The organism is Plantactinospora sp. B24E8, from assembly GCF_039871735.1.
Taxonomy (GTDB): domain Bacteria; phylum Actinomycetota; class Actinomycetes; order Mycobacteriales; family Micromonosporaceae; genus Plantactinospora.
Genome location: NZ_JBDPMH010000015.1, coordinates 115344 through 173014, shown reverse-complemented (window position 1 = coordinate 173014; position 57671 = coordinate 115344). Strand labels below are relative to the sequence as shown.

General features: G+C 73.3%; 51 protein-coding genes (2 of these 51 cut by a window edge). 41 read left to right on the top strand and 10 right to left on the bottom strand.

The features are described from left to right. The 3 genes from ABGB21_RS22020 to ABGB21_RS22010 all read left to right on the top strand — a co-directional run. Positions 1–4972 carry the 3' portion of an amino acid adenylation domain-containing protein gene (locus ABGB21_RS22020; protein ID WP_347679270.1) on the top strand. The gene continues 1265 nt to the left of window position 1, outside the view, so 4972 of the gene's 6237 nt are visible here — the last part of the coding sequence; its start codon lies beyond the left edge, outside the window; the stop codon is at positions 4970–4972. A 90-nt stretch (positions 4973–5062) separates the two neighbouring features. Then, a complete protein-coding gene (locus ABGB21_RS22015) occupies positions 5063–5995 on the top strand; it encodes an ornithine carbamoyltransferase (RefSeq protein ID WP_347679268.1) in 933 nt (310 codons plus the stop codon). 22 nt (positions 5996–6017) lie between these two features. Continuing rightward, on the top strand, positions 6018–7376 hold the full coding sequence (locus tag ABGB21_RS22010) for an MFS transporter (RefSeq protein WP_347679266.1): 1359 nt from the start codon (positions 6018–6020) through the stop codon (positions 7374–7376). Positions 7377–7393: 17 nt separating this feature from the next. On the opposite strand, the gene ABGB21_RS22005 is transcribed toward ABGB21_RS22010, so the two are convergent. Genes ABGB21_RS22005 through ABGB21_RS21995 form a run of 3 tightly spaced genes read right to left on the bottom strand, consistent with a single transcriptional unit; the run spans position 7394 to position 10073 of the window. Then, the gene (locus ABGB21_RS22005) at positions 7394–8155 is read right to left on the bottom strand and encodes a DUF4097 family beta strand repeat-containing protein (RefSeq protein ID WP_347652550.1); all 762 of its coding nucleotides are present in this window, start codon (positions 8153–8155) and stop codon (positions 7394–7396) included. Then, positions 8155–8799: a response regulator transcription factor gene (locus ABGB21_RS22000; RefSeq protein ID WP_347652549.1), complete on the bottom strand. Its 645-nt coding sequence runs from the start codon at positions 8797–8799 to the stop codon at positions 8155–8157. Before ABGB21_RS22000 ends, ABGB21_RS22005 begins: the two co-directional genes overlap by 1 nt. Next, complete coding sequence (locus ABGB21_RS21995) at positions 8787–10073, bottom strand: sensor histidine kinase (RefSeq protein ID WP_347652548.1); 1287 nt, start codon at positions 10071–10073, stop codon at positions 8787–8789. The genes ABGB21_RS22000 and ABGB21_RS21995 overlap by 13 nt, the downstream gene beginning before the upstream one ends. A 133-nt stretch (positions 10074–10206) precedes the next feature. Here ABGB21_RS21995 and ABGB21_RS21990 point away from each other — a divergent pair, with 133 nt between their 5' ends. The 8 genes from ABGB21_RS21990 (at position 10207) to ABGB21_RS21955 (ending at position 19960) form a co-directional block, all read left to right on the top strand. Next, complete coding sequence (locus tag ABGB21_RS21990) at positions 10207–12390, top strand: MMPL family transporter (RefSeq protein ID WP_347652547.1); 2184 nt, start codon at positions 10207–10209, stop codon at positions 12388–12390. Between the two features lie 256 nt (positions 12391–12646). Next, positions 12647–13588: a TauD/TfdA family dioxygenase gene (locus tag ABGB21_RS21985; protein WP_347652546.1), complete on the top strand. Its 942-nt coding sequence runs from the start codon at positions 12647–12649 to the stop codon at positions 13586–13588. Positions 13589–13592: 4 nt separating this feature from the next. Continuing rightward, positions 13593–15506, top strand: coding sequence for an acyl-CoA dehydrogenase family protein (locus ABGB21_RS21980; RefSeq protein WP_347652545.1), 1914 nt, complete (start codon positions 13593–13595; stop codon positions 15504–15506). Further along, positions 15503–17224, top strand: a complete 1722-nt coding sequence (locus tag ABGB21_RS21975) for an acyl-CoA dehydrogenase (protein WP_347679264.1) — start codon at positions 15503–15505, stop codon at positions 17222–17224. The genes ABGB21_RS21980 and ABGB21_RS21975 overlap by 4 nt, the downstream gene beginning before the upstream one ends. 29 nt (positions 17225–17253) lie before the next feature. Then, complete coding sequence (locus ABGB21_RS21970) at positions 17254–17517, top strand: acyl carrier protein (protein WP_347652543.1); 264 nt, start codon at positions 17254–17256, stop codon at positions 17515–17517. Positions 17518–17679: 162 nt separating this feature from the next. Continuing rightward, positions 17680–18690 carry a 2,3-diaminopropionate biosynthesis protein SbnA gene (gene sbnA / locus ABGB21_RS21965; RefSeq protein WP_347652645.1) on the top strand — a complete coding sequence of 337 codons (1011 nt, stop codon included), beginning with the start codon at positions 17680–17682 and terminating at the stop codon, positions 18688–18690. Further along, positions 18684–19712, top strand: coding sequence for a 2,3-diaminopropionate biosynthesis protein SbnB (gene sbnB / locus ABGB21_RS21960; protein WP_347652542.1), 1029 nt, complete (start codon positions 18684–18686; stop codon positions 19710–19712). The genes sbnA and sbnB overlap by 7 nt, the downstream gene beginning before the upstream one ends. A gap of 32 nt (positions 19713–19744) precedes the next feature. Further along, positions 19745–19960, top strand: coding sequence for an MbtH family NRPS accessory protein (locus tag ABGB21_RS21955; protein ID WP_347652541.1), 216 nt, complete (start codon positions 19745–19747; stop codon positions 19958–19960). A 145-nt stretch (positions 19961–20105) separates the two neighbouring features. Here the strand turns inward: ABGB21_RS21955 and ABGB21_RS21950 are convergent, their stop codons facing one another. Together ABGB21_RS21950 and ABGB21_RS21945 are read right to left on the bottom strand one after the other, a co-directional pair. Further along, complete coding sequence (locus ABGB21_RS21950; protein ID WP_347652540.1) at positions 20106–22307, bottom strand: BTAD domain-containing putative transcriptional regulator; 2202 nt, start codon at positions 22305–22307, stop codon at positions 20106–20108. A 248-nt stretch (positions 22308–22555) separates the two neighbouring features. Then, a complete protein-coding gene (locus ABGB21_RS21945) occupies positions 22556–23302 on the bottom strand; it encodes an alpha/beta fold hydrolase (protein WP_347679262.1) in 747 nt (248 codons plus the stop codon). A gap of 670 nt (positions 23303–23972) precedes the next feature. Here ABGB21_RS21945 and ABGB21_RS21940 point away from each other — a divergent pair. From ABGB21_RS21940 to ABGB21_RS21870, 15 genes are read left to right on the top strand one after another with little or no spacing between them, the layout of a single operon-like run. After that, positions 23973–24242 (top strand): acyl carrier protein, encoded by a 270-nt coding sequence (locus tag ABGB21_RS21940; protein ID WP_347652538.1) that lies wholly within the window; start codon positions 23973–23975, stop codon positions 24240–24242. A 28-nt stretch (positions 24243–24270) separates the two neighbouring features. Continuing rightward, positions 24271–25524, top strand: coding sequence for a beta-ketoacyl-[acyl-carrier-protein] synthase family protein (locus ABGB21_RS21935; protein ID WP_347652537.1), 1254 nt, complete (start codon positions 24271–24273; stop codon positions 25522–25524). Beyond that, positions 25521–26687, top strand: coding sequence for a beta-ketoacyl synthase N-terminal-like domain-containing protein (locus tag ABGB21_RS21930; RefSeq protein WP_347652536.1), 1167 nt, complete (start codon positions 25521–25523; stop codon positions 26685–26687). Before ABGB21_RS21935 ends, ABGB21_RS21930 begins: the two co-directional genes overlap by 4 nt. Beyond that, positions 26688–27797 (top strand): beta-ketoacyl synthase N-terminal-like domain-containing protein, encoded by a 1110-nt coding sequence (locus ABGB21_RS21925; protein ID WP_347679260.1) that lies wholly within the window; start codon positions 26688–26690, stop codon positions 27795–27797. Then, positions 27794–28552 (top strand): alpha/beta fold hydrolase, encoded by a 759-nt coding sequence (locus tag ABGB21_RS21920; protein WP_347652534.1) that lies wholly within the window; start codon positions 27794–27796, stop codon positions 28550–28552. Before ABGB21_RS21925 ends, ABGB21_RS21920 begins: the two co-directional genes overlap by 4 nt. A 42-nt stretch (positions 28553–28594) precedes the next feature. Then, positions 28595–29554: a thioesterase gene (locus tag ABGB21_RS21915; RefSeq protein WP_347652533.1), complete on the top strand. Its 960-nt coding sequence runs from the start codon at positions 28595–28597 to the stop codon at positions 29552–29554. A gap of 4 nt (positions 29555–29558) precedes the next feature. Further along, positions 29559–30728 carry a beta-ketoacyl synthase N-terminal-like domain-containing protein gene (locus tag ABGB21_RS21910; protein WP_347679258.1) on the top strand — a complete coding sequence of 390 codons (1170 nt, stop codon included), beginning with the start codon at positions 29559–29561 and terminating at the stop codon, positions 30726–30728. Next, a complete protein-coding gene (locus ABGB21_RS21905; RefSeq protein WP_347652531.1) occupies positions 30725–31753 on the top strand; it encodes a beta-ketoacyl synthase N-terminal-like domain-containing protein in 1029 nt (342 codons plus the stop codon). The genes ABGB21_RS21910 and ABGB21_RS21905 overlap by 4 nt, the downstream gene beginning before the upstream one ends. Beyond that, complete coding sequence (locus tag ABGB21_RS21900; protein WP_347652530.1) at positions 31750–32616, top strand: SDR family oxidoreductase; 867 nt, start codon at positions 31750–31752, stop codon at positions 32614–32616. Before ABGB21_RS21905 ends, ABGB21_RS21900 begins: the two co-directional genes overlap by 4 nt. Positions 32617–32671: 55 nt before the next feature. After that, on the top strand, positions 32672–33796 hold the full coding sequence (locus tag ABGB21_RS21895; protein ID WP_347652529.1) for a beta-ketoacyl synthase N-terminal-like domain-containing protein: 1125 nt from the start codon (positions 32672–32674) through the stop codon (positions 33794–33796). After that, a complete protein-coding gene (locus ABGB21_RS21890; RefSeq protein WP_347652528.1) occupies positions 33793–34074 on the top strand; it encodes an acyl carrier protein in 282 nt (93 codons plus the stop codon). Before ABGB21_RS21895 ends, ABGB21_RS21890 begins: the two co-directional genes overlap by 4 nt. Next, complete coding sequence (locus ABGB21_RS21885; protein WP_347679256.1) at positions 34071–35036, top strand: hypothetical protein; 966 nt, start codon at positions 34071–34073, stop codon at positions 35034–35036. Before ABGB21_RS21890 ends, ABGB21_RS21885 begins: the two co-directional genes overlap by 4 nt. An 11-nt stretch (positions 35037–35047) precedes the next feature. Beyond that, a complete protein-coding gene (fabG, locus tag ABGB21_RS21880; RefSeq protein WP_347652526.1) occupies positions 35048–35833 on the top strand; it encodes a 3-oxoacyl-ACP reductase FabG in 786 nt (261 codons plus the stop codon). Positions 35834–35849: 16 nt separating this feature from the next. Then, on the top strand, positions 35850–36560 hold the full coding sequence (locus ABGB21_RS21875) for a DsbA family protein (RefSeq protein WP_347652525.1): 711 nt from the start codon (positions 35850–35852) through the stop codon (positions 36558–36560). A gap of 8 nt (positions 36561–36568) precedes the next feature. Next, positions 36569–38350 carry a fatty acyl-AMP ligase gene (locus ABGB21_RS21870; protein WP_347652524.1) on the top strand — a complete coding sequence of 594 codons (1782 nt, stop codon included), beginning with the start codon at positions 36569–36571 and terminating at the stop codon, positions 38348–38350. Here the strand turns inward: ABGB21_RS21870 and ABGB21_RS21865 are convergent. Next, the gene (locus ABGB21_RS21865; protein WP_347652523.1) at positions 38328–38576 is read right to left on the bottom strand and encodes a hypothetical protein; all 249 of its coding nucleotides are present in this window, start codon (positions 38574–38576) and stop codon (positions 38328–38330) included. The two genes, ABGB21_RS21870 and ABGB21_RS21865, sit on opposite strands and share 23 nt — an antisense overlap. 436 nt (positions 38577–39012) lie before the next feature. Here ABGB21_RS21865 and ABGB21_RS21860 point away from each other — a divergent pair, with 436 nt between their 5' ends. Genes ABGB21_RS21860 through ABGB21_RS21850 form a run of 3 tightly spaced genes read left to right on the top strand, consistent with a single transcriptional unit; the run spans position 39013 to position 40655 of the window. Further along, entirely contained in the window at positions 39013–39825 is an 813-nt protein-coding gene (locus ABGB21_RS21860) for a Scr1 family TA system antitoxin-like transcriptional regulator (protein ID WP_347652522.1), read from the top strand. After that, the gene (locus ABGB21_RS21855) at positions 39816–40007 is read left to right on the top strand and encodes a DUF397 domain-containing protein (RefSeq protein WP_347652521.1); all 192 of its coding nucleotides are present in this window, start codon (positions 39816–39818) and stop codon (positions 40005–40007) included. Before ABGB21_RS21860 ends, ABGB21_RS21855 begins: the two co-directional genes overlap by 10 nt. A gap of 18 nt (positions 40008–40025) precedes the next feature. Beyond that, positions 40026–40655 (top strand): hypothetical protein, encoded by a 630-nt coding sequence (locus ABGB21_RS21850; protein ID WP_347652520.1) that lies wholly within the window; start codon positions 40026–40028, stop codon positions 40653–40655. A 48-nt stretch (positions 40656–40703) separates the two neighbouring features. Here ABGB21_RS21850 and ABGB21_RS21845 read toward each other — a convergent pair whose 3' ends face one another. Beyond that, complete coding sequence (locus ABGB21_RS21845; protein ID WP_347679254.1) at positions 40704–41426, bottom strand: hypothetical protein; 723 nt, start codon at positions 41424–41426, stop codon at positions 40704–40706. A gap of 168 nt (positions 41427–41594) precedes the next feature. Here ABGB21_RS21845 and ABGB21_RS21840 point away from each other — a divergent pair, with 168 nt between their 5' ends. Together ABGB21_RS21840 and ABGB21_RS21835 are read left to right on the top strand one after the other, a co-directional pair. Further along, on the top strand, positions 41595–41729 hold the full coding sequence (locus ABGB21_RS21840; protein WP_347652518.1) for a hypothetical protein: 135 nt from the start codon (positions 41595–41597) through the stop codon (positions 41727–41729). Between the two features lie 9 nt (positions 41730–41738). Next, positions 41739–42254 (top strand): metallophosphoesterase, encoded by a 516-nt coding sequence (locus ABGB21_RS21835; protein WP_347652517.1) that lies wholly within the window; start codon positions 41739–41741, stop codon positions 42252–42254. A 26-nt stretch (positions 42255–42280) separates the two neighbouring features. Here ABGB21_RS21835 and ABGB21_RS21830 read toward each other — a convergent pair whose 3' ends face one another. Next, positions 42281–42766 carry a GNAT family N-acetyltransferase gene (locus ABGB21_RS21830; RefSeq protein ID WP_347679252.1) on the bottom strand — a complete coding sequence of 162 codons (486 nt, stop codon included), beginning with the start codon at positions 42764–42766 and terminating at the stop codon, positions 42281–42283. 139 nt (positions 42767–42905) lie between these two features. Here ABGB21_RS21830 and sthA point away from each other — a divergent pair, with 139 nt between their 5' ends. Next, positions 42906–44309 carry a Si-specific NAD(P)(+) transhydrogenase gene (sthA, locus tag ABGB21_RS21825; RefSeq protein ID WP_347652516.1) on the top strand — a complete coding sequence of 468 codons (1404 nt, stop codon included), beginning with the start codon at positions 42906–42908 and terminating at the stop codon, positions 44307–44309. 101 nt (positions 44310–44410) lie between these two features. Beyond that, on the top strand, positions 44411–45139 hold the full coding sequence (locus tag ABGB21_RS21820) for a CHRD domain-containing protein (RefSeq protein ID WP_347652515.1): 729 nt from the start codon (positions 44411–44413) through the stop codon (positions 45137–45139). A gap of 68 nt (positions 45140–45207) precedes the next feature. Here the strand turns inward: ABGB21_RS21820 and ABGB21_RS21815 are convergent, their stop codons facing one another. After that, complete coding sequence (locus ABGB21_RS21815; RefSeq protein WP_347679250.1) at positions 45208–46620, bottom strand: glycosyltransferase; 1413 nt, start codon at positions 46618–46620, stop codon at positions 45208–45210. Between the two features lie 241 nt (positions 46621–46861). Here ABGB21_RS21815 and ABGB21_RS21810 point away from each other — a divergent pair, with 241 nt between their 5' ends. From ABGB21_RS21810 to ispH, 8 genes are all read left to right on the top strand, one after another. Continuing rightward, positions 46862–48250 carry a glycosyltransferase gene (locus ABGB21_RS21810; RefSeq protein ID WP_347679272.1) on the top strand — a complete coding sequence of 463 codons (1389 nt, stop codon included), beginning with the start codon at positions 46862–46864 and terminating at the stop codon, positions 48248–48250. 15 nt (positions 48251–48265) lie between these two features. Continuing rightward, positions 48266–49108, top strand: coding sequence for a DMT family transporter (locus ABGB21_RS21805; protein ID WP_347652513.1), 843 nt, complete (start codon positions 48266–48268; stop codon positions 49106–49108). 220 nt (positions 49109–49328) lie between these two features. Then, entirely contained in the window at positions 49329–50258 is a 930-nt protein-coding gene (hpnC, locus tag ABGB21_RS21800; RefSeq protein ID WP_347679248.1) for a squalene synthase HpnC, read from the top strand. Next, positions 50255–51133: a presqualene diphosphate synthase HpnD gene (gene hpnD / locus ABGB21_RS21795; RefSeq protein ID WP_347679246.1), complete on the top strand. Its 879-nt coding sequence runs from the start codon at positions 50255–50257 to the stop codon at positions 51131–51133. The genes hpnC and hpnD overlap by 4 nt, the downstream gene beginning before the upstream one ends. Next, positions 51130–52479 carry a hydroxysqualene dehydroxylase HpnE gene (gene hpnE, locus ABGB21_RS21790; RefSeq protein ID WP_347652510.1) on the top strand — a complete coding sequence of 450 codons (1350 nt, stop codon included), beginning with the start codon at positions 51130–51132 and terminating at the stop codon, positions 52477–52479. Before hpnD ends, hpnE begins: the two co-directional genes overlap by 4 nt. A 99-nt stretch (positions 52480–52578) precedes the next feature. Continuing rightward, positions 52579–53616: a polyprenyl synthetase family protein gene (locus tag ABGB21_RS21785; RefSeq protein ID WP_347652509.1), complete on the top strand. Its 1038-nt coding sequence runs from the start codon at positions 52579–52581 to the stop codon at positions 53614–53616. A 1-nt stretch (position 53617) separates the two neighbouring features. Further along, positions 53618–55822, top strand: a complete 2205-nt coding sequence (shc, locus tag ABGB21_RS21780) for a squalene--hopene cyclase (RefSeq protein WP_347652508.1) — start codon at positions 53618–53620, stop codon at positions 55820–55822. Then, positions 55819–57333, top strand: a complete 1515-nt coding sequence (gene ispH, locus ABGB21_RS21775; protein ID WP_347652507.1) for a 4-hydroxy-3-methylbut-2-enyl diphosphate reductase — start codon at positions 55819–55821, stop codon at positions 57331–57333. The genes shc and ispH overlap by 4 nt, the downstream gene beginning before the upstream one ends. Before the next feature lie 13 nt (positions 57334–57346). On the opposite strand, the gene ABGB21_RS21770 is transcribed toward ispH, so the two are convergent. After that, on the bottom strand, positions 57347–57671 hold the final stretch of the coding sequence (locus tag ABGB21_RS21770; RefSeq protein ID WP_347652506.1) for an RNA-guided endonuclease TnpB family protein. Its footprint extends 884 nt past the window's final position; only the last 325 of its 1209 coding nucleotides appear in the window; its start codon lies off the right edge, out of view; its stop codon occupies positions 57347–57349.

The following is a 57671-nucleotide window of genomic DNA, read 5'->3' as shown; positions in this document are numbered from 1 at the left end:
GTCGATCGACTCGGCGGCCGACCGGGACCACTGGCGCGGCATCGTCGAGCGGTACGCCCCGTTCGCCCTGCCCGCGGCCTGGGCTGACCCGGCCGGCCGGGTCAGCGACGGCTACTCGGTCACCGTGGTCTGGGGCGACCTGGACCGCGAGCTGCGGGCCCTGGCCGCCGCGGCCGGGGCGTCCCTGAAGAGCGTGCTGCTCGCCGCCCACCTCAAGGCGCTCAGCCAGCTCACCGACGAGCGTCGGTTCTTCACCGGCCTGGTCTACAGCGCCCGTCCCGAGGTGGTCGGCGCGGACCGGGTCTACGGCATGTACCTCAACAGCCTGCCGTTCGGCTACGACGGCACCGCCGCCACCTGGCGGAACCTGGTGCGCGACGTCTACACCCACGAGACCGCCTGCTGGCCGCACCGACGCTTCCCGATGCCGGTGATCCAGCGCGAGTTCGGCGACGGACGACGCCTGGTCGACGTCCGTTTCTCCTACCAGGAGGACTTCGAGGCGGTCGACACCGACCTGATCGACGTCGAGAACGGGCTCGGCGACGGCGCCAGCGAGTTCCCGCTCGCGGTGGCGGCGGCGGACGGTGGCCTGATCCTCACCACCAACCGCCGGGCGCTCCGGCCGGAGCACGCCGAACGGCTCGCCGGGATCTACCGGGCGGTGCTGGAGGCGATGGCCGCCGACGTCGACGGCGACGCCCGGACCAGCCACCTGCCGCCCGGCGAACGGGACCGGCTGCTGGTCACCGCGAACCGGACCGACCCGGCGCCGGTCCGGCAGGCCGTGCACCAGCTTGTCGCGGAGCGGGCCGCGGCCACCCCGGACGCCCTCGCGGTCCGCTGCGGCGCGGCGCGGCTGAGCTACCGGGAACTCGACACGCTGGCCAACCGGTACGCCCAGCACCTGCGGGCGCTCGGCGTCGGTCCGGAGTCGACGGTCGGCGTCCTGCTCGACCGGGGACCGGACCTGGTCGCCGCCCTGCTCGGAATCTGGAAGGCCGGCGGGGCGTACGTGCCGCTCGACGCCTCCCACCCGACCGAGCGGCTGCGCCACATGCTGGCCAACGCCGGCGCCCGGCTGGTGGTCACCCAGCAGGCGTACGCCGACCGGTTCACCGTCGCGCAGGTGCTCGTCGACCGGGACGCGGCGGCGGTGGCGGCCCGCCCGGCGAGTCCGCCCGACGTCCCGACCGACCTCGACGGTCTGGCGTACGTCATCTACACCTCCGGCTCCACCGGCCGACCGAAGGGCGTCCAGGTGCCGCACCGGGGCCTGACCAACCACGTCCAGTGGGCCGCCGCCGAACTCGCCTCCCGGGGTGACCGGGGCGCCCCGCTGTTCTCCTCGATCGCCTTCGACCTGCCGGTGCCGAACCTCTACGCCCCGCTGGTCACCGGCCAGCCGGTGCACCTGATGCCGGCCGACGTCGAGCTGGACCGGCTCGGCGACTGGCTGGCCGGAGCCGGGCCGTTCAGCTTCGTCAAGCTGACCCCCGGCCACCTGGACCTGCTCTCCCACCAGCTCACCGCCGAACAGGCGTCCGGGCTGGCCGGCGTGCTGGTGGTGGCCGGCGAGGCGCTCACCCGGGCCACCCTGGACCGGTGGCGTGCGCTGGACCCGGACACCCCGCTGATCAACGAGTACGGCCCGACCGAGGCGTCGGTCGGCACCTGTGTCCAGTCGGTCACCGCAGCGCCCGAGGGTGACGTGGTGCCGATCGGCCGCCCGCTGCCCGGCATGACGATGTACGTGCTGGACCGCTGGTTGCAGCCGGTCCCGGTCGGGGTCCCCGGCGAGCTGTACGTCGGCGGCACCGGCGTCACCAGGGGTTACGCCGACCAGCCCGGGCTGACCGCCGAGCGGTTCCTGCCCGACCCGTTCGGGCCGCCCGGCGGTCGCCTCTACCGCACCGGCGACCTGGTCCGGACCCTGCCGGACGGTGCGGTCGACTTCCTCGGCCGGCTCGACGACCAGGTCAAGATCCGGGGTTACCGGATCGAGCTGGGGGAGATCCAGGCGGTGCTGCTCGACCACCCGGCGGTCCGGGACGCGGTCGTGGTGGCCCGCGACGTGGTCCGGGACGACGCCCCGACCGGGGACCGGCAGCTCGTCGCCTACTGCGTACCGGCCGGGGACGGTGGGGACCTGAACGCCGGGGTGCTCGCCGAGCACTGCGCCACCCGACTGCCGGACTACATGGTGCCGGTGGCGTACGTGCCGCTGGAGCAGATCCCGCTGACCGCGAACGGCAAACTGGACCGGCGGGCCCTGCCCGACCCCGGGGACGCCGGCGCACCGGCCGCCCGGGAGTTCGTCGGACCGCGCACCGAGACCGAGCGGACCCTGGCCGGGATCTGGGCCCGGGTGCTCGGCCTGCCCGAGGTCAGCGTGCACGACAGGTTCTTCGAACTGGGTGGCCACTCCATCCTGATGATCCAGGTGCTGGCCGCCGCCCGGCAGGCCGGACTGCCGCTCGCGGTGGCCCAGATGTACCAGCACGAGACCGTCGCCGAGCTGGCCGCCGCGGTGGCGGCCGACACCACCCCGGCGGTCGAGGCGGTGACCGAACAGGGACAGGTCACCGGTGAGGTGCCGCTGACCCCGATCCAGCGACGGTTCCTCGCCCTGCCCGGCGACCCCGACCGGTATGCCCAGGCGGGCCTGCTCGACGTACGGCCGGCGGCCGACGTGAACCGGCTCGCCGGGGCGCTGGACACGCTGGTCGCCCACCACGACGCGCTGCGGCTGCGGATCCGCGACGGGGTGGCGACGATCGGCGCCGAGGTCCCGGCCGACCTGCTGACCGTCGTCGACCTCGGGCAGCTGCCGGAGGCGGAGCGGGAGACGGTGGTCCGGGAGACGGTCGGTCGGGCCGCCGAGGGACACGACATCGCGGCCGGACGCCTGGTCCGGGCCACCCTGCTGCGCGGCGGAAACGCCGATGGCGACCAGTTGCTGCTCGCCGTGCACCACCTGGCGGTGGACATCGTCTCGTGGCAGATCCTGGTCGCCGATCTGAACACCGCGTACGCCGGGGAACCGCTGCCGGCCAAGAGCACCTCGGTCCAGCACTGGGCCCGTCGGCTCGTCGAACACGCCGCGGGGAACGAGTTGGCCGCGCAGGCGCCGTACTGGCTGAACCGGATGCCGGCGGCGGCGCTGCCGGTGGACCGTCCGGAGGAGACCGACCACGCCGCCGACGCCCGCACCGTCACGGTCACCCTGCCCCGGCACCTGACCGCCGCGCTCACCCACCAGGTGCCGGCGGCCGGGCAGGTCCGCGCCGAGGAGGTCTTCCACACCGCGCTGGCCACCGCGGTGGCCGGCTGGACCGGCGGCAACCGGGTGCTGCTCGACCTGGAGGGGCACGGCCGGGAGGAGATCTTCCCGGACGTGGACCTGTCCCGGACCGTCGGCTGGTTCACCAGCCTCTACCCGGTTTCGCTCTGGCTACCGGCGGGCGATCCGGAGGCCGCGCTGCGTGCCGTCCGCGACCAGCTGCGCGCGGTCCCGGACCGGGGTCTCGGCTACGGCCTGCTCCGGCACCTCAGCTCGGACACCGAACTGGCGGCGGCCCTGGCCGAGCTGCCCGAGCCGCGGATCCTGGTCAACTACACCGGGCACCGGTCGGTGGGCAGCCAGACCGGCCCGGCCGGCCCGGACGGCGGACGACCGAGCGCGCCTCGGTTCACCCTGCCCGCCCGTCGGCTGGTCAGCGCCCAGGACCCGGACCGGCCCCGAACCCACCCGCTGCAGGTCACCGCCGGGGTGCACGACCACATGCTGACCGTGCACTGGACCTACCCGGGACGGCGGTACGACGAGGCCACCATCCGGCGGGTCGCCGAGCGGACCATCGAGGCGCTCACCGACCTGATCGGGCACGCGGTGCCGAAGGCGGCGGTGCCGAGCGGGCCGGTGATCTCCGGCGAGGCGGTCCGGGCCGCCCTCGACGAGTACGCGGTGCCGGGCGCGGCGGTGGCGCTGGTCCGCAACGGCGAACTGGTCTCGGCGGACGGCTATGGCAGCCTGACCGCCGGCGGTGACGTCCCGGTCACCGCGGACACCCTGTTCCAGGTCGGGTCGATCAGCAAGCACGTCTGCGCGGTCGGCGCGCTCCGGCTCGCCGCCGCCGGCCGGCTGGACCTGGACACCGACGTCAACCGCTACCTGACCAGCTGGCGGCTGGACGCCCCCGGCCCGGTGACCGTACGCCAGCTGCTCAGTCACGTGGCCGGGCTGACCGTGGTCCGCAACAGCGGGCAGCTGCGCGGCGAACCGGGGCCGACCCTGCTCGACCTGCTCACCGGCCGGCCGCCGGCGACCACCCCGCAGGTCCGGGGTGAACTGCCACCGGGCGAGCAGTTCCGGAAGAGCAACGGGCACTACTGGGTGCTGGAGCAGCTGCTGACCGACCTGACCGGGCAGCCGTTCGCCGAACTGATGCGGGAGCTGGTGTTCGCCCCGCTCGGCATGGACGGGACCAGCTTCGACCAGGCGTTCCCGGAGACGTCGGGCCGGCCGGTGGCGGTCGGGCACGACGAGCGGGGCACCCCGGTGCCGGGTGGCTGGCGGGTCAAGCCGGTGCTCGCCTCGACCGGGCTCTGGGCCACCGCGCCGGACCTGGCCCGGCTGCTGGTCGCGGTCCGCCGGGCGTACCTCGGGGAGGGGGAGCTGCTGCCCCGGCCGTACGCCGAGCAGCTGCTCACCGCGATCCACCGGGACGCGCTCTACGGGCTCGGCACCTCGGTCGACGACACCGGACGGGAAGTCGAGTTCGGACACGTCGGCGAGTCGGTCGGCTACCGCGCGATGATGCTGGGGCGGGTGCGCAGCGGCACCGGTTTTGTGGTGCTCACCAACGCGGACTCCGGCAAGGAGGTGCACAAGGTCGTCGCGCTCGGTGTCGGCCAGCAGGACGGGCAGCAGTTCGGGGTCGGCCAGGGCCGTACCGAGCTGGGCTACTGACCGGGGCCGGGGGACCGGGATCCGGGCACCGCACCACCGGGCCGGTCCGCCGGACCGCGCCGGAACCAGATCGGCCGGACGGGAGACACCATGACACGTCATCTCATCTCCATCAGCGACCTGACCGACGACGACCTGCACGGCATCGTGCGGCGGGGAGCCGAGCTGAGCACCGGGGCGGCCGTACCGTCCCGGGCGCTGGCCGGCCGGATCGTCGGCATCTACTTCCGACGTACCTCCACCCGGACCAGGACCGCCTTCTCCAGCGGGGCGCTGCGACTCGGCGGGCAGATCATTGCGTACGGGCCCGACGACCTGCAGACCCGGACCGGTGAGACGGTGGAGGACACCGGGCGGGTCTTCGCCGGCATGCTCGACCTGCTGGTGGCCCGTACCGCGGACAGCCCGTCCGAGCTGCGCGCGTACGCCGGGCACGGCCGGATGGGGGTGGTGAACGCGATGACCGCCGACGAGCATCCCACCCAGGCGCTCACCGACCTGACCACCCTGCTCGTCCACTTCGGGCGGCTGGAGGGGCTGCGGGTCCGGTACGTCGGCGAGGGCAACAACACCGCGACCGCGCTCGCCCTGGCCCTGACCCGGATCCCGGGAACCGAACTCGACCTGCGCACCCCGCCCGGGTACGGGCTGCCGGCCGGGCTGCTGCACACGGCGACGGAGCAGGCCCGGCGGTACGGTGCCCGGATCTCCGAACGGCACGACATGACCGAACTGGGCGACGGGGTCGACGTGGTCTACACCACGAGGTGGCAGACCACCGGCAGCAGCAAGGCCGACCCGGAGTGGCGGCGGGTCTTCGCCCCGTTCCAGGTCGACGACGCGGTGCTCGGGGCCAGCCCGAAGGCGGTGTTCATGCACGACCTGCCGGCACACCGGGGCGAGGAGGTGACCGCGTCGGTGCTGGACGGCCCGGCCAGCATCGCGTTCGGCCAGGCGGAGAACAAGATGCACAGCGCGATGGCGGTCCTGGAGTGGTGCGCCGCCGGCGGGTGGACCCGGTGAACGGAGCGCGTGCCAGCGCCGGGTGCTCCGGCAGGCAGCCCGGCCCGGCCCACGGTGGGCGGGCGGCCGCCGGGTGCTCCGGCCGGCGGTGGTCGCGGTGACCTCGTCGGTGGCGGCCGGCTCGGCGGCCCGCCCGGAGCCCGGCGCCGAACCGCCGCTGCGGCGCAACCGGGACTTCCTGCTGCTCTGGGTCGGTGCCGGCTTCGCTGTGCTGGGGGCGCGGATCACCGCGATCGCGTACCCGCTGCTGATCCTCTGGCAGACCGGCTCGATCACCGGAGCCGGGCTGGTCAGCACCGCCGCCCTGCTGCCGATGCTGCTGGTGCAACTGCCGGCCGGTCTGCTGGTGGACCGCTGGGACCGGCGCCGGCTGATGATCGCCGCCGATGCCGGCTGTGTACTGGTCACCGCCACCGTCGCGGTCGCGGTCTGGGCCGACCTGGTCTGGGTCTGGCACCTGGTGGTGGTCGCCTTCGTCCAGTCGAGTCTGGCCATCGTGCACCAGCTCGCCGAGCGATCGGCGGTCCGGAACCTGGTCACCCCCGGCCAACTGCCCGCCGCGCTGAGCCAGAACGAGGCCCGGCAGCGCGGCGCGATGCTGCTCGGCCGGCCGGCCGGCGGCGCCCTGTTCGAGCTGGTCCGCTGGGCGCCGTTCCTGGCCACCACGCTGGCCCACCTGGTTTCGCTGGTGTCGCTGCTGCTGATCCGCCGGCCGTTCCAGTCCACCGCGCCGGCCGGCGTCCCGGGCACCGCCCGGACCCTGCGGGCGGACCTCGTCGAGGGGATCGGCTGGGTGTGGCGCCGCCGGTTCCTGCGTACCGTGATGATCTTCATCGCGATCAGCAACATCCCGTTCGAGGGGCTGGCGCTGGCCGTGATGTACGTGGTCAAGCAGGACGGCGGTTCGAGCGTCGTGGTCGGCCTGCTCGCCGGGGTGAGCGGGGTGGGCGGCCTGCTCGGCGCGCTGGGCGGCACCTGGTGGCTGCGCCGGCTGGACCTGCGGGCGGTGGTGATCGGCGGCCTGGCCGGCTGGGCGCTGGTCATGCCGGCGATGGCGTTCACCCGCGACGTCTGGGCACTCGGTGTTCTTTTCGCCGCGATGAGCTACATCGGCGGCGTGTTCAACGTGGCCGGCGGGATCTACCTGGTCCGGATCACCCCGGACGCGCTGATGGGCCGGGTCGGCGCGGTCGCGACGCTGCTCGGCTCGGGGACGAACTTCCTCGGCCCGCTGCTCGCCGGCTACCTGCTCGCCGCGCTGCCGGTCGCCACCGCCGTGCTGGCGCTCAGCGGGGTGATGGTGGTGCTGGTCGCGGTCGCGGTGCTCAGCCCGGCGGTCCGGGCCGTGGTCGACACCCCGGAAGGCCGTCGGCTGAGCTGACCGGGGCCATCGGGGAATCAGCCGCCGGTGTAGGCGACCCGGACGTTGCCGTCCCCGGCCTGCGCGTCGATCCGGCGGGGCGCGGTCGGCTCCTCCCGTACGCTCACCGTCCGGGTTCCGGACCTCGCGCTGGCGTGCAGGTTGTAACCGTCCGGCGGCGGCACGGCGACGGTGATCCCGCCGGAGCCGGTCCGGACCAGCACCGTGGTCGGTGGCGTCGCGAAACGCAGCGCCACGTCACCGGCGCCGGACCGGGCCTGCACCTGGGGCGAGTGCAGGTCGGCCCCGTCGATCCGGCCGGAACGGGCGTCCAGCCGCAGGTCGCCGGCGACGTTCTCCACCCGTACGTCGCCGTTACGGCTGTGCAGGGTCAGTGGGCCGGTCACGTCCCGGACCGAGACGGTCCCGGAGCCGGTCCGCACCGTCACCGCCACCTCCGGCGGCACCTCGATCCGGTACGCCACCGCACAGCCGGGCAGCCGTGGCCGCGTACCGCAGTCGGCGGTGACCGACAGCCGGCCGTCGGCGTGCTCCTGCCGGACCACCGGCCGGCCGTACGACCAGGTGAGCCGCTGCTCGACGGTGGCCCGCCCGGGCGGGCCGGTGGTCACCTCGGCGCTGCCGTTGCCCAGCTCGACGGTGAGTTCGGTGACCGTGCCCTGGTAGCCGGTCCGCTCGGTGACCGTCTGCCGGGCCAGCCAGGACCAGGCCGACACCCCGCCGGCCAGGACGGTGACCACGGCCAGGGTGTGCCCGAACGGCCGCCAGAACCCGGCCATCACACCTCCCGCAGGAAGTGCAGCACGGCGAGCACCCGCCGGTGGTCGGCGTCGGCGGCGGCCAGCCCGAGTTTGGCGAAGATGCTGTTCACGTGCTTCGCCACGGTGCTCTCGCTGACCACCAGCGCGGCGGCGATGCCGGCGTTGGAGCGGCCCTGCGCCATCAACGCCAGCACCTCGGACTCCCGCTGGGTGAGCCGCTGCAGAGGGTTGGCCCGGGAGCGGATCAGGATCTGCGAGACCACCTCGGGATCCAGCACGGTGCCGCCGGCGGCCACCTGCCGCAGTGCGGCCAGGAACTCGGCGACGTCCGCGACCCGGTCCTTCAGCAGGTAGCCGACCCCACGGGTCGGCCCGGAGAGCAGTTCGGCGGCGTACCGCTCCTCGACGTACTGGGAGAGCACCACCACCGCGGTCTCTGGAAAACGGGCCCGTACCGTCAGCGCGGCCCGCAGTCCCTCGTCGACGAAGGTCGGTGGCATCCGGACGTCCACCACGGCCAGGTCGGGCCGGTGGTCGGCGACCGTGGCGAGCAGGCCCTCGGCGTCGCCGCTCGCGCCGACCACGGTCTCCCCGGCCGACTGCAGCAGCCGGACCAGCCCCTCCCGGAGCAGGACCGAGTCCTCGGCGATCACGACCCGCACGGCAGCTCCACGGTGATCCTCGTCCCGCCGCCGAGTGGGCTGGTGATCTCCAGGGTGCCGTCCACCGAGGCCACCCGCTGGGCCAGCCCGTGCAGGCCGGTACCGATACCGGGCCGGGCACCGCCCCGGCCGTCGTCGCTGATCTCCACGTGCAGCCGGTCGGCCCGACGCTCGGCGCTGACCACGACCCCGGTGGCCCCGGCGTGCCGGGCCGCGTTGGTCAGCGCCTCGGCGACCACGAAGTACGCCACCGCGCCGACCGCCGGTGGTGGTCGGTCCGGCAGGTCGACCCGGAGCCGGACCGGGACCGGGGCGCCGGCGGCCAGTCCGGAGAGCGCGGCGTCGAGCCCCCGGGCGTCCAGCACCGCCGGATGCAGGCCCCGGACCAGCCGGCGCAGTTCGGCGAGGGCGAGCTTGGCGTCCTCGTGCGCCCGGACGATCTCGGACCGCACCGGCTCCGGCAACCCGGTGGCCTCCTGGCGCAGCATGCCGAGGTTCATCGCCAGCGCGGTCAGCCGCTGCTGCGCGCCGTCGTGCAGGTCCCGCTCGATCCGGCGGCGTTCCGCGTCGGCCGCGTCCACCAGCGCGTTCCGGCTGGCGGTGAGCGCCTCGACCCGGCGGCTCAGCCGCTCGGTGCGGCTCGGGCCGAGCAACGCGCCGGCGGCCCGGGTGTCCCACGCGACCAACCGGATGGCCAGCCAACGTACGGCGAGGCAGCAGACCAGCCCGGCGCCGGTCAGCGCGGTCAGGATCACCGGCTCACGCGGACTGAGTCCCAGCACGTTGCGGTCCGGCAGCGTCCAGGCGTACGCCCAGACGGTGGTCAGGGAGAGTCCGACCGCCCAGCCGACCGCGCAGACCAGGAAGCTGACCGGGGCGAGGACCGCGGCGGCCAGGTGGTAGCCGAGCTGCCGCCAGGTGGTGGCGGCCCGGGCCTCGGCGAGCACCCGGCCGAGCCAGCTGGGCGCGGCGAACCGGTCGGCCCGGGGCGGCACCGTCACCCCGAGGCACTCCGCGAACCGGGCCCGGTGCCACCGGGTGAACAGCCGGACAGCGGCCAGCAGCACCCCGAGGGTGGGCAGGCCGAACAGCGGCAGTACGAGCAGGGCGGGGGCGCTCAGCACCGCGATCGGCAGCCCGGCCGCCAGGTGGGCGGTGCCGCGCCAGGCGGCGTACCAGCCGTCGGCGCGCAGTGCGGCCCGGAGCAGACCGTCGGACCGGGCGGCGTACGCGCGGCCGGCCGGCCCGGTCGGGGCGTAGCTGTCCGGAACCACCTGACCACCATAGGCAGTCCGGACCGGGGTGACCATCCGGTCAGGACCCGGACCGGTATGGAACCTGGTACCCAGAGGAAGACGGATACCGCCGCTACCGACTTTCGGTCTTCCGACCGGAAAACTCGACCGCATGGTGGCACGTATAGGACGTTTCTGTTACCGGCACCGACGCCTGGTGCTGATCGGCTGGCTGGTGGTGATCGTGGCCGGCGGGGTGGCCGCCGGCCCGGTGCTCACCAAGGTGGGATCGACCCGGGCCGTCCAGGGCACCGAGTCCGACGACGCACAGCATGTACTCCGCGCCGAGGCCGACCACGGCCTGCGGATCGTGACCCTGGTCGACGGGATCGACCCGGGCGGCGGCGCCGACGCCGCCGCGCTGGCCCGGGCCCGCGCCGACGTGGCCGGCCGCCCCGACGTGACCGGGGTGACCGGACCGGTGGCGGCCCGGGCCGGCGACGGCGCCAAGGTGGTCGTTACCCTGGACCGGTTCGAACGCTCCGAACGGGAGGCCGAGACGGCCGCGCTGGAGGCGGTCCAGGACCGGTTCCGGCAGCTCGAGACGGAACTGCCGGGCGCCACGGTCCGGTTCGGCGGCGCCGACCTCGTACCCCGACAGGCCGGCGGGGCCTCGCAGAACGATCTCACCCGGGCCGAGATCCTCGCCCTGGGCCTGACCCTGATCGTGCTGATCATCATCTTCCGGGGCTTCGCCGCCGGCAGTGTGCCGGTGATCGCCACGATCGCCACGATGACCGGCGCGTTGATCGTGGTACTCGCCTTCTCGTACGTCGTCGACCTGGACAACACCGTACTCAGCGTGGTGTCGCTGCTCGGGCTCGGCCTCTCCATCGACTACGGGCTGTTGCTGGTCTCCCGCTACCGGGAGGAGTTGGCGGCCGGTCTGGCACCTCCCGACGCGCTCGGTCGGACCTGGGCGACGGCCGGACGTACCGTCGCGTTCAGCGGCCTGACCATCGTCTTCGCCCTCGCCGGCCTGCTGCTGTTCGACATGCCCCGGCTGCAGGCGATGGGTGCGGCCGGCATCTCCGCCGCGCTGCTGGCGATGTTCTCCGCGCTCACCCTGACCGCCGCGCTGCTGCGGGTGTTCCGCCGGTTCGTCAAGCCGTCCCGGCGGGCGGTCCGCCTCACCGCGCTGGCGGCCGAGCGCGGCCAGTCCCGCGACGAGGTGGAACGGGGCTTCTTCAGCCGGGTGGCCCGGCTCGCCCAGCGCCGGCCCCGGCTGGTCGTCCTCGTCGTCACCGCGTTGCTGCTGATCGCCGCACTGCCGGTGCTGACCCTGTCCAGCCGGCTGCCGCAGCTCGCCGGCCTGCCCCGCAGCATCGAGTCGGTGCGGGTGGCGGACGAGCTCAGCGAGCGGTACGGGGAGAGCACCTTCCCGGCCGTCCGGGTGCTGGCCCGGACCGACCCGGCCACCCTGGGCGCCTGGGCGCAGCGGTGGCGCGACGACCCGCTGGTCTCCCGGGTCGCCCCGGCCGAGGCGGAGGGACCGAACCTGGCCAGCGTGGCGATCGACGTGCGCGGTGACAACCAGTCCGACGCGGCCCGGGACCTGGCGCTGCGGATCCGGGCGGACCGGCCGCCGGGCGTACAGAGCTGGGTCGGCGGGGACGCGGCGATCCTGCACGACCTGATGGTCCGGATCGAGGCCGGGCTGCCCCGGGCGATCGGGCTGACCGTGCTGGTGATGGTGCTGCTGCTGTTCCTGATGACCGGTTCGCTGCTGGTGCCGGTCAAGGCGGTGCTGATGAACGTGCTCTCGCTGGCCGCCACGTACGGGGTGCTGACCGCGATCTTCCAGCACGGCTGGCTCGCCGGTCCACTGGACACCCTCACCATCGGCGGGCTGACCCCGTACCTGATGGTCACGGTCTTCGCGTTCGCGTTCGGGTTCTCGATGGACTACGAGGTCTTCCTGCTCGGCCGGATCAAGGAGTACGTCGACGCCGGCCGGGACACCGACACCGCGGTCCGGCACGGGCTGCAGCGTACCGGCGGGGTGGTGACCGCCGCGGCGCTGCTCATGATGATCGTGTTCGCCTGTTTCGGCGCCGCGCAGGTCGGCGACATCGAACAGATCGGGGTGGGCCTGTTCGTGGCCATCCTGATCGACGCGACGATCGTGCGCTGCCTGCTGGTGCCGGCGACGATGACGCTGCTCGGCCGCTGGAACTGGTGGGCACCGGGACCGCTGCGTCGCCTCCACCGGCGGGCCGGGATCCGGGAGGGCGGGACGGTGGTCCCGGCCGGGCACCGGGACGCCGCGCTGACCGGCCCGGCCGCCGGCCGGTAGCCGCGGAGTCGGCCGGCGTCCGGGCCGGGGCGTCGGCCGGCCCCGACCCGGCGTGCCGGCCGACAGCGGCCGAGCTGCCCGGCCACCCGTCCGTGATCCCCCGCACGGGCGCGGTGGCCGGGCCCAGCCGGTGAAACCGCCGGTCAGCCCCGGTGTTGCGGCTGGACACGGCGGTATAGCCCGGGTATAGGAGAGGCCCCCATGCTGCCCTCAGCGTCATCGACGTGTCGTGTCGTCTGGCGGAGAGGGACAGAACATGGCTGGCGTAGACACCTGGGCTCCACTGGAGATTCACCCGTTCGACGTCGCGGCGGAGCCGACGGCGGAGGGGCTGCGAGGCTTCCTCTCCGACACCGCGAAAATCGACGAGCTGCTGGTAAACGAGAAGGCCCTGGTGTTCCGCGGTTTCGGGATCACCGAACAGACCCTCGACCCGGTGCTGGACCTGGCGCTGCCGAACCGGCTGGCGTACGTGCACGGCAACACGCCGCGCACGAAGGTGGGCGACAACGTCTACACCTCCACCGAGTACCCGGCCGAGTTCACCATCTCGATGCACAACGAGTTGTCGTACGCGCACACCTGGCCGGCCCGGCTGATGTTCTTCTGCCAGCTGGCCGCGACCACCGGCGGGGCCACCCCGGTGGTGGACGGCGCCCGCTGGCTGGCGGCGCTGGACCCGCAGGTGCGGGCCGCGTACGCGGACGGGGTCTGCTACCGGCAGAACCTGCACGGCGGCCGGGGTTTCGGCAAGAGCTGGCAGGACACCTTCGAGACGAACCGCCGCGACGAGGTGGAGAACTTCCTCGCCCCGACCGGCGCGACCTGGGAGTGGCGCTCCGACGGGAGCCTGCGGATCAGCCAACTCCGTCCGTCGACGATCCGGCATCCGGTGACCGGGGTCGAGGTCTGGTTCAACCAGTCGGACCAGTGGCACCCGGCGTCGCTGGGTGAGGACACCGCCTCGGCACTGGCCCAGATCCTGCCCGAGGACGAGCTGCCGCAGTACGTCACCTTCGCCGACGGCACCCCGATCCCGCCGGAGTACGTCATCCAGGTGCGCGACCGTGGTCTGGAGGTCGCGGTCAACGTGGACTGGCGTGCCGGCGACCTGCTGCTGATCGACAACATCCTGGTCGGGCACGGTCGACGGCCGTTCACGGGTGCCCGCCGGGTGCTCGTGGCGATGTCGGACTGAGCCGGTGTCCGCCATCAACCTGCGGCACGACACCCCGGGGTCCCGTGACGGTACGTCCTCACGGGACCGCCGGCGTGGGCCGGACAGCCGGCACGCCGGCGGCCCCGACCACCACGCCGCCGGCGGTCCCGACCCCGACGTCAGCCGGGCCGGCGCCGTCGACCGTCACCACGCCGGCATGGAACGGCTCGAGCGGGCGCTCGGCGATCCGCGCGACCCGGCCGGAATCTTCTCCTACGCCGGCGCGGTGGCGCTGGACGAGCGGGGCGGGTTCCCGGACCGGGCCTGCCGCAGGCTGGACGAGCTGGGCCTGCCCCGCAGTTACGTACCGGCCGCGCTCGGCGGCGACCAGGCCGACTCCGAGCAGCTTCTGCAGGTGATCCGGGTGTTGTCCCGGCGGGACCTGACCCTGACGATCGCGCACTGCAAGACCTACCTGGGCGCGGTCTCGGTGTGGCTCGCCGGGACGCCGGAGCAGGCCCGCCGGCTGGCCGGTGAGGTGTCCCGGGGCGCCGTGGTGTCGTTCGCGCTGACCGAGCGGGCACACGGCAGCGACCTGCTGGCCGGCGACGTCTCCGCGACGCCCGGTGACGACGGCGGCTACCGGGTCGACGGCGAGAAGTGGCTGATCAACAACGCCACCCGGGCACGCTGGATCTGTCTGCTCGCCCGTACCGACCCGAAGGGCGGGGCGCGCGGCTTCAGCCTGCTCCTGGTCGACAAGGAGGCGCTGCCGGCCGGGGCGTACCGGTGCCTGCCGGACGCGCTGACCCACGGGGTGCGGGGCGCGAACATCAGCGGCATCGGGTTCCACGACGCCCGGGTGCCGGCCGACGCGGTGGTCGGGCCGCCCGGCACCGGCCTGGAGATCGCGCTGAAGAGCTTCCAGATCACCCGTACGCTCTGTGCCGGTATGTCGCTCGGGCTGGCCGACCGGGCGCTGCGGATCGCCACCGACTTCGCGGTGGCACACCGGCTGTACGGCCGGGCGCTGGTCGACCTGCCGCACGCCGGCCGCACCCTCGCCGAGGCGTACGCCGACGGCTTCGTGGCGGAGGCGGTGGCGTTGGTCTCCACCCGGGGCATCCAGGCGCTGCCCGGGGAGCTGAGTGTCGCCTCGGCGGTGGTGAAGTACCTGGTCCCGACCCGGACCGACCGGACCGTCGCCGAGCTGGGGCAGGTGCTCGGCGCCCGGGCCATGCTGACCGAGGGGTTCGCCGACGGCGGCTTCCAGAAGACCCAGCGGGACCACCGGATCGTCGGCATCTTCGACGGCAACACCACGGTCAACCTGAACGCCCTGATCAACCAGTTGCCGCAGTTGGCCCGCCGGTACGCCACCGGCACCGTCGACCCCGGGCTCGTCGCCGCCGCCACCCTCGACGCGGCACTGCCCACCCTGGAGCCGTCGCGGCTGGCCCTCACCTCGCGGACCGGGTGCAGCCTGGTGCAGGGGCTGCCGGCGCTGCTCGACGAGATGGCCGCCGACGCGGGGCTGCCGGACGGGCTGCTCGGGCAGCTCACGCAGGTCCGCGGCATGGTGGACGAGCTGCATGCCCGGATCGGCGCGTACCGGCCGGCGGCCCGCCAGGTGCCGGCGGAGGCGTTCGACCTGGCCCAGCGGTACGCGACCTGCTACGCCGTCGCCGCCTGCCTGCGGCTGTGGTGGCACAACCGGTCCAGCATCGGTGGTCCGACCGCCGGGCTCTGGGCCGACGCGCTCTGGCTGCGGGCGGCGCTGTCCCGGCTCCTCGACGACCTGGCACCGGACCTGGACCGTCAGTTCGCCGACGGCGAGCTGTACGACCGCCTGCTGCCGTGGCTGCGTGCCCAGCACCGCGACCACCGGCTCTTCTCGGTGCTGCCCTGCCGGCTCGGCGAGCAGACCGGCGCGGGGCCGGGGGAGGGGACGCCGTGACCCCGCCGCCGACGCCGGTGCGGCAACCGCCGGCCGGGCCCGACCTGGAACTGCTGCTCGGTGACCCGACGCAGACCGCCAACCCGCTCGGGTACGCCGCGCTGGTCGCCGCCGACGAGCGGGGCGAACTCTCCACGGCGGGGGAGCGGGCCCTGCACGACCACGGACTGAACGCGGAGTTCGTCCCGGCGGCGCTGGGCGGACGGCTCGTCGGCGCGGACCACCTGATGCGCCGGCTCCGCGCGGTCTTCCGCCGGGACAGCGCACTCGCCATCGGGTACGGGCTGACCAGCCTGATCGCCTCGGTTCCGGTGTGGACCTCGGGGCGGCCCGCGCAGCGGGCCCGGCTCGCCGAGCTGCTGCTCGCCGGTGGTCGGGCCGCGGCCTGCTACACGGAGCTGCCGCACGGCACCGACTTCGGTCGGGCCGAGTTCGCCGCCCGGGCGCAGGCCGGCCGGCTGGTGCTGACCGGGCGCAAGGACCTGGTCAACAACGTCGCGCGGGCGGACCTGTTGCTGCTGTTCGCCCGGACCGACGACCGCCCTGGCAGCCGCAGCCACTCGCACCTGCTGCTGGACCGGTCGACGCTGCCACCGGACCGGGTCACCTTCGGCCCCCGGTACCCCACCTCCGGGGTACGCGGCTGCCAGCTCGGCGGGGTGGCCTTCGACAACTGCCCGGTCTCCCCGGACGCCGTCCTCGGCGAGGCGGGGACCGGCATCGAGACGGTGCTGCGCGGCTTCCAGGTGACCCGCAGCGTGCTGCCCGGCATGGTGGTCGGCTCGCTGGACACCATGCTGCGGACGGTGACCCGGTTCGCGCTGGACCGTCGGCTCTACGGCGCTCCGGTGGCCGACCTGCCGCAGACCCGGGCCGTGCTGGGTGGGGCCTTCGCCGACCTGCTGGTCGCCGACTGCCTGGCCACGGTGGCCGTCCGGGCGCTGCACGTGCTGCCGGAGCAGGCCCCGGTGCTCGCCCCGGCGGTCAAGTACCTGGTGCCGAAACTGCTGCAGGACGCGGCGTACCAGCTCTCGGTGGTGCTCGGGGCGCGCGGCTACCTGCGCGAGGGCGACTACGCGATCTTCCAGAAGCACCTGCGTGACCTGCCGGTGGTGACCCTGGCCCACGCCAGCTCCGCGGTCTGCCTGGCCTCGATCATCCCGTCGCTGCCGGTCCTGGCCCGACAGGCGGGGGACGGGCCGGGGGAGGTATCGGACCAGCTGTACCGGTGGGAGGAACCGCTGCCGGCGCTCGACTTCGCCGGCCTGCAGCTCGCCGCCCGCCGCGACGACGTCTGCGCCGACCTGCGCGCCGCGCACCGGGAACTGGCCGGGACGGGGGAGCCGCACCGGCTCACCGGGATCTTCGTCGCCGAGCTGGACCGACTGCGGGAACGTGCCCTGGCCCTGCCGCCCCGGGACCGGACGGTGACCGCCGGCCGACCCGGCTTCGCGCTCGCCGCCCGCTACACCGTGCTGCTCGCCGCCGCCGCCTGCGTCGGTGTCTGGCGGCACGCGCCGGCGGCCTCGTTTCTGGCCGAACCGACCTGGCTGGTCACCGCGCTGACCCGGCTGGCAGACCGGCTGGGCGCCGACGGCGGGCAGCGGTGGAGCACCGGGGCGGACGCCGAGCGGTACCGCCGGCTCTGCGCCGAACTGTCCGACCGGGTGGCCGACGCCCGGTCGCTCGACCTGGCCGACCGGCGGCTCGCCGGCTGAACGGCCCCTCACCGAACGGAGTCAGCGCCATGTCCGACACCACCATCTCCAGCACCCCGGCGGTGGCCGGGTGGCTCGCCGAGCGGGTCGCATTCTACCTGGAACGGCCGGCCGACGAGATCGACCCGGACGCCCCCCTGGTGGAACTCGGGCTCGACTCGGTGTACGCGCTCACCCTCTGTGGCGACATCGAGGAGCGGTACGGCCTCGTCGTGGAGCAGACCCTGCCCTGGGACTACCCGACCGTCAACGCGTTGGCCGGGCACCTCAGCGGGGTGCTGGCCGGGCGCTGAGCCCCCGACGGCCGGATATAGAAGCGCGATAGGCGCCGATCGCAGGATCGAATCGGCCCATGGCTGTGGCTTATGAACCAGCGGGATGGGCCTTCGCGTCGGAGTCGACCGGACCCGGCAGTGCTGAGGGGTAGGCCTGTGGCGACACAACCGCTAGACGGAATTCTCGCGACGATCGGGAACACACCACTTGTTGAACTGCGTCGGTTGTACCCGGACACCGACACCCGCGTCTTCGCCAAGCTCGAACGCGCCAATCCCGGTGGCAGCATCAAGGACCGCTCGGCGCTGAGCATGCTGCTGGACAGGGTCAGGTCCGGTGAGCTGGCGGCGGGCCGGTCGGTGGTGGTCGAGTCCAGTTCCGGCAACCTGGGGATCGGGCTCGCCCAGATCTGCCGCTACTTCGGGCTCAGGTTCATCTGCGTGGTGGACGCCAAGACCACCGAGCAGAACCTCAACATCCTGCGGGCGTACGGCGCCGAGCTGGAGGTGGTCACCGAGCGCGACCCGCTGACCGGGGAGTACCTGCCGGTGCGGATGCGCCGGGTACGGGAACTGCTCGCCGAGCTGCCGCACGCGTACTGGCCCAACCAGTACGGCAATCCGCTGAACCCCCGGGCACACGAGAAGACCATGCGGGAGATCGACGAGGCGTTGGACGGGCGGGTCGACTACCTGCTCTGCGCCACCAGCACCACCGGTACCCTCAGCGGCTGCGCCCGCTACGTACGCGAGCACCGGCTGCAGACCGAGGTGGTGGCGGTCGACGCGGTCGGCAGTGTCCTGTTCGGACAGCCGCCCGGCCGCCGGCTGCTGCCCGGACACGGCGCCTCGATCCGGCCCACCCTGCTCGATCCGGCCGACGCCGCCGAGGTGATCCACGTCAGCGACCTGGACAGTGTGGTCGGCTGTCGGCGCCTGGTGATGCGCGAGGCGATCCTCGCCGGCGGCTCCTCCGGGGCCACCGTGGCCGCGCTGGACCGGTTGATCCGACGGGTGCCGGCCGGCGCCACCTGTGTCCTCATCTTTCCGGACGGGGGCGACCGTTACCTGGGCACGATCTACTCCGACGCCTGGGTCAACCAGCACTTCGGCGAGGTCGGCCACCTGTGGAAGGAGCCCGCACCGGTCCCGGTCGGGGCGGTACGGGCGGCGGGAGCGGACGGATGCTGATCCTCGGACACGACGACGTACGGGCCCTGCTGGGTGGGGCCGAGCGGGAGATTCTCGACCTGGTCCGGGAGACGTACCGGCGGCACGAGGAGGGGCGGACGACGGTGCCCTTCTCGACGTTCCTGCGCTTCCCGGACTCGGAACGCAACCGGATCATCGGTCTGCCGGCGTACGTCGGCGGCGCCGAGCCGACCGCCGGGATGAAGTGGATCTCGTCGTTTCCCGGGAACCTGGCGCTGGGCCTGGAACGCGCCAGCGCGGCGATCCTGGTCAACTCGATGCGTACCGGTCGTCCCGAGGCGCTGGTCGAGGGCTCGGTCATCTCGGCGAAGCGGACCGCGGCCAGTGCCGCCCTCGCCGCCGACCTGCTCACCTCGGCCGCGCCGCCGCGCGGGGTGACCCTGTTCGGGTGCGGCGTGATCAACCGGGAGATCCTGCGTTTCCTCCGGGTGGCGCTGCCCTCGCTCACCTCGGCCACGCTCTACGACACCGACCCCGACCGGGCGGCCGAGTTCGCCCGGCGCTGCCCGGAGGTGGCACCGGGGATCGGTGTCGGGGTCGCCCGTGACGCGGCGGAGGCGCTCGCCGCGCAGCCGCTGGTCTCGTTGGCGACCACGGCGGTGCACCCGCACCTGGACCTCGCGGAGTGCGGGCCCGGCAGCACGGTGCTGCACGTCTCGCTGCGGGACGTGTACCCGGAGGCGGTGCTGCGGACCACGAACGTCGTCGACGACGTCGACCACGTGCTGCGCGAGCGGACCTCGCTGCACCTGGCCGAGCAGCTCACCGGCGGTCGCGACTTCGTCTCCGCCACCATCGGGCAGCTGATCGTGGGGTCCGTGCCGGTGCCGAGGCAACCGGACCTGCCCGTGGTCTTCTCCCCGTTCGGCCTCGGCGCCCTGGACATCGCGCTGGCCGACCACGTACTCCGCGCGGCGCGTCGGCTCGGCGCCGGCGTCTCCGTACCCGGATTTCTTCCCGGTGAGGTGCCCGCCGCGGCGGGCACCGGTCCGGTGGCATGAGGAACAGCCCGAACCACGAGGGAGGCGGCAGGATGGCCGACGAGGAGAACGAGAGTACGTACCGGGTGGTGCTCAACGAGGAGGAGCAGTACTCGATCTGGTGGAGTGACCGCGAGCTGCCCGCCGGTTGGCGGGCCGAGGGGACCGTTGGCACCCGCGAGCAGTGCCTGGCCCGGATCAACGAGGTGTGGACCGACATGCGCCCGGCGAGCCTGCGGTGGCGGATGGCCGAGTCCGGGGCGGTCTGACGCGCGCGGCGGGCCGAGGTACGACCGGTGGGTGGCCCGGACGGGGAGGTCCGTCCGGGCCACCTGCGTGCTGCCGCGACGGCGCCGGCGACGGGCGGCGCCCGAGTGGTGACTCGGGGGTGCCCGGCCGCCGGCGGTGGTGGTCTCAGCCGGCCCGGGCCGGCCGACCCGGTTCGGACCAGCTCGGTGCCGGACGACCGATCGCCCCCTCGGCCAGCCCGGTCACGTCGAAGAACGACCGCAGGACGTCCGCGAGGTCCCAGGCAGCCTGGTGCCGGCCGGTGGCCGAGGCCTGGTGCAGCAGGCCCACCAGTACGTCACGCTCGCCCTCGAACCAGTTCCGGGCGGTCTCCGCGGCGATCGACTCGGCGTACGAGCCGGGCCAGCCGACTCTCGGCCCGACCAGCCCGGGAACGCTGAGCAGCTTGCGGGCCTTCAGCGCGCGACCGAGCCAGCCGTCCAGGCCCCGGTCGATCGCCATCCGTCGCCGCTCCCGGTTGTCCTCCCGGAACGCCTGCTCCCGGGCGAAGACCGAGACCAGCGGTTGGAACCGGTAGCGGGGCCGTCCCTGGTACACCAGGCCGACCTCCAGCAACTGCGCGTCGACCAGGGTCTCCAGGATCTCCTCCACGCGGCGTTCCGGCCGGCCGAGCATGGCGGCCGCGGCCCAGGCCGGGAAGTCCGGGATGTCGAGCAGGGCCATCTGTCGGAACGCCTGGCGGCTCAACTCGTCCAACCGCTCGTACGACAGGTGGAGGCTGGTGCGTACGTCCAGTTCGCCGCAGCGTAGCTCGTCCAGCCGGCGGCTCCGGTCGGCCAGCCGGACGGCGAACCGGTCGAAGCTCCAGGTCGGCTTGGCGGCGATCCGTACTCCGGCGATTCGGACCGCGAGTGGCAGACCGGCGCAGAGTTCGACGATCCGCTGGGCGGGACGGAGTTCCATGGCGACCCGTTGCGGGCCGACGATCGTGCGGAGCAGCCCGAGCGCCTCGTCCGCCGCCATCGGTTCCAGGCGGGTCACCTGGGCGCCGGGTGGGGCGGAGAGCCGGGTCCGGCTGGTCACGATGACCCGGCAGCCCGGTCCGCTGGGCAGCAGCGGACGTACCTGTACCTCGCTGGCGGCGTCGTCGAGCATCACCAGGGTCCGCTGCCGGGCGAGGTGGCTACGGTAGAGCTGGATCCGTTCGTCCAGTGAGCACGGTATGGCCAGTTCGTGCACGCCCAGGGCGCGCAGGAACCAGCCGAGCACCTCGAACGGGTTCTTCGGGTGCGGGCCCATCCCGTCCAGGTCCACGTAGAGCTCGCCGTCCGGGAAGTCGCGTCGGACGAGGTGGGCCACGTGCACCCCGAGGGCGGTTTTGCCGACTCCCGCCGCACCGGTGATCAGGATCGGCGCCGGCAGGTTGGCGGCCCCGGCCGCCGGTGGCCGGAGTGCGGCGGTGAGGTGCGAGACCTCGGCGGCCCGGCCGGTGAAGTCGACGGTACGCGGCGGAAGCATGGCGGGTCCGGTGTCCGCCCAGACCGCGCTGACCGGATCCCGGCTGCCGCCGCCGGCCCGTCCCCGGTCGAGGTCGCCGGTGAGGATGGCGTGGTGGACCGCGTTCAGCGTGGCGCCGGGATCCACCCCGAGTTCTTCGGCGAGGATCCGCCGTCCCTCCTGGTAGACGGCGAGTGCCTCGGCCTGGCGGTCGCACCGGTAGAGGGTGGTCATCAGCTGCGCGCGGAGGCGTTCCCGCATGGGGTGCTCGGTGACCAGGGCGCTGAGTTCGGTGACCAGCGGTCGGTGCCGACCCAGCGCCAACTCGGCCTCGATGCGACCCTCCAGGGTCAGCATCCGGGCCTCCTCCAGGTGCGGCAGTTCGGCGTCGGCGAGGTACTCGGTGACGTCGGCGAGGGCCGGTCCCCGCCAGAGCGCGAGGGCCTGGCGGAAGTGGTCCGCCGCGGTCTCGAAACGTCCGCCCCTGAGGTCGGCCTGCCCCTGCCCGCTGAGCCGCTCGAACTCGTCGTAGTCGAACCGGGCCCCGCCGATCCGCATACAGTAGCCGGGGCGCTGCCGGACGATCTCGACGGACGGACCGAGATACTTCCGGAGCCGGGAGATGTAGGTGTAGATCTGGGCGTTGATCGTGCTCGGCGGGTGCCAGCCCCAGAGCAGTGAGCTGAGCCGGTCGTCGGAGACCAGCCCGCCGCGGGCCAGCAGCAGTGCGGTCAGCACGGTCCGCTGTTTGGAGCCGTCGAGGGTGGCTTCGCCGCCGTCGTCGCCGAAGACCTTCACCGGGCCGAGGATGGCGAATCGCAGCTGTCGCTCCGTCGCCGCCGTTGTCTCAGCAACCGGACGGATCGGCATGGCCGATCACCCCACTGTCCACTGCCGGTGACGACGGTCGCACCCGTCGTCCGTCTCGTGTGGAAGTTCCACCCGGGTTAATCAATTGTCTGCGTACCGTTCGCCGCATCGCTTTCCCCCCGATAAAGCAATATAGATTGTCGCGAATCTAATGACGTCGTGTGCGGGTGTCAAGGTCATCCCGATTTTCGGAAGTCGGCCGGTCCTGGTCTATCGGACACCCGACACTGGCGATAGTGCGTCTGACGTCAAGCGGCGCGACCGCCCGTAATGCCGGCCAGGTGGCTCGCTATATTACTGACAAGTTTTCTTTCCTGTGGGTGCAGATAGAAGTGCCCGCCCGGCAGGACGTGGACCGTGCAACCGGCGGTGGTGACCTCCGCCCAACTCGCCATGTCGTCCGGCCGGTACGCCGGGTCGGCGTCGCCCAGGTATCCGAAGACCGGGGTGCCCACCGTCGGCGGCCGGTCCGGCCGGTAGGTCTCGATGAGTCGGTAGTCGGCGCGCAGCGCGGGCAGCAGCAGCTCCCGTAGGTCCGGATTGTCGTATACCGAGGCGTCCGCCGCACCGAGCGCGCGTACCTCGCGCACGAGTGCATGGTCATCCTGTCTGTGCAGTTCACCGTGGTTGGTTCGGGCCGGCGCGGGGCGTCCGGACAGGAACAGGGCGACCGGGCGGACGCCGTGCCGGGCCTCCAGTCGGGCGGCCGTCTCGTGGGCGATCGCCGCTCCCATGCTGTGGCCGAACAGGGCGAGTGGCCGGTCCGCGTACGGCAGCAGTGCCGCGCAGATCCGGTCCGCCATCTCGTCCATCGTGGTGATGCACGCCTCGGCCAACCGGTCCTGTCGTCCGGGGTAGCACACCGCGAGCACCTGTACGCCCTCGGGTAGCAGTGGCGGCCATCCACGAAAGGCGGTCGGCACCCCGCCCGCGTGTGGCAGGCAGATCAGCCGGAGAGTCGGGTTGTCGACCCGGTGATACGCGCGGAACCACACGTTGTCGGATATTCGGACGACCTGATTTGTGGGCACAAACGTCACTTCCCCCCAGCTTTCGGCGCGATATGTGAGAGGCTTTCACAAGCATCCGTCGCGGCTCCCGGAGGCGGTTCCGCGAGGACCTTCCGTCGCTTCCCTCGGGCGGGGACAGCGTAGCCAACCGGTTCTCCCGGACGGTCCTCCGAGGACGCTTATGCGGTCATTAGCAAAATGAATTGCGACCGGTAAGGGTCTTGTGTCCGGTGCGTAGAGGGTGTCCGTCCGGTTAGCCGGGTGTTGCGGTCCGGTGACCGTGGACGGTTCCCGGTGATCCGGACGCGGTGACCGTGAAACGTCCCGTAACCGCTGTTGGTGACGGTGATGGCGGCCGATCCGTCCGCCCCGGCGGTGACCCGCCGGAGCCGACCCGCCGCCGCCGGCCCGACGAACGGCGAACCGGGGTCAGCGATTCGCGAAACCGATACGGAGATGCCGCAGGTTTCACCACATGAAACCGGGAGGGCTTGTGTCTCCGGCTCGTCTGATGTAGACGCGGCAGGCGGCGGCGTGGCCCGGCGGTGTCCCGGCCGGCCTATAGGAAACGTATAGCCACCGATCCCAGGCTCAGTGTCGTCGGTACCCCGGTCCCGGGGTGCACCGCACCCGTACCCATTCCCACGGAGGCGACATGACCAGCGCGAACCCGACCGTCACCCTCGACGACGAGCAGCGGCGGCAGATCAAGGACATCGTCTGCGAGATCCTCGAGATCGAGCCGTCGGAGGTCACCGAGACCAGCCTGTTCAAGGAGGACCACGAGGCCGACTCGCTGCGGGCGATCGAGATCCTGGCCGCGCTGGAGCGGAGCCTCAACATCACAATCGACCAGGCCGAGCTGAGCCGGATGGTGAACCTGGCGGGGGTCTACACCGTCGTCACCGAGGCCTCGGCGCGCTGATCGCGGCCGGACGCCCGCGGGGACTCCCATGAGCAGATCTTCGATCGACGCCGAACCGGCCGCCCGACGGGTCGTCATCACCGGCATCGGCGCGGTGACCAGCATCGGCACCGGCGTGCCCGAGTTCACCGCCGGGCTGCGGGCCGGGCGCAGCGGCGTACGGCCGATCACCGCCTTCGACACCAGCGGTTACGCGTACGCCAACGGGTGTGAGGTGGCCGGCTTCGAGCCGGACCGCTGGATCCACGAGCAGAAGGTCGACGAACTGGGCCGGGCGAGCCAGTTCTCGGTCGCGGCGGCCCGGATGGCGGTCACCGACGCCGGCCTGACCCCGGCCGGACTGCGGGACCGGCGGACCCTGGTCTCGGTCGGCACCACCGACGGCGAGTCCCGCGACCTCGACCAACTCGTCGGCCAGCAGGTCGCCGCCGGCCCCCGGCAGTTGGATCCGGTGCTCGCCCGGCGGGCGGTGGCCGGCCGGCTCTCCGCCGGCATCGTCCGCGAACTCGGCCTGGTCGACGTGGAGGCGGTCACCATCCCGACCGCCTGCGCGGCCGGCAACTACGGCGTCGGGTACGGCTTCGACGCGATCCAGTGCGGTGACGTCGACGTGGCGCTCTGCGGCGGTGCCGACGCCCTGTGCCGCAAGACCTTCACCGGCTTCTACCGGCTGGGCACCATCGCCCCGGAGTTCTGTCAGCCGTTCGACCGCAACCGCAAGGGCATCCTGACCGGTGAGGGCGCCGGACTGCTGCTGATGGAGAGCCTCTCCTCGGCGCTGGACCGGGGCGCCCGGATCTACGCCGAGGTGCTCGGCTACGGCCTCAGCTGCGACGCCCACCACCCGGTGGCACCGGACCGGGACAGCATCGCCCGATGTATCCGACTGGCCCACCGCAACGCCGGGATCACCGCCGCCGACGTGGACTTCATCTCCGCGCACGGCACCGGCACCAAGGCCAACGACGTCACCGAGGCCGGGGCGATCCGGGAGGTCTTCGGCGCCGACGTACCGCCGACCATCTCGATCAAGGCGATGATCGGGCACACCATGGGCGCGGCCAGCGCGCTGGCCACCGCCGCCTGCGCGATCGCGCTGACCGAGGGTTTCATCCCGCCGACCGTCAACCACGTGGAGACCGACCCGGCGTGCGGGCTGGACTGCGTACCGAACGAGGCCCGGCCCGCCCGGCTGGACGTGGTGCAGAACAACGCGCTCGCCTTCGGCGGCAACAACGCGGTGGTCATCCTCGGCCGGTACCCGACCGGCGGTCCGGCATGACCCGGCCGGGCGCCGACCCCGGCGTCCTGATCAGCGGTGCCGGGGCGGTGGCGAGCACCGGTGCGGAGAGCGGGGAGATCTACCGGGCGCTCTGCGCCGGCCGCAGCGGCCTGGCCCCGCTGCGCGGCTTCGACCCCTCCCGGTTCCGGGCCACCCACGCGTACGAGATCGACGACCGTCCGGCCCCGGGGGTGGACGAGCCGATGCGGGCCACCCGCTGGCTGCTCGAGGCGGTGGCCGCCGCCCTGCGGGACGCCGGGCTCGACGAGGACCTCGGCGACATCCCCGTGCTGGTCGGCACCACCCTGCGCGAGTTGCGCTCGGTGGAGCTCAGTTGGCGGGACCGGACCCCGGTCGACCCACGGCACCTGCACTTCGGCGCGGCCCTGCGCCGACGGTTCGGCGCGGTCGACACGCACACCGTGGCGAACGCCTGCGCCGCCTCGCTCTACACCCTCGCCCTCGGGGTGGAACTGCTGGCCGCCGGACGCGCCGACACGGTGGTGGTGGCCGGCACCGACACCATCACCGAGAGCACGTACGGGATGTTGGACCGCTGCTACCCGGAGGCGCCGGACCGGGTGCGGCCGTTCGACCGCAACCGCCGGGGCATGCTGCAGGGGGAGGGCGCGGCCGCGGTCGTGCTGCGCCGGGAGCAGGCCGGCTACACCGGCCCGGTACTGGCCCGGCTGCGCGGGGTCGCGGTCAACTGCGACGCGTACCATCCCTCGGCTCCGGACGCCAAGAGCATCGCGCTGGTGATCCGGGAGGCGCACCGCCGGGCCGGAGTGGGCCCGGCCGAGGTCGACCTGGTGATGCTGCACGGCACCGGGACGCCGCTGAACGACGAGGCGGAGGCGGAGGCGATCCGGGACGTCTTCGGCAGCCACGCCGGCACCCCGCTGATGACCGCGATCAAGTCGATGCTCGGGCACACCGCCGGTGCCTCCGGCCTGCACAGTCTGCTCACCGCCGCCCACGCGCTACGGGCCGGCCGGGTGCCGCCGACCCTCGGGATCACCGACCCGATCGACGAGATCGCCGACTTCCGGCTGGTCCGGGACACCGCGGTCGCCTCCGGTGACGCCCTGCGGGTGGCGCAGGTCGACTCGTTCGGGTTCGGCGGCCTCAACGCCGTCGCGGTACTGGAGAAGGTGGCCTAGGTGGACGTGGTGGTCAGTGGTCTCGCCGCGGTCGGTGTCGGCCTCGACTCGGTGGCCGACCTGCTCGCCGGTACGCCCGGCGGTGGGCGGCCGGCGACCGGCGGTGCCGGTCCGGACACCACGCCGGACGGCGGCGCGCCGGACGGCACCGCCCGCCCGGCGGACCCGACCCGCCGGCTCTCCGGGCGGGGGATGCGCTACAAGGACCGGGCCACCAAACTGGCGCTGCTCGCCGGACGGGACGCGCTGACCGACGCCGGCCTGCTCGCCGACGACCTGCTCACCGTGCCGGGCGAGTCGGTGGGGGTGGTGGTCAGCACCAACTACGGCAACGTGGACACGGTCTGCGAGGCGGTCGCGACCATCGCCGAACACACCTACCTCGGCACCAGCCCGATGGCCCTGCCGGCCACCTCCAGCAACGTGACCGCCTCCTGGCTCGCGATCACCCACGGCCTGCGGGGCGCCAACCTGACGCTGTGCAACGGCGCCACCTCCGGGCTCGACGCGGTCTTCTGGGCCGGCCTGCTGATCCGGTCCGGTCGGATCCGGGCCGCGCTGGTCGTCGGGGTCGAACCGGTGAACGACCCGGTCCGGTACGTCGTCGGGGGTGGCGACCCGGCCGCCCGGCCCCGGCTGCTCGACGGTGCGGCGGCGGTGGTGCTGGAGTCGGCCGACGCGGTGCGGGAACGGGGCGGGACGCCCCGGGCCGCCCTCGGGCCGTACGCCCGCCGGGCCGAGCCGGCCGCGGCGGTGGCCGCGGTCCGCGCGGTCGAATCCCGACCGGTCGGTCTCTGGTATCCGCCCGGCCCCGCCCCGGTGCCGAACACCGGTGCCATCCCGCACGCCGGGGACGGCCCCGCCACCCCGGACGGGCCGGTCTGTGCTGGCGTCCGGCCCGACGAAGGCGCGCCGGCCGCCCGGGTCGACGACCTGACCCGCCGGTTCGGCGAGTGCTCCGGCGCACTCGGCGTGCTCCAGTGCGCCGCCGGCGCGGCCTGGCTCGCCGACCACCCGACCGAGGCGGTGCTGGCCACCGCCGGCACCGGCGACCGGGGCGGCGAGGACGCCGCCGCCGCGTTGATCCTCACCCCGGCGGGTACGCCGTGACGCCGTTGCCGGGCTCCGACACCCGGCTGCTCACCGCCGTCCGGTCGGCACCGCCCCGGGCCCTGCTGCTGCCCGGACTGGCCGGCAGCCCGGCCATCTGGCGGCCGTTCGCGCAGCGGGCCGGCAGGTGGCTGGAGGTCGAGACCGCCGCGCCGCCGTGGGCTGGTCCGGCCGGCTGGGCGTACGAGACCGACCCCGGCCGGTACGTGCGGGACGCGGTACGGGCCCTGCCCCGGCCACCGGACCTGCTGGTGGCGCACTCGTTCGCCGCCACCCTGGTGCTGGACCTGATCAGTCGGGGCGAGCTCGACGAACCGGTGGCCCTGGTGCTGGTCTCGCCGTTCTACCGGCCGAGCCCGACCGCCTTCGACTGGCGCACCATCGCCGGCTACCTCAACGGCTTCCACACCATCCTCGACGAGGGGCTGCGGGTCGGCTCCGGCGGGCGGCTGGCCGACGACGTACGCCGGGCGATGGCGCGACAGGTGCGGGAGCGGGTCGGGCCGTACGGCTGGGTCCGGTTCTTCGACCTCTACCTGCGTACGCCGTTCATGGACCTGACCCGGGTGCACAACCCGCTGCTGGTGGTCACCGGGGACCGCGACTTCGCGGCCGGTGCCGACGACGGCCGGACGCTGGCCGGGGCGGTACCCGGCGCGCGGTTCGAACTGTTCGACGACTGCGGTCACTTCGCCATGGCCGAGCAGCCGGACCGGTTCGCCGCCCTGCTGCACGAGTTCGTCGAAACGCTGTAGTCACCCGACCACAGACACCTTCCGACCATCCACGGAGCTGGAATGAACACAGTCACCGCCGCCCACCCGGTTGTCGCACCGGCCGCGACCGAGCCGACCCGGCTGGAGCTCCGGCCGCGCTACGAGGGCTCGAACATCTGCACCTGGATCGGCTTCAAGCACGTCAACTACCTGATCGAGGAGGCCGTCCTCGACCACCTGCGCCGCAACGGGCTGGCGCCGGGCTGGCTCTACGAGCGGTACGCGCTCGGCGTGGACCTGGTCGACATCGACACCCGGATCCTGCACGCGTACCACATCGACGACGTGGCGGTCGCCGAGGTGCGTCGCGACCCGAAGGTGCCGGACGAGCTGGCCTTCACCGTCGTGCTGAGCAAGACCGACGCGCTCAACACCCGGGCGGCCAGCGCGAAGGTGCGGGTCAGCCTCCGGCACGACCCGACGACGGGGCCGGCCGACCCGGTGCCGGATCCGATCGCCGGCTATGCGGTGCCGAAGCTGGGCCGGGCGCTGCCGGACGCCCCGCGACCGGTCCGGGTGACCGGGCGGGACCCGGGGGAGGCGCTCACCGAGGGCCGCAACGCGTACGCCTGGAAGTGGCGGATCCCGTACCCGTACTGCCACTTCACCAAGCGGGTGCAGATGTCCGGCTATCTGCGGCTGATGGAGGAGGTGGTGGATCTCTTCCTGGCCGACCGGGGTGTCTCGATCCGGACCCTGCTGGTCGAGCAGAACTGGATTCCGGTGGTGCCGCACTCCCGGATCACCATTCTCGACGAGGCGCTGATGGAGGAGGACGTCTGGACGGTCTTCACCGTCGAGGACGTCTTCAAGGGCCTGACCTACACCGCCCGGATGGACTGCTACGCGGTTCGGGACGATCTGCTGGTGCCGGTGGCGACCGGTCGGATCACCCACGGCTACGCGGTCATCGACAACCGCCGGGACTGGCACCTGGTGCCGTTCGACGACCGGATGAACGCCGCGCTGGAAGGCAAGTAGGGCCGTGACCGACGTCCTCGTCACCGGGATCGGTGCGGTCAGCTGCCACGGACGCGGCGCGGCCGCGCTGTGGCGGGCCATGCGCGACGCCCGGGTACGGCTGCCGGACCGGCCGGCGGACCCGCTGGCGCACATGGCGCTACCGCTGATCTACCTGGTGCCCGAGGACCACGTCCCGGCGGAACACCCGGGCCGGGCGGCGCAGTTCGCGGTGACCGCCGCCGCCGAGGCGTTGCGCGACGCCGGACTGACCGGCCGGGAGCGGACCCGGTTCGGGGTGGTGGTGGGCAGTTGCATGGGCGAGGCCGGGCTGCGGGAGGCGGACCGCTACCCGGAGTCGAGGACCGCCGGCCGGCGTCCGGCCTTCCAGCTCGCCACCCATCTCGGGGCGTGGCTCGGTGGGATCGGCGCCAACTCCAGCATCGCCAACGCCTGCTCCGCCGGCCTGTTCGCGCTCTGCACCGCCGTCGACATGCTGCGCTGCGGCGAGGTGGACGTGGTGCTGGCCGGCGGGGCGGACGCGTACTCCCGGGTCGCGCTCGGTTGTTTCAACCGGCTGGGTGCGGTGGACCCGGTCCGGTGCCGGCCCTACGACCGGCACCGGGCCGGCACGGTCTTCGGTGAGGGCGCCGGGATGCTGGTGCTGGAGTCCCGGGAGCACGCCCGGGCCCGGGGTGTCGGCACCGGCTACGCCCGGGTGACCGGTACCGGCTGGAGCTGCGACGCCCACCATCCGACCGCGCCGGAGCCGGCCGGTGACCAGATCACCCGGGCGATGCGGGAGGCGTTGGCCGAGGCCGGCGACGACGGGGTCGGCTGTGTGCTGCCGCACGGCACCGGTACCCAGCTCAACGACGTGACGGAGAGCGGCGCGCTGCACCGGGCGCTCGGCCCGGCCGCCGGGTCGGTGCCGCTCTACAGCCTCAAGGCGCTGATCGGGCACACCGGGGGTGCTGCCGCCGGCCTGGCCGCCTGCGCCGCCGCCCTGATCCTGCGGCACCGGGTGGTGCCGCCGAACGTGCCGCTGGACGAACCGGACCCGGCCTGCCCGGTCCGGCTGCCGGTCGGTGCCGGCACCGCGCTCGACGTCGACCGGGTGCTGGTCAACGCGTACGGCTTCGGCGGCACCAACGCCTCGGTGGTGCTCGCCGCCGACGGTGGCGGTGTGCGATGAGCGCCCCGGTCGGGTCTTCCCGGACAACGCCGGACGGCGACGTCCGACCCGCCGGGGCCCCAGCCACCGGCGCGGTGGCCCCGGACGTGGTGGTCACCGGGATCGGCGTGGTCGCCCCGGGGCGGCCCGGTGAGCCGTGGTTCGACCCCCGGGCCGAGCTGGGCGGGCGCGGCTACCGGTATGCCCCGGCGGCGACCCGGTACCTGCTCGCCGCCACCCGGCGGGCAATCGTCGACGGTGGACGGCTCGACCGGCTGCCGCCGGAGCGCCGGGGTGCCGCGGTGGCCACCAACGGCGGACTGGAGCCGCTCTTCGCCGAGATGGACCGGACCGTCACCGGGGCCGACGCCACCGAACTGAGTCCGGCGCTGGCGCCGTACTTCGCGATCAACGTGCTGGGTACCCGACTCGTTGCCGAGCACCAGCTCAAGGGCTTCCACCTGACGCTCACCTCGCCCCGGGTGGCCGGGTTCGAGGCGGTCGAGGCGGGCTGGCGTGCCCTGGCTGTGGGGCGCTGCGACACCCTGCTGGTCGGGGTCACCGAGGACGGCGCCGAGCAGGGCGCGGTGGCGCTGGTGCTGGAGCGGGCCGGTGCCGCCGCCGGACCCGGCCACGGTCGTCTCCGGGCCGCGACCCTCTTCGTTCCGCCGTCCGCCGTCTCCGACCGGGTACGGCTGACCGCCGCGCTGGACCGGGCCTTCGACCGGCTCGCCCCCCGGCCTGCCCCGGCCACCCCGGGCAACCTGACCACTGCGGGTACCCCGGCCACCCTGGCCAGCCCGGTCGAGCTGTTCGGTGACGGGTCACCGGTGGCCGACGCGGTCGGGGCGGCGGTCGCCGAGCTGACCGGGGTGAATCCGGTACCCCGACCGGTCGGCGCCGGCTGCCTGGCGCCGATGCTCCGGACCGCCCGCCTCTTCGCCGGCCCACCGGGCGAACACCGGCTTGTCGTCGCCACCGCCGAGGGCAACGTCGCCGTCGTCCGGGTCTCCGTCGCCGCCCCAGCCATCCGGGAGGAATCGTGATCGTTCCACTGCGTGGCCGTTGGTCGCTGGTCCTCGGTGCCTCCAGCGGCATCGGTCGGGCGATCAGCCTGGCCCTGGCCCGCGAGGGCGTACACGTGATCGGTCTGCACTTCGACACCGCCGAGCGGGCCGACGGGGTCGCCGACCTCGTGACCGAACTGCGCGGGTACGGCGTCCAGGCGCACTTCGTGAACGCGAACGCGGCCAGTCCGGCCACCCGGGCCGAACTGGTCCCGCTGGTCGCCAGGTTGACCGAGGGGGCCGGGCTGCACATCCTGGTGCACTCGCTGGCGTTCGGGACCCTGGTGCCGTACCTGCCCCGACCGGGGTACGACGACGGGATCGCCCGGCGCCAGCTGGAGATGACCCTGGACGTGATGGCGCACAGCCTCGTCTACTGGACGCAGGACCTGCGGGCCGCCGACCTGCTGCCGCCCGGCGCCAAGATCTACGCGATGACCAGTGCCGGCGTGCACCAGAAACTGCCCGCCTACGGTGCCGTGTCGGCGGCCAAGTCCGCCCTGGAGTCACACGTCCGGCAGCTCGCCTGCGAACTGGCCCCGGACGGGGTCGCGGTCAACGCGCTGCGGGCCGGGGTCACGGTCACCCCGGCGCTGACCCGCATACCCGGCAGCGCCGACTTCGTCGCCAACGGCGCCGACACGAACCCGCACGGCCGGCTCACCCGCCCGGAGGACGTGGGCGAGGCGGTGGTGTTGCTCTCCCGTACCGACTCGTCCTGGATCACCGGCAACACCATCGGGGTGGACGGCGGCGAACTGCACGCGGCGGCCGGGGCCTGGCGCCGCCCGCCGGCCAAGGCCGGCGACGGTTCCGACGAGACCGCCGAAAACCGAAGGTGAGCCGGTCCGGTGCCGGGCCGGCCACGGCCCGGGCCGGGTGATGGAGGAGGAAGACATGTCCCGAACCGACCTCGTCGTCTCCGGCTGGTCGGCCGTGTCACCGTACGGGCTGGGTGCCGAGCCGTTCGCGGCCGGACTGCTCGCCGGCGACCGGACCGTCGAGCAGCTGGACCCGCAGGTCTGGCCGGTGCCGGACGACCGGGCCGCCCTGGTGCCCGACTTCGACATCCCGACGGTGCTCGGCACCCGGGGGACCCGGTCGATGGACCGGATCACCGGCCTGGCGGTGAGCACCGTCGGCCTGCTCTTCACCGAGTACGGCCCGAAGCTGGCGGATCGGCCGGAGGACGTCGGCCTGGTGCTCGGCACCGGCTCGGGCAGCGTGCAGAGCATCATGGACTTCACCCGGGACTCGCTGACCGGGGAGAAGCCGTTCCACGTCGACCCGGCCCGCTTCCCGAACACGGTGATGAACTGCGCGGCCGGGCAGAGTGCGATCCGGCACCAGCTCAAGGGCCCGAACACCACGGTGGCCGGCGGCGCGCTGACCGGTCTGCTGGCGCTCAACTACGCCGGCCGGCTGCACCGGCGCGGGCGTTCCGAGGTGATTCTCTGCGGCGCGGTCGAGGAGTACTCGGTGCAGCGGAGCTGGCTGGAGTGGCACGCCAACGACGGCGCCGCCCCGACCCTCGGCGAGGGCTGCGCCGTGCTGCTGCTCGAGTCCGGGGCCAGCGCCGAGCGGTACGACCGGCAGCCGCTGGCCACCGTGCTCGGTGCCGGGTTCGGCGCGTTTCCCGACCGGTCGCCGGACCGGGCCCGGGAGGTGCTCGCCGGCTGCGTCCGCCGGGTGCTGGCCGACAACGGGGCAACCGGACCACAGGTACGGCTGGTCGCCCCCGCCGTCCCGCCCGGCCCGCTCGGCGACGCCGAACGCGCGGCCCTGGCCGACGTGCTCGCCGACGACACGGTGGTCCGGATCGAGTGCCGTGACCTGCTCGGCGACACCGCGGCCGCGTCCGCGTCCTTCCAGCTCACCGCCCTGCTCGCCGCCGCCGGGGCACGACCCGATCTCGCCGGCACGCTCGCCCTGGCCACCTCGGTCGACCAGGAGGGCACCGTCGGCTGCGCCCTGCTGCGGATCGGATCCGCGGCACCCGTCAACGAAGGGATCCGACCATGACCGACCAGCTCGCGACGACGGTGGAGAACAGCCGGCCGTTGGACAAGGAGGACCTGCGGCGGCTGATCGCCGAGGTGCTCGACGTGGAGACCGACGAGGTCTCCGACCAGGCGCACTTCGCCGACGACCTGGACGTCGACTCGCTGATGGCGCTGGAGATCGCGGTACGGCTGGAGAAGGCGTACCGCGTGAAGGTCGCCGAGTCGGAGATGACCGCGATCACCACCCTGGACGGCACGTACCGGCTGCTGGAGCGCAAACTCCAGGGGGCCGCGTGACCGCCCGGGCCACCCCGGTCGAGGTCGCGGTCACGGTGACGGACCGCACCCCGACGACGGCGACCGGCACCGTCCGGGTCGATCCGGCGGACCCGGTCTTCGCCGGCCACTACCCGGGCTTTCCGGTGCTGCCCGGAGTCCACCTGATCGAGTTCGCCGACCAGACGCTGCGCGGCTGGCTCGGCGTCGACGGTCCCGAGGGCCCGGTGGAACTGGCCGCCGTCGAGCGGTGCCGGTTCCTCCGGCCGGTCTATCCCGGTGACACCGTCACCGTGGAGCTGACCGTGGACCGGACCGACGACGGGCTGCGCTGCTCGGCGGGGGTCCGGACGGCGGCCGGCCCGGTCGCCGACATCCGGCTGCGGCACCGGGCGGCCGGCGCCGGGACGACGGCACCGGAGCCGGTGGCGGAACCTGACGGTCGGGTCGGCTCGGGCCCGGCGCTCGACGGGTCCGACGAGGGTGCCGCACTGTCGGCCGGACCGGCCCGGATCCGGCAGACCATTCCGCACCGGTACCCGATCCTGCTGGTCGACCGGGTCACCGAGGTCGTACCGGGGCGACGGCTCACCGCCCGCAAGGCGGTGACCAGCGCGGAACCGGCGTACGCGCGACTGGACGACACCGCCGACGACAGCGGGTACGCCTATCCGGTCCCGCTGCTGATCGAGTCCTGGGCGCAGGCGGCGGTGCTGCTCGCCGTCTGGGACACCCCGAACCCGGACGTGCTGGCCGGGAAGGTGGAACTCGCCGGCGCGATCAACAACATCCAGGTGACCGGTCCGGTCCCGCCCGGCGGTGTGCTGGAGCACCGGGTCGAACTGGTCCGGGCCGTCGGTGACACGTCGATCCTGGCCGGCGAGACCTGGTACGACGGCCGCCTCGTGCTCGCCGTACACCACTTCGTGCTCGCGCTGCGTTCGATCGACGTCCTGCGCCCGGCCGCCGCCGCGACGTCCTGAGGAGGAGCAACATGTCCACATCGCACAGTGGTCCGTCGGCCGGGGAGGCCGGTGCCGACGGGACACCCCCGGTCGCCGTGGTGACCGGGGGTTCCCGGGGGATCGGGCGGGCGGTGGTCGCCCGGCTGGCCCGCGACGGGTACGACGTCGGGTTCTGCTACCGGGCCAACGACGAGGCCGCCGAGCTGGTCGCCAAGGAGGCCCGCGAGTACGGCGTACGGGTGCTGGCCCGGCGGGTGCACGTCGCGGACCGGGCGGCGGTCCGGGGTTTCGCGGAGGAGGTCGAGGCGGAACTCGGCCCGCCGACGGTGGCGGTGACCGCGGCCGGCATCGTCCGGGACCGCCCGCTGGCCCTGATGAGCGATGCGGAGTGGGACGAGGTGCTGCGGGTCAACCTGGACGGCACCCAGCACCTGTGCCGGTCGGTCGTGTTCGGGATGATGAAGCGGCGCCGGGGTGCCGTGGTCACCCTCTCCTCGGTGGCCGGAGTCGCCGGCAACGCGACCCAGACGAACTACGCCGCCGCCAAGGCCGGGATCATCGGGTTCACCAGGGCCCTGGCCAAGGAGGTCGGCCGGTACGGGATCCGGGCCAACGTGGTCGCACCGGGTTTCATCACCACCGACATGACGGCCGGGCTGCCCGACAAGATCACCCGCGAGATGCTCGCCCGCGCCTCGCTCAACCGGTTCGGCACCCCGACCGAGGTGGCCGAACTGGTCTCCTTCCTCGCCTCGGACCGTGCCGCGTACATCACCGGCCAGGTCGTCCAGGTCGACGGCGGCCTCGCCCTCTAGCACCCCGGGAGAGTTCATGCTGAAGTTCTACTTCTCCCTGCGCAGCCCGTACTCGTGGTTGGCGTACCGGGACCTCGGCACGCGGCACCGGGAACTGGCCGGTCGGCTGGAGTGGATCCCGTTCTGGGAACCGGACGAGGTGAGTCTGCGGATGCTCGGCGACGCGGGCGGCAAGTTCGTCTACACCCCGATGTCCCGGGCGAAGCACCTGTACGTGCTGCAGGACGTCCGACGGCTCGCCGCCGAGCGGGGCCTCTCCTTCGCCTGGCCGGTCGACCGGGCACCGTGGTGGGAGGTGCCGCACCTCGGCTACCTGGTCGCCAAGCGGCACCACCGGGGCCCGGAGTTCCTGGAGCAGGCGTACCGGGCGCGCTGGGAGCAGGGCCGGGACGTCTGCGACCGGTCGGTGGTGGCCGAGATCGGCGAGTCGGTCGGCATCGACCCGGGGGAGGTACGCGACGCGGTGGAGAACCCCCGGGTCCGGGCCGAAGGGGTGGAGGCGCTGCTGTCGATCTACCGTGACGGCGTCTTCGGTGTGCCGTTCTTCGTCCGGGGCTACGACCGGTACTGGGGGGTGGACCGGCTCGCCACGTTCGCCGCCGCGGTCGAGGGCGCCGACGCCGACGCCGAGGCGGCCGCCCGGCGGACCCTGAGCGCGGTTTCCGCCGTACCGGGGCGGGACGACGACCGGGCCACCGACGGCGGGCACGCCGGCGGCTGTGGCTGAGGTGGCTGATGAGTCTCTTCGTCGCCGCGCTGGGTGAGGTTGCCGCCCGGGTGCCGGACAAGCCGGCGGTGCTGTTCCACCGTTCCGGCGGGGTCGAGTCGTTGACCTACCGGGAGCTGGACCGGGCGGCCCGGAGCATCGCCGTCTGGCTGCGCGACCGGCTACCGGCCGGGGACGCCCGGGTGGTGCTCGCACACGGCCCCGGGCTCTCCTTCGTCACCGCGTTCGTCGGCTGCCTGTACGCCGGTGTCACCCCGGTGCCGGTGCCGCCGCCGACCGGTCACCGGCACCAGGTGGTACGCAGCGCGGGAATCGTCGCGGACTGCGGTGCGGCACTGGTGCTCACCGACCCGGAGACCCTGCCGGCGGTGCTCGCCTGGCGGGACGCCTCCGGTCTCGGCGACATCCCGTGCGCGGGTCCCGCCGCGATCTCGGAGGCGAGGGAGGAGCCGGGGAAGTCCGGCCCGGACCGCTGGCACCCGCCGGACCCGGACCCGGACCGGCTGGCGTTCCTGCAGTACACCTCGGGGTCGACAAGCGCGCCGAAGGGGGTCATGGTCAGCCACGGCAACCTGGCGCACAACATCGGGCTGATGCGCGACTGCCACGGCTGGCACGGCGACCTGGTGTTCTGCAGTTGGCTGCCGACGTACCACGACATGGGGCTGATCGCGATGCTGCTGACGCCGCTGTACCTGGGCGGCACGGCCGTGCTGCTGTCGGCGATGGACTTCCTGAAGCGGCCGTACCTCTGGCTGGACCTGATCAGCCGGTACCGCGCCCAGGTGAGCTGTGCGCCGAACTTCGCCTACGACCTGGCGGTGCGGCAGGTCGGTGACGAGCAGGTGGCCGGGCTCGACCTCTCCGGCTGGCGGTACGCCTGCAACGGCTCGGAGCCGATCAACGCCGGCACCCTGGAGCGGTTCGCCGCCCGGTTCGCGCCGGCCGGGTTCCGCCCCGAGGCGCTGCTGCCCGGGTACGGGTTGGCCGAGGCGACCCTCTACGTCTCCGGTACCCGGGTCGACTCGCCGCCGGTCGTCCGCCACGTGGACACCGCCGCGCTCGCCGCCGACAAACTGGTGGTGGCGAGTGACCCGACGTCGGCGGAGCTGGATGGTCCGGCGTCGACGACACCGCTGGTCAGCAGTGGGGTGGTGCGGGGGATCGAGGTGCTGGTGGTCGACCCGGCCAGCGGTATTGTGCTGCCGGACGGGCAGGTCGGCGAGGTGTGGATCGGCGGCGGGAGTGTGGCGGCCGGCTACTGGCGGCGGCCGGACGAGACGGCGGAGACGTTCGGCGCGCGTACCGCCGACGGGGCCGGACCGTTCCTGCGGACCGGGGACCTCGGCGCGTACCTGGACGGCGAACTGTTCATCACCGGCCGACGCAAGGAGATGCTGATCGTCAACGGGCGGAACCTCTACCCGCACGACGTGGAGCGGGAGGCGGCGGACGTGCACCCGGTCTTCGCCGAGTTGCCGACCTGCGTCTTCTCCGTACCGGGCCGGCAGGGCGAGGCGATCGTGCTGGTCCAGGAGATCCGGTCGCGCGGGCTGACCGGCGACGACCTGCGCGGGTACGCCCGGACCGCGAAGACGACGATGACGGTCCGACTCGGTGTCCGGGTGGGTAACGTGGTGTTCGTCCGTCCGGGGCGGATCCTGCGGACCAGCAGCGGCAAGATCCAACGTCGGGCCATGCGGGACCGGTTCCTCGCCGGCACCCTGGAGTCGTTGCACGAGGACCTGGACCCGGAGCTGCGGACGGTCACCTCGGCACCCAGCCGATGAATCGGGCGTACAGGTCCTGCGGGCTCGGGCCGCCCGACTGGTACCGGACGTGCAGGTCGCTGGTGGCGTCGTAGAGCATCGCGCAGAGATAGACCGAGAGCGCGACCCGGTCGTGGGCGTACTCGGTCAGCAGCCTCTCCCGGGCGGTGTCGCACGGCCAGGCGGCGGCGCAGACCCGGCACGACCAGAGCGGCCGTCGCGGCAGGTGCGGCCCGTCGGTGGTCACCGTCGCTCCCCGGGTACGTCGTGCCGCCCGTCCCCTGGCCGTCCCGTCCGGTACGTCCGCCGCTGGTTGAGCCCACCGCCGGGTGGCGGATACGGTCGCGGGATCGGCGGGACGACGGCGTCCGGGCAGCGCCACGGAAGGCCGCAGTGGCAGTAGCGCCCGAGTCGACGCCAGTTTCGGTGGTGCCGGGGTGCGTACCGGACGGGTGTGTCTCGCCGTCTCCGCCACATCAGAGTCTCCTTCGCCGCCGGTGGGACGGGCCGCTCCGGCTTGCCGTCCGGAGCGGCCCGGTGGCGACGCACCGGTCGGAGGCGGGGGGAAGGTCCGGTGCGTCGCCGCCCCCCACTCTGGTGACGATGTCGCTACTGTCGGAAGGATTCGTCCGCCTACCGGTGAGCCGTACGGCACCGGACCCCTCCTGTGCAGAGGAGCGCAGATGACCACTCCGCCCACCACTCCGCCCACGTTGGAGCTGTTCGCCGAGGAACTGCGGCTGGCCCGGACCGATGCCGGGCTGTCGCAGGAGGAACTCGCCGTCGAGGTCAACTACTCCGCGTCCCTGGTCGCCGGGGTCGAGCAGTGCCGGCGGATCCCGCAGCCGGAGTTCACCGCCCGCTGCGAGCGGGTGTTGAAGACCGCCGGCCGGCTGGAACGGATCCGCTGCCGGATCGGCCGGGAGGTGATCCTGCCCTGGTTCCGGGAGTGGGTGCTGCTCGAACGCGAGGCGACCATGCTCCGCTCGTATGAGCCGCTGGTGGTCTCCGGGCTGCTGCAGACCGAGGAGTACGCCCAGGCGCTGCTCGAAGGGGCCAGCCGGTTCACCGTGGCCCAGCTCGAACAGCAGGTCGCCGCCCGGGTCGAGCGGCAGGCGGTGCTCGACCGGGTGCCGCCGCCGACCTTCGTCGCGGTGCTGGACGAGCAGATTCTGCACCGCCCGGTCGGTGGTCCGAAGGTGATGGCCGGCCAACTCCGGCACCTGGTCGAGGCGGCCCGCCGGCCCTGGGTGCACATCCAGGTGGTGCCGCTCGCCACCGGGGCCTACCCCGGGCTGAACGGCGCGTTTGCGCTCGCCACCCCGGCCGAGGGCGAGGATTCGGCCTACCTGGACAACCAGCTCCAGGGCTACGTGGTGCAGCGCCGGGCGGACGTACTATCGGTGGCGGAAACCTGGGAGGTGGTGCGGTCCCAGGCGCTGTCGCAGGAGCAGAGCCTGCGGATGATCGAGGAGGCGGCGCGGAGATGGAGCTGACCGGCGCCCGGTGGCGCAAGAGCAGCCGGAGCAGCGGTAACGGTGGCAACTGCGTGGAGGTGGCGGACAACCTCCCCCACATCGTCGGTGTACGGGACAGCAAGGACCCGTCCGGGCCGGCGCTGGTCTTCGCGCCGGACGCCTGGCGGGCGTTCGTCGGCACGGTGACCGCACGGCGCTGACCCGACGGGCACGGGGGAGTGGACGACGCGGACCGGGCCGCCGCGCTCGACGGGATCCGGCGCAAACTGGCGCTGCTGAAGCAGCTCGAGGCGGAGCACGGCTTCGGTGTGGTGATCGAGGAGCAGGCCGCGCCGCTGGCACCGATCCCGGAACTACCGCCCGGCGTGGTCGAGGTGTTCAGTGTGGTCCGGCGGCTGGAGGGCAGCTACTTCCGGTTCCGGCAGCCGCCCGAGATCAACAGCCCGGCCGCCTTCCGGGACCGGGAACTCCTCCCGTACGACCTGCTCGGCCACCCGTTGAGCATCGGCTGGGAGATCCGGGACATCCCGGCCGACCTGGTCGCCGAGCGGGACATCGGCCAGCCGGTCTACCTCGACGTCACCGACGGCTACGTCTACCACCTGAACACCGACGAGTACGTCCTGCACATCAAGGGCGCGTACGACGGCGACATCGAGGTCGACGAGTTCGCCCCGGACGTCGTCACCTTTGTCGACCGCTGTGTGCTCGGCCCGGAGTACCCGGACGTGGTGGAGACGATCTGCGGCCCCTTCCACCGGAACCACCGGGTCCGCAAGGGACGGTTCAAGGGGCAGTACACCGACACCTGGCTCCGCCTCCTGGTCGCCGCCGGCCTGGCCGACTGACCGGCGGACCCGTCCCGTCGGGAAGTGACGGTCAATCGCCGGGCTGTGTCAGTCGCGACCGGTCCGGTGTTCCCGGCTGTGCTGTCGTACCTCGTCGACCTGTTCGCCGACCGCGTCGACCCGGGCGGCGAGCCCGGGATGGTCGGTACGCAGATGGCGGCCGGTGTCGGCGATCAGCTGGACCAGGACGGTCGGGTCGCTGGTGCCCAGCGCGTGGTGCAGCCGGTCCAGGTCGCCCCGGGCGGTCGGGGCGAGGTCGGTCAGCGCGGTGATCTGCCCGGCGAGTTGACGCAGGTCGGCGCCGTTGTCCCGGGCCCACCGGGCGACCGCGCGGTTACCGGCCCGGCGGTCCCGTTCGGCGCGTACCCGGTCGTCGCGGGTCCGGGGTGGGGCGCCCGCCTCGTCGGGCCGTAGCCGTAGGTACCGCCGTTCGGCGGCCTGCCGGCTGGCGACGCCGAGCGCCGGGGCGAGGTCGGCCCAACTCGCGCCTCGTTCGCGGGCCGCCTCGATCAGCCGTGGTTCCCAGGTCGCCAGCTCGGCCCGGAGGTGGCGGAGCTGGACGAGGGCGTCGAGCACCTGGCCGGCGGTCGGTTCGGCAGCGGCGTCGTCGGTGGTTCCGGGCACCGGGTCGGTCGGGGTCCGGGGCGCCGGGGTGGGCGGGTTGCCGACCCGGTTGGCGACGGCGCGTACCTGGTCGAGCGCGTGGCTGGTGCAGAAGGCAAGTACGGGCCCCGTCCCGTCCCGGGGGTCGCTGTTCGCCGGTTCGGCCATCCCGCCACCCCTTCCGCTGGTCCGTCGGCCGGCCCGGCTGGTCGGCCCTGGTATTCCTACTACGTCATCGATCCGATGACGAAGCACTTGTCGTCGTTCCGACGACATGGTACAACCGAGGTGTGGCGCATTGACAGCCCTGTTGTCTGAGCCAGGAGGTGGTTGACGATGTTGATGCGCACCGGCACCTTCCGCGAACTCGACCGGCTCGCGCAGCACGCCCTCGGCGCGCTGGGCACCGGCACCTGGTCCCGTCCGACGGCGATGCCGATGGACGCGTACCGCACCAAACAGGGTGGATAGTCTGGAGGCGTGCGCCTCGTGATCATGGCGGACACCCACCTGCCGAAGCGGGCCCGGGACCTCCCGGCCCCGCTCTGGGCCGCTGTCGACGACGCCGACGTGGTCATCCACGCCGGCGACTGGGTGGACGTCTCGCTCCTCGACGAGCTGACCGCGCGCAGCGCACGGCTGATCGGGGTGTACGGCAACAACGACGGATCCGAGCTGCGGTCCCGGCTGCCCGAGATCGCGCGTGTGGAACTGGCCGGGGTACGGGTCGCGGTGGTCCACGAGACCGGGCCGGCCGGTGGACGGGAGCGTCGCTGTGCCGCCCGGTTCCCGGACTGCGACGTTCTTGTTTTCGGACATTCACATATACCCTGGGACAGCATCGCCCCCGGTGGACTGCGACTGTTGAACCCCGGCTCGCCGACCGACCGGCGGCGTCAGCCGTACGCCACCTATCTCACCGCCACCGCCTCGGACGGCCGGCTCGACACCGTGGTCCTGCACCGGTTGCCCCGCCGGGGCGACCCCGATGCCTGATCGTGTCGCGGCTCGGCGGCTCCGGTTCAGCGGGCCGGCTCGGCGGCTCCGGTTCGGCGGCTCCGGTTCAGCGGGGCCGGCTCACGCACCATGAAGACGTCCACCGGATCCTCGGTCTCCACAGTGAATCCGTGCCGTTCGTAGAGCCGTCGGGCCGAACTGCCCTGCAACATCTGCAGCCGGACCCGGATGCTGTCGCGGTCACACCGCTCCAGCAGTTCGCCCAGGACCGCCGTACCGATGCCGTTGCCGTGCAGGTGCGGGACCAGGTAGAAGTGCTCCAGCCAGTGGGCGTCCTCGGCCGGCCGTAGCGCCACGGAGCCGGCGAACGTACCGGCCGTCTCGATCACCCAGGTGTGCTCCGGGTGGAACCCGTTGCGCAGCCGCTGCCGTACCCGCCGCTCGTCGTACCGGCCGAGTCGTTCCAGATCCGGCCGCAGTGTCACGGCCCGCAACTCGGCGATCGCCTCGACGTCGGCCGCCGTGGCCGGCCGCAGTTTCCAGTCCCCCATGATCAACAGCCTAGTCGTCGGGTTTCCGCAGCTCCCGTCGGTCTTCGGCGCCGGATCGACCGTTCGGGGAGCGGGTCGGCGGCTCAACCGGCCGTTCGGCCCGGAGCGTTTTGATCAGCGGGCTGCCACACTGAGATCCGTGCATGACTTCGACGTCCTCGTCCTCGGCTCCGGACCCGGCGGTCAGAAGGCCGCGATCGCGGCGGCGAAACTCGGCCGCCGGGTCGCCGTCGTGGAACGACAGCACATGGTCGGCGGTGTCTGCATCAACACCGGCACCGTGCCGTCCAAGACGCTGCGGGAGGCGGTGCTCTATCTCACCGGGCTCAGCCAGCGTGAGGTGTACGGCCAGAGTTACCGGCTCAAGGAGGACATCACCATCGGCGACCTGACCGCCCGGACCCAGCACGTGATCGGGCGCGAGGTCGACGTGGTACGCAGCCAGCTCACCCGTAACCGGGTCCGGTTGATCACCGGCACCGGTCGGTTCCACGACCCGCACACGGTGACGGTGACCGACCCGGCCGGACGCGAGTCCAAGGTGACCGCCGACCGGATCATCGTCGCGGTCGGTACCCGGCCGGCCCGACCGGAGAGTGTGGACTTCGACGAGGCGACGATCATCGACTCGGACGGCATCCTCAACCTGGACCGGGTGCCGAAATCGATGGTGGTGGTCGGGGCGGGGGTGATCGGCATCGAGTACGCCTCGATGTTCGCCGCGCTGGGCACCAAGGTCACTGTGGTCGAGCGGCGCGACCGGATGCTGGAGTTCTGCGACCTGGAGATCGTCGAGGCGTTGAAGTACCACCTGCGGGACCTGGCGGTCACGTTCCGGTTCAGCGAGGCGGTGGCCGCCGTGGAACGGCATGCCCGGGGTGCGATCGCGGTGCTGGAGAGCGGGAAGCGGATCGCCGCCGACACGGTGATGTACTCCGCCGGCCGGCAGGGGCTCGGCGCCGACCTCGACCTGCCGAACGCCGGGTTGGAGGCGGATGCCAGGGGGCGGATCGAGGTCGACGAGCGGTTCCGTACCGCCGTACCGCACATCTACGCGGTCGGTGACGTGATCGGGTTCCCGGCGCTCGCCTCGACCTCGATGGAGCAGGGGCGGCTCGCCGCCCACCATGCCTGCGACGAACCGGCCCGGGACCTGTCGGACCTGCAGCCGATCGGCATCTACACGATCCCGGAGATCAGCTTCATCGGCCGGACCGAGGACGAACTCACCCGTGACAGGGTGCCGTTCGAGGTGGGCATCTCCCGGTACCGCGAGCTCGCCCGGGGGCAGATCAGCGGCGACTCGTACGGGATGCTCAAGCTGCTGGTCGCCCCGGACACCGGTCGGCTGCTCGGGGTGCACATCTTCGGTACCGGCGCCACCGAACTCGTCCACATCGGGCAGGCGGTGATGGGCTGCCTCGGCACCATCGACTACCTGGTCGACGCGGTCTTCAACTATCCGACCCTGGCCGAGGCGTACAAGGTCGCCGCGTTGGACGCGATGAACAAGATGCGGCACATCGCCCGACTGCGGGACTGACCAAACTGTCCTCGATCCGTCACTGCCGGCATATGGCGTTGTTGTCCTCGATCCGATACTCAGAGTAGTGACGTGGTTGCCATCGGTAGGAGGTGACGGTGGTGGTGAGCCGACGACGGCGCAGACTGGCGGCCGTGGTGGTCGTGGTCCTGGCTGCCGGCGCGGGTGCGGCCCGACTCGCGTACGGCAACGCCGAGCGGTACGACAACGGACGGCTGGACGCCGTGCACCTCGCCACCACCCGGCTCGACGGTGGCCGGTACGCCGGCGCCCGGGCCGAGGGTGGTGGCCGGTACGCCGGCGCCCGGGCCGAGGGTGGCGACCGGTTCGCCGGCGCCCGACCTGACGGCGAATGGTTCGCCAGCCCGGACGGCCGGGGCGGCGGGCATGTCTTCCGAGCCCGGTTGACCGGTTTCGAGGAGGATCCGCTCGCCATCTCCACCGCCGGCAGCGGCCACTTCTCGGCCACCGTCGAACGGTCGAGGCAGGAGATCGCCTACCGGCTCGGCTACGCCGACCTCGAGGGCGACATCACCCAGGCGCACATCCACTTCGGCGGCCGGGCCCGCAGCGGCGGGATCAGCGTCTTCCTCTGCACCAACCTCGGCAACGGGCCGCCGGGCACCCAGGCCTGCCCGGCCGCACCGGCCACCATCACCGGCACCATCAGACCGGCCGACGTGATCGGCCCGTCGGGGCAGGGCATCGCGGCGGGAGAGTTCGACGAACTCGTCGCCGCGATCCGGGCTGGTACGACGTACGTCAACGTGCACAGTTCGCGTCATCCCGGCGGGGAGATCCGGGCCCAACTTGATCACCATCGGCGCTGACCATCCGTCGCCCGACCGGCCCGCGCCGAGTCAGGACATCCGCGCCTCTACCACTGGCGCTCTTGACGTCACGCGGCGACATGGTTAAGGTCCGATAACTTTGTGACCCGGCTCTGTGACTGCGGCCACAGAGCCGTCCGGAGCAGGCCGCGGTCGACCGGACAAAGGGCCAGCCGGTCGACCCCGGCCACCACCGCCGAGGCCCCGTCCTCGTCGGCCAGCCGGGCGGCGAGCAGCCGGGCGCGGGCGCCGAAGGCCGGATCGGTCACCGCGGCCCGGACCGCGTCGCCGAGCCGGGCCGCACTGAGCCGCCGGAACGGGATCACATCCGGGCTGACCCCGAGCCGGGCCAGTCGGGCGGCCCAGAACGGTTGATCCGCCAGCATGGGCACCGGCACCGTCGCCACCCCGGCCCGCAGCGCGGCCCCGGTGGTGCCGCAGCCCGCATGGTGCACCACGGCGGCCATCCGGGGAAAGAGCCACCCGTGCGGCACGTCGTCGACGTACAACACCTGGTCGTCGCCGCTGCCGGCGCGGCCGGGACCGTCGTCGGGACCGCTGCCGGAACCGTCGTCGAGAGGGTCGTCGCTGCTCCGCTCCGGGACCGCCTCCGCACCGGCACCCTGCACGATGGCACGTACCCCGGCCCGGCGCAGCGCCCGACGGACCATGGCGTACAGCCGACCACCGGGGTCGGCCAGACTGCCGAAACCGACGTACACCGGGGCGTCCCCGGCGGCGAGGAAGGCCCGCAGCGCGGGCGACGGTCGCCAGTCCACCGGCGGTGCCGGCCACCAGTAACCGACCACGTCCAGGCCCGGTCGCCAGTCCGGCGGGCGGGGGAGCACGGTCGGGCTGAAACCGTGGCTGACCGGCCACCCCCGCACCGCGGCGTCCCGGTCGAGGTCGGCGAGGTCGCACTGCGGAAGGCCGAGCCGGGACCGGAGTCGCCGCGAGGCGTGCGCGTACACCCGACGGCCCAGCCGGTGGCCGAGCCGGCCGGCGGCCCGGTTGCCCCATCCGCCCAGCGTGCGGACGCCGAGCACGATCGGCGGAAAGGCCCGGGTCGGTTCCACCGGCTGGAGGAACACCCCGAGGCTCGGCACCCCGAGCCACTGCGCCACCGAATAACCCAGCGGCGCGGTGCTGGCGGAGAGCAGCAGGACGTCCACGCCGGAATCCGCCGCGGTGACGATGCTCTCGCCGAGCCCGTCGACGAACCGGTCACCGAGCCGGACGAACTCCACCAGTCCCGGAGCCCCCGGTACCCCGGGCCGTCGCCGGGACGGTACGCCGGTCCGCAACGCCGACAGGTCGCCGAGGACCGGACGGAACTCCAGGCCGGCACGGGTGACCAGATCGGCGTACGGGGCGGGCGCGGCGAGCGCCACCCGGTGGCCGGCCGCCCGCAACCGGGCACCGAGACCGGTGTACGGGGCCACGTCCCCCAGCGAACCCGCGGTGACGATGAGAACCCGCATCCGGACCTCCCGGCGGGCTGGTACGGGGACACCCGTACCAGCAGTGTAGGCGGGGCCGGCCGCCGGACGGGCCGTGAACGGGATGGTGGCCCGCCGGCAGGCCAGGTCGACAGGAGAGGAATCTTCGCACCCTCGGCGGGTAGAAGGCCGGATGACCTCTACTCCCGGGTGGTTCCGGACGAACCGCGAGGAGGCCGCCGAGCCGCCGTCCGGTGGCCCCGGAGGGTTACCTCCGCGTGTGATGATCATCTACGCCAGCGCGGGGGCCGGGCATGACGGCGCGAGCCGGGAACTGGCCCACCGGCTGCGGGAGCGCGGCCTGCTGGCCGACTGTGTGGACCTGGCCGACATCTTCCCCTGGGGCCTCGGTCGGCTGCTCCGCGGCACCTACCACGGGATGTTGAGCCGGCTGCCCTGGATCTACGGGCTGCTCTTCTCGATCGGTGGCAACTTCAGCCGGGCGGCGCCGATCACCCGGACGCTGCTGCGGCCGGTGTGGCCACGGGTGCTCCGGGCACTGCCGCCGAACACCCGGGCCGTCGTGTCGACGTACCCGGTGGTGAGTCAGATCGTCGGGCCGCTGCGGCGCGAGGGTCGACTCGCCGTACCGGTGATCACCTATCTGACCGACTTCGCGGTGAACCCGATCTGGGTGTCGCCCGGCATCGACGTGCACTGCGCCGCCCACGTCACCACCCGCGCCGAGGCCCGGGCACTCGGTGCGGGGGAGGTCCGGGTGGCCGGCCGGATGGTCTCGGCCGCCTTCCGCCCGGGGGACGAGCAGGACCGGCGGCGGGCCCGGGAGAAACTCGGGCTTCCGCTCGACGCCCGGCTCGCGCTGCTGGTCGCGGGCTCGTGGGGGGTCGGGGCGGTGGCGCGTACCGCCGCGGAGATCGCCGCCACGGGGGTGGCGGTCCCGGTCGTGGTCTGCGGACGGAACGCCGCGCTGTACCGCCGGCTGCGGCGACGCGGCACCGGGTACGTCTTCGGCTGGGTCGACGACATGCCGGCCCTGCTGCGGGCCGCCGACGTCCTGGTCGAGAACGCCGGTGGGCTCACCGCGCTGGAGGCGATGGCCTGCGGGTTGCCGGTCGCCACCTACCGGCCGATCCCCGGGCACGGGCGGGCGAACGCCGCCACCATGGCCCGGGCCGGCGTGGCGACCTGGGTACGCCGTCGCGTCGACCTGGGGCCGACGCTGCTGCGGCTCGCCGACCGGACGAGCGGAGAGCGGCAGCGCAACGCCGGGCTCGCGCTCTTCGGCACCGACCCGGCGGGGGTGGTCGCCGACATCGCCTGGGGCCTGACGGCCTCGACCGGTGCGCACCGACTCGCCGGCGAGGCCGGCCCGCACCAGTTGGCCGGGGAGGCCGGCCCGGCCGGTCGGGCGCCGGTCGGAGCGGTACCCGTCGACGACCCGGTGTTGCTGGAGGGCGCCCCGTTCCTCGAACCGCCGGTACGGATCGATGCCGTCGAGGTGCGGACCGGGCTGGCGGCGGCCACCCCCCGGCGGACCCTGACCCGGTGGGTCGGGCTGCGGGCCGGGATGGCCCGGCTCTGGACCGGTGTGGGCCAGCCGCGCCGGGACGGCGGCACCCGGCCGGTGAACCGGCCGGACCGGCGCGGCTGAGGTGTCGGGGGTCCGGTGAACGGCATCGCCATCGTGCTGGGGCTCGCCTCGGCCGCCTGCTTCGCGGTGAGTTCGGTGCTGGAGCAGCGCGCGGCCAAGCAGGAGCAGCCGACCCGGACCATCGACCCCCGACTGCTGATCCGACTCGTCCGCCGGCCGTTGTGGCTGCTCGGCTGGGTGCCGGACGCGGTCGGCACCGTACTGCAGGCCATCGCCCTGCGGTTCGGTGCGCTCGCCCTGGTGGAGCCGCTGCTGGTCAGCGGGCTCTTCATGGCGATTCCGCTGGAGGCGGCACTGGAACGACGGCGCCCGCACCGCCGGGACATGCTGGTCGTGGTGATCGGTGTGGTCGGGCTGACCGCCTTCCTCGCCACCGCGAACCCCCGGGGCGGGGTGGAGGAGCCGAGCGCACTGGCCTGGATCGGAGTGGGCGCCGCCATCGGTGTCCTCGTCGGGGTCTGCCTCGTCGTCGCCTGGCGGACCCAGAACGCGGCCCGGGGCCTCGTGCTGGGCATCGCCACCGGACTGCTCTACGCCCTGGCCGCGGCGCTGCTCAAGAGCGTGACGGAGAAGCTGCCGGACAATCCGGTCGGGGTGGTCACCGACTGGCACCTCTACGTGCTGGTCCTGGTCGGCGGAACCGCCCTGACCCTGAACCAGAACGCCTTCCAGGGCGGGCCGATCGCCGCCCCGCTCACCGCCATCGCGCTGCTCGACCCCTTCACAAGTGTGCTGATCGGCGTCACCGCCTTCCAGGAGGAGCTCTCCCTCGAGGGACCCCGCCTGATCATCGGACTACTCGGAGTGGTCGCCATGAGCCTCGGTATCTGGCTGGCCCGACGTACCCAGTCAAGCTGACACGCCGGTCAGTCCGCCGGGTCGACACCTGGGTGGACCTGTCGGGTTAGGTCGTCCCCGGACACGCCAGAAAGGATTTCGGCAGGCCGCACCGCCGAGGGTGGGAAGTTGGGTACGCTCGGTGAAGATTACTTAGCGCGAGCGATGGGTTACCACCAATCCGGCGCGATGGTCCGGCTGGGCTCGACGAGCCGGCCGGGACCTCGCGAGAGGCGGCAGCGTGCTTGATCTGACCGACGATGCCCCCGGCCATCCGTCTGCGGATCGGCCGGGCGAGCGCCGGCAGCCGGAAACCGTGCTGGCCGGTGAGAACTTTCCGGTCGCGTTGCGTGTCCTACCGGCACGGATCCGCCGGCACCTGCTCGCCCTCTACACCTACGCCCGGTACGTCGACGACCTCGGTGACGAGCCGGACACCACCGGACGCGACGAGGGCCCCGAGGCCCGCCTCGCCGCGCTGCACCGGTTCGAGCGCGAGGTACGGGCACTCTACGAGGGCCGGCTGCCCCGCCACCCGGTGCTGGTCCGGCTGGCGCCGACGGTCGTCGACTGCCGGTTCCCGCTCGACCCGCTGCTCCGACTGATCGAGGCGAACCGTCGCGACCAGCTGGTCACCCGCTATCCGACCTTCGGTGCCCTGGTCGAGTACTGCCACCTCTCCGCCGACCCGGTCGGCGAACTCGTGCTGCACATCTTCGGCGCCGCGTCACCGGCTCGGATCCCGCTCTCCAACCGGATCTGCACCGCGCTGCAGATCGTCGAACACCTGCAGGACGTCGCCGAGGACCGCCGTCGCGGCCGGATCTACCTGCCGACCCGCGACCTGGCCGCCGCCGGGGTTCCCGAGGAGGCCCTGGACGCGCCGCGGGCCGACGAGCCGCTCCGGCAGGTGATCCGCCGGCAGGCCGACCGGGCCGCCGAACTGCTCGACTCCGGCGCGCCACTGGTCGGCGACCTACGCGGTTGGGCCCGACTGGCGGTCAGCGGATACCTCGCCGGGGGCCGGGCCGCACTCGCCGCGCTGGCCCGGGCCGACCACGACCCGCTGCCCGGCCCGCCCCGACCGACCCGGTCCGGTCTGGCCGTCGCCTGGCTCCGGTCGCTGCGAACCCCCGCCGTCGCTCCGGGACAGAACGGAGTGGGCGGATGAGCGGCGACATCGGCCTGGAACGCGCCTACCGGGAGTGTGCCCGCGTCACCCGTACCCAGGCCCGCAACTTCTCGTACGGCATCCGGCTGCTCCGGCCCGACCGGCGGGCCGCACTCTGCGCCGTGTACGCGGTGGCCCGGCGGATCGACGACATCGGCGACGGCGACCTGTCGGCCGCCACCCGGCTGGCCCGGCTGGACCAGGTCCGGGCGGCGCTGCACCGGCTGCCCGACGCCGGCGGCGACCCGGTCCTGGTCGCGCTCGCCGACGCGGCGGCCCGGCTGCCGATCCCGCTGGCCGCCTTCGACGAACTGGTCGACGGGTGCCTGGCCGACGTACGGGGCACCCGCTACGAAACGTTCGAGGAACTGGTCGGCTACTGCCGCTGTGTGGCCGGCTCGATCGGCCGCCTGTCGCTCGGGGTCTTCGACCTGCGGCCCGGCGCCGACCGGTCCGAGGCGGCCGAACTGGCCGACACCCTCGGCGTCGCCCTGCAACTGACCAACATCCTCCGCGACATCGTCGAGGACCGCGGGGTGGGCCGGATCTACCTGCCCCGGCGCGACCTGGACCGGTTCGGCTGCACCGTCGACCTGGACGCCGACGGCGGGCTGGCCGATCCGCCGGACCGGCTGGCGGCGCTGGTGCGCTGGCAGGCCCAGCGGGCCGACCGTTACTACCGGACCGGGCTGCGGCTGTTGCCGATGCTGGACCGGCGCAGCGCGGCCTGCGTGGCGGCGATGGCCGGGATCTACCACCGGCTGCTGGCCCGGATGATCACGGATCCGTTGGCGGTCACCCGACGTCGGGTGGCCCTGTCCGGCTGGGAGAAGGCGTACGTGGCGGCGCGGGCGATGACCCGGAGCGGATCGTGAGCACCGAACAGGTCTGCGTCATCGGGGGCGGGCTGGCCGGCATCGCCTCGGCGGTCCGGCTGCTCGACGCCGGACACCGGGTCACCATGCTGGAGGCGCGTCCGGCGCTCGGCGGCGCCACCTACTCCTTCCGCCGGGGTGGGCTGACCGTGGACACCGGCCAGCATGTCTTCCTCCGCTGCTACCAGCAGTACCGGGACCTGTTGCACCGGCTCGGCAGCACGGACCGGGCGACGGTGCAGGACGGCTTCGCGGTGCCGATCATCCGGGCCGGCGTACCGCCGCACCTGCTGGCCCGCAACCGTCGACTGCCCGCCCCGGCACATCTGCTGCCGGCGCTGCTCGGCTACCGACCGCTGAGGTTCGGGCAGCGGCTGGCGGCGGTCCGGGCCGCCGCCGCGCTGCGCCGGGTCGAGCCGGACGACCCGGCCGCCGACCGGGTCAGCTTCGGCGCCTGGCTGGCCGCGCACGGCCAGGACGGCCAGACCGTGCAACGTCTCTGGGAACTGATCTGCGTCGCGGCGCTGAACGCCCCGCCGGAACGGGCGTCGCTCGCCCTGGCCGCCCGGGTCTTCCGTACCGGACTGCTCGACCGGGCCGACGCCGCCGATCTCGGCCTGCCCACCGCGCCCCTGGCCGACCTGCACGGCACCCCGGCCAGCGCGCTGCTGCGCCAGCGGGGCGCGACGGTCCGCACCGGGGTACGCGTCCACCAGATCCGGGCCGAGGGACACCGGTTCCGGGTCGTCGGCGAGGGTGGGGCGCTCACCGCGGACGCGGTCGTGCTGGCCGTACCGCACTCGCAGGCGGCCCGTCTGGTGCCGTCGGAGGCGGCTCCGGACCGGGCCCGCTGGGCGCGGCTGGGCGCCGCGCCGATCGTCAACGTGCACGTCCACTACCAGGAACGGGTCACCGAACTCGGCTTCGCCGCCGGACTGGACACACCGGTGCAGTGGGTCTTCGACCGCACCCCGCCCGACGTCTCCGGGCAGTATCTGGTGGTCTCCATCTCCGCCGCCGAACAGGTGCTCGGCACCCGGGCGAGCGAGCTGGTCCGGACCTACCTGGCCGCCCTGGGGGAGGTTTTCCCGGCGGCCCGGCGGGCGCCGGTCCGGGACGCGTTCGTGACCCGGGAACCCCGGGCGACGTTCCGGCAGGTGCCCGGCTCACGGAGTTACCGGCCGCCGGCGCAGACCCGGGCTCCCGGATTGGCGCTGGCTGGCGCGTGGACCGACACCGGATGGCCGGACACGATGGAGGGCGCGGTACGTAGCGGCCAGCGGGCCGCCGACGTGGTGCTCGCCCACCTCGGGTCGAGATCGGACCCGTCGGAGGAGACGGCATGACCGAGCGGAGCGAGGTGACGGCATGACCGAGCGGAGCGAGGTCATCGGCAGGCTCGGTCGACCAGGTCATGGCGGCGGCGAGCGTAGCGAGGAGAAGACATGACCATGATGCTGCCCAGCATCCTCACCCAGGTGGACGAGCTCGTCCAGCCCGAGATCCGGGCGGCGCTGGAGCGGATCGACGAGCGGACCCGGCTGGTCGCCGGATACCAGTTCGGGTACTGGGACGCGACGGGTGCGCCGACCGGGCGGAGCGGCAAGGGGCTGCGTCCCGCGCTGGCGCTGCTCTCCGCCCGGGTCGCCGGACAGCCGGTCGGGCGCGGGCTGCCGGCCGCGGTGGCGGTGGAACTGGTACACAACTTCTCACTGCTGCACGACGACGTGATCGACGGCGACCTGGAGCGCCGACACCGGCCGACGGCCTGGGCGGCGTTCGGCGTCGGTCCGGCGATTCTCGCCGGTGACGCGCTGCTCGGTCTCGCCGACGAGGTGCTCTGCGCCGCACCGGAACTGGACGTGCACCGGGGTCTGGCGACCCTGCACACGGCGGTCCGCCGGCTGATCGCCGGCCAGGCGGCCGACGTCGAGTTCGAGAACCGCTCCGACGTCACCCTCGACGAGTGCCTGGCGATGGCCCGGGACAAGACGGCCGCCCTGTTGGCCTGCGCGGCGACGCTCGGCGCGGTGGTCTGCGGCGCGCCACAGACGGTCGTCGACGGACTCGACCGGTACGGCGAGCGGCTCGGCCTGGCCTTTCAACTCGTCGACGACCTGCTCGGCATCTGGGGCGAGCCGGCGGTCACCGGCAAGCCGGTCCTGTCCGACCTACGGGCCCGGAAGAAGTCGGTGCCGGTGGTCCGGGCGCTCGGCGTGGACGGCCCGGCGGCCACCCGGCTCGCCGAGCTGTACGCCAGCCCGGGTGACCTCTCCGCCGCCGACCTCGCCCTGGCCGCCAACCTGATCGAGGAGACCGGCGCCCGGGACTGGACGGAGAAGCAGGCCGACCGGTTGCTCACCGAGGCCCTCGCCGAACTGGACCAACTCGGTGAGGTGGGTTCGGCGGGTGGCGCCGACGTGTCCGGGGTGCACGCCGACCTGGTCGCGATCGCGCACTTCATGACAGGACGGGACTACTGAGATGGCCGGACTCTTATCCACCGACGGCGTCACGACGGCAGCCACCGACGGCGGCACGACACCCGGGACGGTCGGGGCCCCGGCCGCCCCGGGGACCGGCGGCGTCACCGCGCAGTTGTGGGCGCAGGCCCGGACGGCCCTGGACCGTGCTCGTGACCTGCTGCTCTCGACGCAGCAGCCGGCCGGCTGGTGGCAGGGCGAGCTGGAGACCAACGTGACGATGGAGGCGGAGGACCTGCTCATGCGGCAGTTCCTCGGCATCCGTAGCGTCGAGCAGACGGAGCCGACGGCCCGGTGGATCCGGTCGAAGCAGGGGGCGGACGGCGCCTGGCCGACCTTCCACGGCGGACCCGGCGACCTCTCCACCACCATCGAGGCGTACGCGGCGCTGCGGTTGGCCGGCGACCCGGCCGAGGCCGAGCACATGGTCCGGGCCCGGCGGTTCGTCCTCGCCCACGGCGGCATCGAGCGGAGCCGGGTCTTCACCCGGATCTGGCTGGCGCTGTTCGGGGAGTGGTCCTGGGACCGGCTGCCGGCGGTGCCGCCGGAGGTTGTCCTGCTCCCGCCGCGTTTCCCGCTCAACGTGTACGACTTCGCCTGCTGGGCCCGGCAGACCATCGTGCCGCTGGCGATCGTCCGGTCCCTGCGTCCGGTCCGTCCGCTCGGCTTCTCGCTGCGGGAACTACGGACCGGCCGGCGACCCGACCCGGCGCCGTCGCTGCGGCACCGGGCCGGCTGGATGCACCGCCTCGACACGGTGCTCCGGCGGTACGAGCGTCACCCGGTCGGCCCGGTACGCCGCAACGCGCTGCGCCGGGCCGCCGAGTGGATCATCGCGCGTCAGGAGGCCGACGGCTCCTGGGGCGGGATCCAACCGCCCTGGGTGTACTCGCTGATCGCGTTGCACCTGCTCGGCTATCCGCTGTCGCACCCGGTGCTGCGGACCGGCCTGGCCGGACTCGACCGGTTCACCATCCACGAGCAGACCCCGGACGGCCCGGTACGCCGACTCGAGGCGTGCCAGTCACCGGTCTGGGACACCGCGCTCGCGACGGTCGCCCTCGGCGACGCCGGACTGCCGGCCGGGCACCCGGCGCTGGGCCGGGCCGCCGAGTGGCTGCTGGCGGAGGAGATCCGGGTGCCGGGTGACTGGTCGGTACGTCGACCCGGACTGGAACCGGGCGGCTGGGCGTTCGAGTTCGACAACGACGGCTACCCGGACACCGACGACACGGCGGAGGTGCTGCTGGCGCTGCGCCGTACCGGGGCGGACCCGGAGGTGCGGGCGGCGGTCGGCCGCGGGGTCGCCTGGTTGTGCGGCATGCAGTGCGCGGACGGCGGCTGGGGAGCGTTCGACGCCGACAACACCCGGGCGATCGCCCGCGACCTGCCGTTCTGTGACTTCGGTGAGGTGATCGACCCGCCGAGCGCGGACGTCACCGCGCACATTGTCGAGGCGCTCTGCGCGGAAGGGCTGACCGACTCGCCGACGGTACGGCGGGGGGTCTCCTGGCTGTTGCGTAACCAGGAGGCGGACGGGTCCTGGTTCGGCCGGTGGGGCGCCAACCACGTCTACGGCACCGGAGCGGTCGTGCCGGCGCTGGTCGCCGCCGGGGTACGCCCCGACGACCCGGCCATCGTCCGGGCGCTCTGCTGGCTGCACCGGCGGCAGAACCCGGACGGCGGCTGGGGCGAGGACATGCGCTCCTACCGGGACCCGATGTGGCGGGGGCGGGGTGTGTCGACCGCCTCGCAGACCGCCTGGGCCCTGCTGGCGTTGCATGCCGCCCGCTCCGCCGACACCGTGTCGGTGGGGCGTGGACTGCGCTGGCTGGTGGAGACCCAACGCCCGGACGGCGGCTGGGACGAGCCGCAGTACACCGGTACCGGCTTCCCGGGTGACTTCTACATCAACTACCATCTCTACCGGCTGGTCTTCCCGGTCAGCGCGCTCGGTCGGCTGCTGCGCGAGCCGGCCTGGCTCGGCGTGGCACCGCCCGCCGGCGCCGACCGGGACGGCGTGGCCGGACCGGCGGGGTCGGGCGAGCGGGTCGGGCTGGTCGACCGCGTCGAGGCCGGCCGGCGGATCGAACTGGTCGATCGCGTCGAGGCCGGCGAGCCGATCGGGTCGGCTGCCCGGCGTGGCCCGGCTGAACTGGTCGACCAGGGCAGTTCCGCGGTGGCTCCGAGCGGTGAACCGAGTTGACCCGGGGCGACTGGGTGCTGTTCGCGCCCATGCGGATGGAGGCCCGCGCGCTGCGTCGCGGCCTGCCGACCGGCGCCCCGCTGCACCGCACCGGCCGGGGGCTGACCCGGGCCGGGCGGGCCGCCGCCCGGCACGCCGACGCGGGCGCTCTGGTGGTGGCGGGGATCGCCGGCGGGCTCACCCCGACGCTGCGCCCCGGCGACGTGGTCGTCGCCACCGAGGTACGGCGCGCCGACCGACCCGACGACCCGGCGGTGCCCTGCCCGAGCGCACCGCTGGTCGCCGCCACGCTGCGCCGGCGTGGTCTGACCGTCCACCTCGGACCGGTGGTCACCAGCCGGCGGCTGGTCGACGGCCCGGACCGGGCCCGGCTCGCCGCGACCGGGGCGCTCGCCGTGGACACCGAGTCGGCGGCGCTGCTGGCCTCCGCCGCGGGCCGGCCGGTGGTCTGCGTACGGGTGGTCGCCGACGTACCGCCGCAGCGGCTGTACCGGCCGCTGACCTGGCGTCGGGTCCGAACCGCCCTGCGGACCCTGCCGAAGGTGGCGCCCGCGCTCGTCGAGTGGGCCGAGGCGGGCACGGTACGCGAGGTCGTGCTGGCCTCACCCCGTTCGTTCTGCGCCGGCGTCGAACGGGCGATCGGTGTGGTCGAGCAGGCCCTGGACCGGTACGGCCCACCGGTGTACGTCCGCAAGCAGATCGTGCACAACGTGCACGTCATCGCCGACCTGCAACGCCGGGGCGCGGTCTTCGTGGACGAGCTGACCGAGATTCCCGACGGTGCCGTCACGGTCTTCTCCGCACACGGTGTCGCGCCCGCCGTCCGGGTCGCCGCCGCCGCCCGGGGGCTGCCGGTCATCGACGCCACCTGCCCGCTGGTGTCCAAGGTGCACAGCGAGGCGCGCCGGTTCGCCGGGCGGGGCAACACCGTCCTGCTGATCGGACACGCCGGACACGAGGAGACCGAGGGCACCCTCGGCGAGGCGCCCGGGCAGATCACCCTGGTGGAGAACGTGACGGACGCGGAACGGATCGAGGTCGCCGACCCGGACCGGGTCTCCTACCTGGTGCAGACCACCCTCGCGGTCGACGAGGTGGCCGGGGTCCTCGACGTGCTCCGGCGGCGGTTCCCGGCGTTGACCGGCCCCTCGTCGGACGACATCTGCTACGCCACCACCAACCGGCAGGTGGCACTGCGCGACGTTGCCGCCGACGCCGACGTGGTGCTGGTCGTCGGCTCCGCGAACTCGTCGAACTCGCGCCGTCTGGTGGAGGTGACCGAGCGCGGCGGTACCCCCGCGTACCTGGTGGACGACGTCGACGAGGTCGACCTCCGCTGGCTCGCCGGGAAACGGACGGTCGGCGTGACCGCCGGCGCCTCGGCCCCGCCCCGACTGGTCGACGAGACCGTCACGGCACTGGCCGGGCTCGGTGCGGACGCGGTACGGGAGCACACCACCCGGACCGAGGACGTGCACTTCACCCTTCCCAAGGAGATACGAACACCTTGACATCCTCCCCGTCCTAAGGAACGGGGATTCCCTTGGTTGCCCTTGGGTTTTCCTGCTTCATCGTCGACTGCCCCGAACGGAGGTTCCCCCGTTGAGGTCTTACGCCTTCTCCACAGGCTGTCACCGCCAGTCCGGCGGCCAGAATGGTGCGGGCGGCGTTGACGTCACGGTCGTGGACGGTGCCGCACCGGCACGTCCAGGTCCGTACGGTCAACGGCATCCGTCCAGCGAGGGCACCACACGTCGAGCACAGTTTGGAGCTGGGGAACCAGCGGTCCACGACCACGAGGTTGCGGCCGTGCCAGTCGGCCTTGTATTCGAGCAGGGTGCGGAACTGC

What these genes read in the sequence shown, in the direction of transcription:
- fabG (WP_347652526.1), top strand. Translation starts at nt 35,048, where the DNA reads ATGTCCACATCGCACAGTGGTCCGTCGGCCGGGGAGGCCGGTGCCGAC.
- ABGB21_RS21895 (WP_347652529.1), top strand. Translation starts at nt 32,672, where the DNA reads ATGTCCCGAACCGACCTCGTCGTCTCCGGCTGGTCGGCCGTGTCACCG.
- ABGB21_RS21985 (WP_347652546.1), top strand. Translation starts at nt 12,647, where the DNA reads ATGGCTGGCGTAGACACCTGGGCTCCACTGGAGATTCACCCGTTCGAC.
- ABGB21_RS21855 (WP_347652521.1), top strand. Translation starts at nt 39,816, where the DNA reads ATGGAGCTGACCGGCGCCCGGTGGCGCAAGAGCAGCCGGAGCAGCGGT.
- ABGB21_RS21970 (WP_347652543.1), top strand. Translation starts at nt 17,254, where the DNA reads ATGTCCGACACCACCATCTCCAGCACCCCGGCGGTGGCCGGGTGGCTC.
- ABGB21_RS21915 (WP_347652533.1), top strand. Translation starts at nt 28,595, where the DNA reads ATGAACACAGTCACCGCCGCCCACCCGGTTGTCGCACCGGCCGCGACC.
- ABGB21_RS21930 (WP_347652536.1), top strand. Translation starts at nt 25,521, where the DNA reads ATGACCCGGCCGGGCGCCGACCCCGGCGTCCTGATCAGCGGTGCCGGG.
- ABGB21_RS21940 (WP_347652538.1), top strand. Translation starts at nt 23,973, where the DNA reads ATGACCAGCGCGAACCCGACCGTCACCCTCGACGACGAGCAGCGGCGG.
- ABGB21_RS21875 (WP_347652525.1), top strand. Translation starts at nt 35,850, where the DNA reads ATGCTGAAGTTCTACTTCTCCCTGCGCAGCCCGTACTCGTGGTTGGCG.
- ABGB21_RS21990 (WP_347652547.1), top strand. Translation starts at nt 10,207, where the DNA reads ATGGTGGCACGTATAGGACGTTTCTGTTACCGGCACCGACGCCTGGTG.
- ABGB21_RS21810 (WP_347679272.1), top strand. Translation starts at nt 46,862, where the DNA reads ATGATCATCTACGCCAGCGCGGGGGCCGGGCATGACGGCGCGAGCCGG.
- hpnD (WP_347679246.1), top strand. Translation starts at nt 50,255, where the DNA reads ATGAGCGGCGACATCGGCCTGGAACGCGCCTACCGGGAGTGTGCCCGC.
- ABGB21_RS21815 (WP_347679250.1), bottom strand. Translation starts at nt 46,620, where the DNA reads ATGCGGGTTCTCATCGTCACCGCGGGTTCGCTGGGGGACGTGGCCCCG.
- ABGB21_RS21845 (WP_347679254.1), bottom strand. Translation starts at nt 41,426, where the DNA reads ATGGCCGAACCGGCGAACAGCGACCCCCGGGACGGGACGGGGCCCGTA.
- ABGB21_RS21950 (WP_347652540.1), bottom strand. Translation starts at nt 22,307, where the DNA reads ATGCCGATCCGTCCGGTTGCTGAGACAACGGCGGCGACGGAGCGACAG.
- ABGB21_RS21830 (WP_347679252.1), bottom strand. Translation starts at nt 42,766, where the DNA reads ATGGGGGACTGGAAACTGCGGCCGGCCACGGCGGCCGACGTCGAGGCG.
- ABGB21_RS21860 (WP_347652522.1), top strand. Translation starts at nt 39,013, where the DNA reads ATGACCACTCCGCCCACCACTCCGCCCACGTTGGAGCTGTTCGCCGAG.
- ABGB21_RS21870 (WP_347652524.1), top strand. Translation starts at nt 36,569, where the DNA reads ATGAGTCTCTTCGTCGCCGCGCTGGGTGAGGTTGCCGCCCGGGTGCCG.
- ABGB21_RS22015 (WP_347679268.1), top strand. Translation starts at nt 5,063, where the DNA reads ATGACACGTCATCTCATCTCCATCAGCGACCTGACCGACGACGACCTG.
- ABGB21_RS21840 (WP_347652518.1), top strand. Translation starts at nt 41,595, where the DNA reads ATGTTGATGCGCACCGGCACCTTCCGCGAACTCGACCGGCTCGCGCAG.
- sbnB (WP_347652542.1), top strand. Translation starts at nt 18,684, where the DNA reads ATGCTGATCCTCGGACACGACGACGTACGGGCCCTGCTGGGTGGGGCC.
- ABGB21_RS22005 (WP_347652550.1), bottom strand. Translation starts at nt 8,155, where the DNA reads ATGGCCGGGTTCTGGCGGCCGTTCGGGCACACCCTGGCCGTGGTCACC.
- ABGB21_RS21905 (WP_347652531.1), top strand. Translation starts at nt 30,725, where the DNA reads ATGAGCGCCCCGGTCGGGTCTTCCCGGACAACGCCGGACGGCGACGTC.
- ABGB21_RS21955 (WP_347652541.1), top strand. Translation starts at nt 19,745, where the DNA reads ATGGCCGACGAGGAGAACGAGAGTACGTACCGGGTGGTGCTCAACGAG.
- ABGB21_RS21935 (WP_347652537.1), top strand. Translation starts at nt 24,271, where the DNA reads ATGAGCAGATCTTCGATCGACGCCGAACCGGCCGCCCGACGGGTCGTC.
- ABGB21_RS21785 (WP_347652509.1), top strand. Translation starts at nt 52,579, where the DNA reads ATGACCATGATGCTGCCCAGCATCCTCACCCAGGTGGACGAGCTCGTC.
- shc (WP_347652508.1), top strand. Translation starts at nt 53,618, where the DNA reads ATGGCCGGACTCTTATCCACCGACGGCGTCACGACGGCAGCCACCGAC.
- ABGB21_RS21890 (WP_347652528.1), top strand. Translation starts at nt 33,793, where the DNA reads ATGACCGACCAGCTCGCGACGACGGTGGAGAACAGCCGGCCGTTGGAC.